The 49,543-nt window shown below is 64.0% G+C and carries 47 protein-coding genes and 1 pseudogene; 26 read left to right on the top strand and 22 right to left on the bottom strand.

From position 1 onward, the window contains the following. Positions 1 to 720: 720 nt before the first annotated feature. The 4 genes from ACM6IP_RS15420 to ACM6IP_RS15435 form a co-directional block, all read right to left on the bottom strand. Positions 721 to 900 (bottom strand): DUF1289 domain-containing protein, encoded by a 180-nt coding sequence (locus ACM6IP_RS15420; RefSeq protein ID WP_095169917.1) that lies wholly within the window; start codon positions 898 to 900, stop codon positions 721 to 723. Between the two features lie 3 nt (positions 901 to 903). Then, on the bottom strand, positions 904 to 1,218 hold the full coding sequence (locus tag ACM6IP_RS15425; protein WP_414861801.1) for a hypothetical protein: 315 nt from the start codon (positions 1,216 to 1,218) through the stop codon (positions 904 to 906). Positions 1,219 to 1,419: 201 nt separating this feature from the next. Beyond that, positions 1,420 to 3,066: a malate dehydrogenase (quinone) gene (gene mqo, locus ACM6IP_RS15430; RefSeq protein ID WP_414861802.1), complete on the bottom strand. Its 1,647-nt coding sequence runs from the start codon at positions 3,064 to 3,066 to the stop codon at positions 1,420 to 1,422. A 455-nt stretch (positions 3,067 to 3,521) separates the two neighbouring features. Next, the gene (locus ACM6IP_RS15435; protein WP_159996515.1) at positions 3,522 to 4,145 is read right to left on the bottom strand and encodes a cell wall hydrolase; all 624 of its coding nucleotides are present in this window, start codon (positions 4,143 to 4,145) and stop codon (positions 3,522 to 3,524) included. A gap of 152 nt (positions 4,146 to 4,297) precedes the next feature. Here ACM6IP_RS15435 and ACM6IP_RS15440 point away from each other — a divergent pair, with 152 nt between their 5' ends. Continuing rightward, positions 4,298 to 5,152, top strand: a complete 855-nt coding sequence (locus ACM6IP_RS15440) for a CAP domain-containing protein (RefSeq protein WP_414861803.1) — start codon at positions 4,298 to 4,300, stop codon at positions 5,150 to 5,152. Positions 5,153 to 5,162: 10 nt separating this feature from the next. Here the strand turns inward: ACM6IP_RS15440 and ACM6IP_RS15445 are convergent, their stop codons facing one another. Then, positions 5,163 to 5,378 carry a hypothetical protein gene (locus ACM6IP_RS15445; RefSeq protein ID WP_414861804.1) on the bottom strand — a complete coding sequence of 72 codons (216 nt, stop codon included), beginning with the start codon at positions 5,376 to 5,378 and terminating at the stop codon, positions 5,163 to 5,165. 68 nt (positions 5,379 to 5,446) lie between these two features. Next, complete coding sequence (locus ACM6IP_RS15450) at positions 5,447 to 5,650, bottom strand: hypothetical protein (RefSeq protein ID WP_095169908.1); 204 nt, start codon at positions 5,648 to 5,650, stop codon at positions 5,447 to 5,449. A 171-nt stretch (positions 5,651 to 5,821) separates the two neighbouring features. Between ACM6IP_RS15450 and ACM6IP_RS15455 the strand changes: the two genes are divergently transcribed. Then, positions 5,822 to 6,475 (top strand): peroxiredoxin, encoded by a 654-nt coding sequence (locus tag ACM6IP_RS15455; RefSeq protein ID WP_095169907.1) that lies wholly within the window; start codon positions 5,822 to 5,824, stop codon positions 6,473 to 6,475. A gap of 47 nt (positions 6,476 to 6,522) precedes the next feature. Here ACM6IP_RS15455 and ACM6IP_RS15460 read toward each other — a convergent pair whose 3' ends face one another. The 4 genes from ACM6IP_RS15460 to ACM6IP_RS15475 all read right to left on the bottom strand — a co-directional run bounded on the left by ACM6IP_RS15460 (position 6,523) and on the right by ACM6IP_RS15475 (position 10,401). Further along, the gene (locus tag ACM6IP_RS15460; RefSeq protein WP_095169906.1) at positions 6,523 to 7,881 is read right to left on the bottom strand and encodes an MATE family efflux transporter; all 1,359 of its coding nucleotides are present in this window, start codon (positions 7,879 to 7,881) and stop codon (positions 6,523 to 6,525) included. Between the two features lie 922 nt (positions 7,882 to 8,803). Then, positions 8,804 to 9,256 (bottom strand): GNAT family N-acetyltransferase, encoded by a 453-nt coding sequence (locus tag ACM6IP_RS15465; RefSeq protein ID WP_320332447.1) that lies wholly within the window; start codon positions 9,254 to 9,256, stop codon positions 8,804 to 8,806. A gap of 90 nt (positions 9,257 to 9,346) precedes the next feature. Further along, positions 9,347 to 10,138 (bottom strand): type I methionyl aminopeptidase, encoded by a 792-nt coding sequence (gene map / locus ACM6IP_RS15470; RefSeq protein WP_159996525.1) that lies wholly within the window; start codon positions 10,136 to 10,138, stop codon positions 9,347 to 9,349. After that, on the bottom strand, positions 10,135 to 10,401 hold the full coding sequence (locus ACM6IP_RS15475; RefSeq protein WP_095169903.1) for a ParD-like family protein: 267 nt from the start codon (positions 10,399 to 10,401) through the stop codon (positions 10,135 to 10,137). Before ACM6IP_RS15475 ends, map begins: the two co-directional genes overlap by 4 nt. Before the next feature lie 222 nt (positions 10,402 to 10,623). On the opposite strand from ACM6IP_RS15475, the gene ACM6IP_RS15480 reads away from it, so the two are divergent. Then, a complete protein-coding gene (locus ACM6IP_RS15480; RefSeq protein ID WP_320332448.1) occupies positions 10,624 to 12,333 on the top strand; it encodes an amidase in 1,710 nt (569 codons plus the stop codon). 48 nt (positions 12,334 to 12,381) lie between these two features. On the opposite strand, the gene ACM6IP_RS15485 is transcribed toward ACM6IP_RS15480, so the two are convergent. The 5 genes from ACM6IP_RS15485 to ACM6IP_RS15505 form a co-directional block, all read right to left on the bottom strand. Beyond that, positions 12,382 to 13,185 carry an energy transducer TonB gene (locus ACM6IP_RS15485; protein ID WP_414861805.1) on the bottom strand — a complete coding sequence of 268 codons (804 nt, stop codon included), beginning with the start codon at positions 13,183 to 13,185 and terminating at the stop codon, positions 12,382 to 12,384. Next, on the bottom strand, positions 13,182 to 13,628 hold the full coding sequence (tolR, locus tag ACM6IP_RS15490; protein ID WP_095169900.1) for a protein TolR: 447 nt from the start codon (positions 13,626 to 13,628) through the stop codon (positions 13,182 to 13,184). The genes ACM6IP_RS15485 and tolR overlap by 4 nt, the downstream gene beginning before the upstream one ends. 14 nt (positions 13,629 to 13,642) lie before the next feature. Next, positions 13,643 to 14,353, bottom strand: a complete 711-nt coding sequence (tolQ, locus tag ACM6IP_RS15495) for a protein TolQ (protein WP_095169899.1) — start codon at positions 14,351 to 14,353, stop codon at positions 13,643 to 13,645. 96 nt (positions 14,354 to 14,449) lie between these two features. Beyond that, positions 14,450 to 16,363 (bottom strand): phytase, encoded by a 1,914-nt coding sequence (locus ACM6IP_RS15500; protein ID WP_414861806.1) that lies wholly within the window; start codon positions 16,361 to 16,363, stop codon positions 14,450 to 14,452. A 46-nt stretch (positions 16,364 to 16,409) separates the two neighbouring features. Then, positions 16,410 to 18,953: a TonB-dependent receptor gene (locus tag ACM6IP_RS15505; protein ID WP_320332451.1), complete on the bottom strand. Its 2,544-nt coding sequence runs from the start codon at positions 18,951 to 18,953 to the stop codon at positions 16,410 to 16,412. Positions 18,954 to 19,410: 457 nt separating this feature from the next. Here ACM6IP_RS15505 and ACM6IP_RS15510 point away from each other — a divergent pair, with 457 nt between their 5' ends. The 4 genes from ACM6IP_RS15510 (at position 19,411) to ACM6IP_RS15525 (ending at position 23,087) form a co-directional block, all read left to right on the top strand. Further along, a complete protein-coding gene (locus tag ACM6IP_RS15510) occupies positions 19,411 to 20,325 on the top strand; it encodes a GGDEF domain-containing protein (RefSeq protein WP_414861807.1) in 915 nt (304 codons plus the stop codon). Between the two features lie 9 nt (positions 20,326 to 20,334). Next, the gene (locus ACM6IP_RS15515; RefSeq protein WP_414861808.1) at positions 20,335 to 21,372 is read left to right on the top strand and encodes an AraC family transcriptional regulator ligand-binding domain-containing protein; all 1,038 of its coding nucleotides are present in this window, start codon (positions 20,335 to 20,337) and stop codon (positions 21,370 to 21,372) included. A 78-nt stretch (positions 21,373 to 21,450) separates the two neighbouring features. After that, positions 21,451 to 22,656 (top strand): chromate efflux transporter, encoded by a 1,206-nt coding sequence (gene chrA / locus ACM6IP_RS15520; protein ID WP_414861809.1) that lies wholly within the window; start codon positions 21,451 to 21,453, stop codon positions 22,654 to 22,656. Between the two features lie 32 nt (positions 22,657 to 22,688). Continuing rightward, positions 22,689 to 23,087 (top strand): GFA family protein, encoded by a 399-nt coding sequence (locus tag ACM6IP_RS15525; RefSeq protein ID WP_414861810.1) that lies wholly within the window; start codon positions 22,689 to 22,691, stop codon positions 23,085 to 23,087. On the opposite strand, the gene ACM6IP_RS15530 is transcribed toward ACM6IP_RS15525, so the two are convergent. Beyond that, complete coding sequence (locus ACM6IP_RS15530) at positions 23,057 to 24,049, bottom strand: NAD-dependent epimerase/dehydratase family protein (protein WP_414861811.1); 993 nt, start codon at positions 24,047 to 24,049, stop codon at positions 23,057 to 23,059. The genes ACM6IP_RS15525 and ACM6IP_RS15530 overlap by 31 nt on opposite strands. 121 nt (positions 24,050 to 24,170) lie before the next feature. Beyond that, positions 24,171 to 25,616: a SulP family inorganic anion transporter gene (locus ACM6IP_RS15535; RefSeq protein WP_414861812.1), complete on the bottom strand. Its 1,446-nt coding sequence runs from the start codon at positions 25,614 to 25,616 to the stop codon at positions 24,171 to 24,173. 203 nt (positions 25,617 to 25,819) lie between these two features. Between ACM6IP_RS15535 and ACM6IP_RS15540 the strand changes: the two genes are divergently transcribed. From ACM6IP_RS15540 to ACM6IP_RS15565, 6 genes are all read left to right on the top strand, one after another. Then, complete coding sequence (locus ACM6IP_RS15540; RefSeq protein ID WP_095169890.1) at positions 25,820 to 26,719, top strand: bile acid:sodium symporter family protein; 900 nt, start codon at positions 25,820 to 25,822, stop codon at positions 26,717 to 26,719. Positions 26,720 to 26,930: 211 nt separating this feature from the next. Further along, positions 26,931 to 27,443 carry a sigma-70 family RNA polymerase sigma factor gene (locus ACM6IP_RS15545; protein ID WP_095169889.1) on the top strand — a complete coding sequence of 171 codons (513 nt, stop codon included), beginning with the start codon at positions 26,931 to 26,933 and terminating at the stop codon, positions 27,441 to 27,443. Then, on the top strand, positions 27,440 to 28,408 hold the full coding sequence (locus tag ACM6IP_RS15550) for a FecR domain-containing protein (protein ID WP_414861813.1): 969 nt from the start codon (positions 27,440 to 27,442) through the stop codon (positions 28,406 to 28,408). The genes ACM6IP_RS15545 and ACM6IP_RS15550 overlap by 4 nt, the downstream gene beginning before the upstream one ends. A gap of 97 nt (positions 28,409 to 28,505) precedes the next feature. Further along, a complete protein-coding gene (locus ACM6IP_RS15555) occupies positions 28,506 to 30,929 on the top strand; it encodes a TonB-dependent siderophore receptor (protein ID WP_414861814.1) in 2,424 nt (807 codons plus the stop codon). 465 nt (positions 30,930 to 31,394) lie between these two features. Next, complete coding sequence (locus tag ACM6IP_RS15560) at positions 31,395 to 31,841, top strand: NUDIX hydrolase (RefSeq protein ID WP_414861815.1); 447 nt, start codon at positions 31,395 to 31,397, stop codon at positions 31,839 to 31,841. 103 nt (positions 31,842 to 31,944) lie between these two features. Then, positions 31,945 to 32,874 (top strand): Dyp-type peroxidase, encoded by a 930-nt coding sequence (locus tag ACM6IP_RS15565; protein ID WP_414861816.1) that lies wholly within the window; start codon positions 31,945 to 31,947, stop codon positions 32,872 to 32,874. A gap of 29 nt (positions 32,875 to 32,903) precedes the next feature. Here ACM6IP_RS15565 and ACM6IP_RS15570 read toward each other — a convergent pair whose 3' ends face one another. Further along, entirely contained in the window at positions 32,904 to 35,060 is a 2,157-nt protein-coding gene (locus ACM6IP_RS15570; protein ID WP_413787319.1) for an LTA synthase family protein, read from the bottom strand. A 397-nt stretch (positions 35,061 to 35,457) separates the two neighbouring features. Between ACM6IP_RS15570 and ACM6IP_RS15575 the strand changes: the two genes are divergently transcribed. The 6 genes and pseudogenes from ACM6IP_RS15575 (at position 35,458) to ACM6IP_RS15600 (ending at position 38,774) form a co-directional block, all read left to right on the top strand. Beyond that, positions 35,458 to 36,000, top strand: a complete 543-nt coding sequence (locus ACM6IP_RS15575; protein ID WP_095169884.1) for a DUF3455 domain-containing protein — start codon at positions 35,458 to 35,460, stop codon at positions 35,998 to 36,000. 51 nt (positions 36,001 to 36,051) lie between these two features. Next, positions 36,052 to 36,633, top strand: coding sequence for a sigma-70 family RNA polymerase sigma factor (locus ACM6IP_RS15580; RefSeq protein WP_414861817.1), 582 nt, complete (start codon positions 36,052 to 36,054; stop codon positions 36,631 to 36,633). After that, entirely contained in the window at positions 36,630 to 37,346 is a 717-nt protein-coding gene (locus ACM6IP_RS15585) for an anti-sigma factor domain-containing protein (protein WP_159996553.1), read from the top strand. The genes ACM6IP_RS15580 and ACM6IP_RS15585 overlap by 4 nt, the downstream gene beginning before the upstream one ends. Positions 37,347 to 37,467: 121 nt before the next feature. Further along, entirely contained in the window at positions 37,468 to 37,863 is a 396-nt protein-coding gene (locus ACM6IP_RS15590) for a hypothetical protein (RefSeq protein WP_095169881.1), read from the top strand. A gap of 48 nt (positions 37,864 to 37,911) precedes the next feature. Then, positions 37,912 to 38,059 (top strand): annotated as a pseudogene (locus tag ACM6IP_RS15595) (transporter); the annotation flags it as partial. 40 nt (positions 38,060 to 38,099) lie between these two features. Further along, a complete protein-coding gene (locus ACM6IP_RS15600; RefSeq protein WP_414861818.1) occupies positions 38,100 to 38,774 on the top strand; it encodes a DUF3313 domain-containing protein in 675 nt (224 codons plus the stop codon). 46 nt (positions 38,775 to 38,820) lie between these two features. Here ACM6IP_RS15600 and ACM6IP_RS15605 read toward each other — a convergent pair whose 3' ends face one another. Then, positions 38,821 to 39,726, bottom strand: a complete 906-nt coding sequence (locus ACM6IP_RS15605; protein WP_414861828.1) for an alpha/beta fold hydrolase — start codon at positions 39,724 to 39,726, stop codon at positions 38,821 to 38,823. Between the two features lie 2 nt (positions 39,727 to 39,728). After that, positions 39,729 to 40,808 carry a sugar phosphate isomerase/epimerase gene (locus tag ACM6IP_RS15610; RefSeq protein WP_320332462.1) on the bottom strand — a complete coding sequence of 360 codons (1,080 nt, stop codon included), beginning with the start codon at positions 40,806 to 40,808 and terminating at the stop codon, positions 39,729 to 39,731. 139 nt (positions 40,809 to 40,947) lie between these two features. Between ACM6IP_RS15610 and ACM6IP_RS15615 the strand changes: the two genes are divergently transcribed. The 6 genes from ACM6IP_RS15615 to ACM6IP_RS15640 all read left to right on the top strand — a co-directional run bounded on the left by ACM6IP_RS15615 (position 40,948) and on the right by ACM6IP_RS15640 (position 46,827). After that, the gene (locus tag ACM6IP_RS15615; RefSeq protein ID WP_414861819.1) at positions 40,948 to 41,556 is read left to right on the top strand and encodes a TetR/AcrR family transcriptional regulator; all 609 of its coding nucleotides are present in this window, start codon (positions 40,948 to 40,950) and stop codon (positions 41,554 to 41,556) included. 219 nt (positions 41,557 to 41,775) lie between these two features. Then, positions 41,776 to 42,318, top strand: a complete 543-nt coding sequence (locus ACM6IP_RS15620; RefSeq protein ID WP_414861820.1) for a cysteine hydrolase family protein — start codon at positions 41,776 to 41,778, stop codon at positions 42,316 to 42,318. Further along, a complete protein-coding gene (locus tag ACM6IP_RS15625; protein ID WP_414861821.1) occupies positions 42,315 to 42,767 on the top strand; it encodes a GNAT family N-acetyltransferase in 453 nt (150 codons plus the stop codon). The genes ACM6IP_RS15620 and ACM6IP_RS15625 overlap by 4 nt, the downstream gene beginning before the upstream one ends. Before the next feature lie 109 nt (positions 42,768 to 42,876). Next, on the top strand, positions 42,877 to 43,392 hold the full coding sequence (locus ACM6IP_RS15630) for a sigma-70 family RNA polymerase sigma factor (protein ID WP_414861822.1): 516 nt from the start codon (positions 42,877 to 42,879) through the stop codon (positions 43,390 to 43,392). Continuing rightward, positions 43,389 to 44,345 carry a FecR family protein gene (locus ACM6IP_RS15635; protein WP_414861823.1) on the top strand — a complete coding sequence of 319 codons (957 nt, stop codon included), beginning with the start codon at positions 43,389 to 43,391 and terminating at the stop codon, positions 44,343 to 44,345. Before ACM6IP_RS15630 ends, ACM6IP_RS15635 begins: the two co-directional genes overlap by 4 nt. A gap of 76 nt (positions 44,346 to 44,421) precedes the next feature. Continuing rightward, positions 44,422 to 46,827: a TonB-dependent siderophore receptor gene (locus ACM6IP_RS15640; protein ID WP_414861824.1), complete on the top strand. Its 2,406-nt coding sequence runs from the start codon at positions 44,422 to 44,424 to the stop codon at positions 46,825 to 46,827. Between the two features lie 93 nt (positions 46,828 to 46,920). Here the strand turns inward: ACM6IP_RS15640 and ACM6IP_RS15645 are convergent, their stop codons facing one another. Further along, on the bottom strand, positions 46,921 to 47,517 hold the full coding sequence (locus ACM6IP_RS15645; protein WP_414861825.1) for a DJ-1/PfpI family protein: 597 nt from the start codon (positions 47,515 to 47,517) through the stop codon (positions 46,921 to 46,923). A gap of 110 nt (positions 47,518 to 47,627) precedes the next feature. Between ACM6IP_RS15645 and ACM6IP_RS15650 the strand changes: the two genes are divergently transcribed. Continuing rightward, positions 47,628 to 48,962: a PLP-dependent aminotransferase family protein gene (locus ACM6IP_RS15650; protein WP_414861826.1), complete on the top strand. Its 1,335-nt coding sequence runs from the start codon at positions 47,628 to 47,630 to the stop codon at positions 48,960 to 48,962. On the opposite strand, the gene ACM6IP_RS15655 is transcribed toward ACM6IP_RS15650, so the two are convergent. Continuing rightward, positions 48,959 to 49,543 (bottom strand): LysR substrate-binding domain-containing protein (locus ACM6IP_RS15655; protein WP_414861827.1); only part of this gene is annotated, 585 nt, incomplete at its 5' end. The two genes, ACM6IP_RS15650 and ACM6IP_RS15655, sit on opposite strands and share 4 nt — an antisense overlap.

Consider the following 49,543-nt stretch of genomic DNA (forward strand, 5'->3'; position numbering starts at 1 on the left):
GCTGGGTGTCAGACTGTACGCGTCATCGTTGACGACCATCGCGGGCAAGCCCGCTCCCACCGTTATTTGCGGTGCTTGCAAATCCTGCATGCACCCACTGAACCTGTGGGAGCGGGCTTGCCCGCGAAAAGCCCGAGGGCGCTGCTGGGTGTCAGACTGTACGCGTCATCGTTGACGACCATCGCGGGCAGGCCGGCTCCCACAGTAATTTGCAGTGCTTGCAGATCCCGCATACACCCACAGAACCTGTAGGAGCGGGTGCCCGCTTGCGGCCCTGCTCGCGAAAAGCCTGAGGGCGCCGCTGGGTGTCAGACTGCACGCGTCATCGTTGACGACCATCGCGGGCAAGCCCGCTCCCACAGTACTTTGCAGTGCTTGCAGATCCCGCATACACCCACAGAACTTGTGGGAGCGGGCTTGCCCGCGAAAAGCCTGAGGGCGCTGCGGGGTGTCAGACTTTACGCGTCATCGTTGACGACCATCGCGGGCAAGCCCGCTCCCACCGTTATTTGCGGTGCTTGCAAATCCTGCATGCACCCACAGTAATTTGCGGTGCTTGCAAATCCTGCATGCACCCACTGAACCTGTGGGAGCGGGCTTGCCCGCGAAAAGCCTGAGGGCGCTGCTGGGTGTCAGCCTGTACGCGTCATCGTTGACGACCATCGCGGGCAGACGGAGCGCCGCCCGACTCTCTCCCACCAAAAAGAGCGGGTAGTCAGTTCAGCTGGATTTTTTTAGTTTCTTCAAACGCAGCGTGGCCCGTTGCACCGCCGCCATCTTTTCCGGGCGCTTCATGCGTTTCCATTGGCGGATGTCGTCCTTGGTCCGGCCGCAGCTGACACACAACTCGCCGCTCAACTGGCAGACGGCAATGCACGGGTTCTCGATGTCCTTGGCCATGGTTCAACCACGCAGCGCTTCGCAGGCGAACTGCACGTGAGCTGCAACCTGCTGGATTGGCACCTCGGCCTCGCGCAATGCGACTGCCGTCAGCTCGAGCATGCGCTCACCCTCACCGCGGGCCAGTGCCCGATCCAGCTGGGCCTGCGTCTCGAACACCCAGGTCACCCGCAGGCTGGCGGGAAACCGTTGATAGTCGACCTCGTGGGTCAACCAACAGAAGCCGACAATCTCGGCCTTGGCCGTTTCGCAAGCCTCGGTCAGGGTAGCGATCAGGCGCCGCTCGATGTGCGCCTGTTCGCGTTTACTCAGTGCCATGGGGGTTCCTTGAATGACGGGCGGCTAAAGCGGCCATCATACGTGACCGGCGCCCACTCAGCGGGCGCTGGTGAGCGTGGACCGGTTTTTCTGCGAGCCTTGTGCAGGCCAAACGCAAAAAAGCCCAGCACTAAGCTGGGCTTTTTCACATCGATTGAAAACCTGCGCGCCCCTCAAACGGGCTGAAGGGCGCCCAAGGTCTTACAGCGCCATGTCGGCCGCTGGGTTGCTCGGCACAGGCTTGGCCGGGGCTGCCGGGGTTGCAGCCGGCGCCAGGGACGGGTTGATCGCCGGCGGCGGATCCAGTTGCAGGACCTCGCTGGTGTAAGCCCATTCCTGGGCTACACGGGCTGGATCATCGTTGAGCTTGGTACCGTAGCTCGGCACGATCTGGTGCAGTTTTTCCTGCCAGGCCGGGGTCGCCACCTTGTCCTTGAAGACCTTCTCCAGCACGCTGAGCATGATCGGTGCTGCGGTCGAAGCGCCTGGCGATGCGCCCAGCAAACCGGCGATGCTGCCGTCTTGCGAAGCCACGATCTCGGTGCCCAACTTCAGCACGCCGCCCTTCTCTTCGTCACGCTTGATGATCTGCACGCGCTGACCGGCCTGCCACAGACGCCAGTCTTCAGCCTTGGCGTTCGGGAAGTATTCCTTCAGGGCGTTCATGCGGTCGGCGTCCGACAGCATCAACTGACCGGCCAGGTATTCAACCAGTGGGTACTGCTCGATGCCCACCTTGGTCATTGGCCAGAAGTTGTGGGTGGTGGTGCTGGTCAGCAGGTCGAAGTACGAGCCTTCCTTGAGGAATTTGGTGGAGAAGGTCGCGAATGGGCCAAACAGGATCACGCGCTTGCCATCCAGCACGCGGGTATCCAGGTGCGGAACCGACATCGGCGGTGCGCCAACCGACGCCTTGCCGTAGGCCTTGGCCAGGTGTTGCTGGGCAATGGTCGGGTTCTCGGTGACCAGGAACGAACCACCCACCGGGAAACCGGCATATTCCTTGGCTTCCGGGATACCGGACTTCTGCAGCAGGTGCAGGGCACCGCCACCAGCGCCGATGAACACGAACTTGGCGTCGGTCTGGGTTTCGCTACCGTCTTTCAGGTTCTTGTAGGACACACGCCAGGTGCCGTCCTCGTTGCGCGCGATGTCTTCGACTTCGCTCGACACTTTCAGCGAGAAGTTCGGCTTGGTCTGCAGGTAACCGGCGAACTGGCGGGTGATCTCGCCGAAGTTGACGTCGGTGCCCAGGGGCGACCAGGTGGCGGCGATCTTCTGGTTCGGATCACGGCCTTCCATCATCAGCGGGACCCATTGCTTGATCTGGGCCGGGTCTTCGGAGTACTGCATGCCAGCGAACAGCGGGCTGGCCTGCAGGGCTTCGTAGCGCTTCTTGAGGAACTTGATGTTGTCGTCGCCCCACACAAAGCTCATGTGTGGCGTGGAGTTGATGAACGAACGAGGATCTTTCAGGACGCCGTTCTTGACCTGCCAGGCCCAGAACTGACGGGAAATCTGGAAGGCTTCATTGATTTCAATGGCCTTGGGGATTTCGACCTTGCCGTTCTTGTCTTCCGGCGTGTAGTTCAGCTCAGCCAGGGCGGAGTGGCCGGTACCGGCGTTGTTCCAGCCGTTGGAGCTTTCCAGGGCGACGCCGTCGAGACGCTCGACCATCTCCATCGACAGGCCAGGCTCAAGTTCGTTGAGCCAGACACCCAGGGTGGAACTCATGATGCCGCCACCGATCAGCAGCACATCGACTTTTTTGGTTTCAGCTGCATGCACAGGCATCAGGGCCATCGACATGGCCAGGCCAAGTAGCCCCTTGTTCATTTTTTTTAACATTCGGTAATACCTAGGATAGAACGCCATTCACCCCGTTCACGATCATGAGGCGCCCTGGCTGGCAACATGCACTGGCGCATGCCGACGAACCCCGCACTCAGGAAGATCGGTGGGTGAACATATAAGGCCGACAAACACTGTCGACTTCACGTTTAGGCCCCTCCCGTGCTGACTTTCTTGTAAGTCATTGGCTTCAGCTACATGGGTGACACTAATTTCGGATACAACTTCAAGCGCAGTGATTAAACAGAGTAGACCCGCTTGCTCAAATACGCCCGTCAACCGCTTCGCGGCACTCACACCCAACGCCTGAAGACGCCGGATGCCCATGATCCCCGAGGCCGCGAGCCTCCGTGCCGCGGCATTCTACCTCAGGTGCGGCGCTCAACGAACCCGCAAAACCGCTTGATTAGCGCCTGCAGCGGCCATTGGCAAAAACCGTTTAAATTGGCCCCTTACTGCGCCGTGCCATTACGCGGCTTGTAGAACAGAAACTTACCGGTCTCGGCGGTCTTGATGTACGTGCGCGACCAGTCGGGTTTCACATTGCGATCATGGAAATACAAGGCGCCCAGGGTGCGGTCCTTGAGTTGCTGGTTGAGGGCCTTGCGCGCGATCTCCTTGGCCTCGGTGTACTCGCCCTCCTCCCGGACCTGATCCGAGCGACCGTCGCACCACCAGGAAAACTGGCAGGCGCGGGTCTCGACGCCCTGCTTGACCACGCCACACACGGTGTCGGGAAAACCTTCATGGCCCAGGCGGTTCATCACCACGCTGGCCACCGCTTCCATGTCGGCCGTGGAGATACCCTTAGCCTCCCAGTAGATCGTCCGCGACAGGCAGGTGATGGCATCATCCAGCGGCGCCTTGCCTACCGGATCGACCACCTGCACCTCGCTGGGGGTGATGGCCTGGGTCTTGGGCACCGGAGCCGTCCCGGCCTTGTCGACGACTTTCTGCTCGAGGACCTCGGCCTTGTCCTCGACCACCGCGGCCGGTTTTTGCGCCGTTTGTGCCGCGACTGCCTGACTACCCAGGAGCGCGAATAGCAAACCACTGACCATCCAGATGCAACGCATGAGCGCACCCTGCTGATAGATTGGCGACGGGCCCAAACAGTCGACACTGCGGCCGATTGACAGGCTTAAGCGTAGCTGCGAAGTAAAAACCCATTGCGCGACCCGGGGCAAGATCGCGCATCATGTGCCCAGTCAGTTCAAGGGAGACTTCCATGCGCGTCCTGTCATCCATTTTGCGTCTTGCCACGTTGTCGCTGGCAATCGGCTTTGCCAACAGCGCGGCGGCCACCGAGGAAAGCCAACTGGTGGAGTCGATCAACACCTATCGCAGCCAGATCCAGCGCTGCGCGGGCCAGGCCGCCGGCGAACTGCCTGCGCTGGCGGCCGACCCGCGACTGGTACTGTCCCCCGACAGCAATCTCGGCGACCTGCAACAGGCCATGGCCCGCGCGGCGTACCCGATGGTCAACGTGCAGGCGATCACCCTCAAGGGCCCACTCAATGCCCAGGCGGCGATGAAAGCGGTGCAGGAAAGTTTTTGCCAGGTGGTGCTCGACCCGCAGTTCGTCGATATCGGGGTCAGCCGCGCTGGCCCGACATGGCGCATCGTCCTGGCGCGGCCGCTATTGAGTGGACGCCTGGGGGATTGGCAAACCGAAGGCCAGAAGCTCCTGGAGTTGATCAACAGCGCCCGCGCCCAACCGCGCCAGTGCGGCACCCAGGCATTCAGCGCCACCACGCCCCTGGCCTGGAACGCCACGCTCGCCACTGCCGCCCAGGATCACAGCCGGTCGATGGCCAACAACAATTTCTTCGATCACAAGGACCGCGACGGCCGCACTCCCGGCGACCGCGCGGAACTGGCCGGCTACAGCGGCCAACTGGTGGGCGAGAACATCGCCGCCGGCCAGGACACCCCGCGCAAAGTGCTCGACGGCTGGCTGTCCAGCCCCGGGCACTGCGCCAACCTGATGAACCCGCAATTCAGCGAGCTGGGCGCGGCCTATGCGGTGGACCCGAAAAGTGACGCCGGCATCTACTGGACCAGCCTGTTCGGCACGCCATAAACCACGCGCCTTAACGCCGGTCATCCGACAACGGCGTCGGCTCGTCAGGCGATGGTACCTGGGGGTTGGCGCCGGGCGCATCCGGGTCCATCGGACGCTCGACATCAGTGCCCTGGTCCTGGCGATCGGGATCGCCATTGACGTTGGGGTCAGTCACCGGATCGTGTTGCCGGGCCGGATCCGGTGGGTCACTGGGGCTGGGTTCATTCGGGGTAAACATGGACATCATCGTGCACCTCATTCAAGACGCCTGAGGGGCACCAGGCCCCGCCAGGCGTGTGGCTCAAGGAGTGATCAGTCATTGGGCAGCGGCATATCCTTGTCGCTGGGAATGCCATCGCCCTCGCTGGGTTCGTTCCAGTCCTCAGGCCGTTTGCGAGGTACCACATCCGGACGCGCCAGCGGATCGGACAACCGAGGATCGTCCTCCGGTGCCGGATCGGCAGTGGATGGATCATCGTCCAGGGGTTCGTCCTGGAAACTCGAGTCAGTAGACATAGTCACCTCACCGATTGAGGTCCAGAAAGCCTGGGCCGTACTCGTTGGAAGGCGGCCATGCGCCGGGGTGCGGGCGAGATGACGAACGGTTTGCGGCTGCCGGGCCAGGCGGCAAATCCCGACTAGGCTGAGTCAGGCCTGTACCTCATCCCACGACTCAAGGAGACTCCCATGGCATTGCGCATCAACGACCTCGTCCCCGACTTCAGCGCCGACACGGACCAGGGCCCGATCCAGTTCCATGACTGGATCGGCTCGGGCTGGGCGATCCTGTTTTCTCATCCCAAGGATTTCACCCCGGTATGCACCACCGAATTCGGCGCGGTGGCGCAACTGGCCGCCGAATGGGCCAAGCGTGGTACCCAGGTGATCGGCGTGTCCGTGGACAGTGCCGACTCGCACACCCAGTGGAAGACCGACATCGAAGGCTTCTGCCGCGCCAGGGCCGACTTCCCGATCATTGCCGACGAGGGCCTGGCTGTCTCCAAGGCGTTCGACATGCTGCCCGCCGAAGCCTACCTGCCCGATGGCCGGACGGCCGCCGACACCGCCACGGTGCGTTCGGTATTCATCATCGGCCCGGACAAGAAACTCAAGTTGTCGATGACCTACCCGATGTCCGTCGGGCGTAACTTTGCCGAGGTGCTGCGCGCCCTGGATGCCTTGCAGTTGACCTACAACGTACCGCTGGCGACTCCGGCCAATTGGCAGGCGGGACAGGATGTAATCGTCGCCCTGGCGCTCAACGATGAGCAGGCCCGGGACAAGTACGGCAGCCTGGACATCCACCTGCCGTATCTGCGCACCACCGCGGCGCCGAAGTAAACGCAAACGACAGCCGCCCGGCCGTAACGACGGCACGGGCGCTTGCCTTACACCAGGCGTTCGATCTTCTGATGGCGCCACACCAGCCGGTAGTAGGCAGTCTGCAGTGCCAGCATGCTCAGGTAGGCCACTGGAAAGGCCATCCACACCCCAGGCAGACCGAAACGTGCATTGAGCAGGTAGGCCACCGGCAACTCGACACCGAGGATGCAAAACAGCGAGATCGCCACCGGCACCAGCACCGTACCGCTGGCCCGCATTATCCCACCGATCACCGACTGGAAGCCGAACACCAGCATGCTCCAGAGCATGATGTGCAGCAGATGCTGGGCCTGCGCCTGGGTCGCCGGTTCCGTGATGAACAACCCCAGCAGCCAGTGCGACAACAGGTAGCCCAGCAGCACCAGGCCGCCAGTCAACCAGACGTTGATCAACAGGCCCGTGCGCAGGATCGGGCCAATGCGCTCGACGCGTCCGGCACCAATGGCCTGGGCCCCGAGGATCGAGGCGGTGATGGCGATCGACAGCGCGGGAAACTGCACGTAGTTGACGATCTGCGTGACCGCGCCGTACGCCGCCGTGGCCTGGGAGCCGTGCTGGTTGACCAGCGCCAGGATCACCAGTTCGGACAGCGAAATCACCACCATCTGCAGCCCCGTGGGCAAGCCAATCCGCAGCACTTTGGCCAGGATCACCCGGTCCAGGCGCATCGCGGCCAGCAACGCACGATCCGGGGCCAGCACATGAGCCTTGCGGTTCAAGTGCCAGACCAACCACAGCATCGCCGCCAGGTTACCCGCCAGCCCGGCCCACGCCGCACTCTGAATCCCCATCTCGGGCAAGCCGAACCAGCCGCGAATCAACGCCGGCGTCAGCAACAGGCCAATGCAGGTCGAGACCACCAGCGCCAACAGCGGCGACAGCGTATCGCTGACCCCGCGCAACAACTGGGTGAACAGCACAAACACCAACAGCAGCGGCATGGTCCACATCATCACGCGGGCGTAGGCGACCGCATCCTCCAGCACGTCCGCCGGGGTGCCCAAGCCCTGCAATGCCTGCCGGGCGAACACACTGCCGAGCAGCGCCGCGACCAGGCCGATCAGCGCCCCCAGCAGCAGCGTGGTGCCGGCGATGGCCTTGACCATCGCCGGCTCACGCGCGCCCCAGGCCTGCCCAATCAACACCCCGGCTCCAGCGCCCAGGCCGATCACCAGGGCAATGAAGAAAAACACGATGGGGAACATCCCGGACACCGCCGCCAGCGCCTGGGTACCAAGCATCTGACCGATGTAAATACTGTTGACCGTGCCCGACATCGACTGCAGGAAATTCGACAGCACCATCGGGGCGAGGAACAGCAGGTAGGTTTTCCAGAGGGGGCGCGGCGAAACCGGGTTGTGCATGGAGGATCCATCTCGGACAGGCAAGAGAATGTGCTCGCCGCAGTCTACGCCAAATCGCTTCTACCGGGCCTGGTGGAGGGAAGTGAGGTGACAAGGGAATGGGTATAGCGGTGCCATAATCCTGGTCCAAGCGTTCTGAGGCTAAGGCAGCACGCATTTTTTGGTCACTTCGTTCATCCAGGCAGTGCGCGGCATCGTTGACGACCATCGCGAGCAAGCCGCAAGCGGGCACCCGCTCCCACAGGATTTACGGCGTGCCCATAGATTGCAGCAATCCGGGATGGCCCCATCGCGAGCAGGCCGCAAGCGGGCGCCCGCTCCACAGTGTCCGGTATATGCAGGGACCTGTGGGAGCTGGCTTGCCAGCGATAATCGCAAGGACGGCGCGGTGCATCAGGCAGTGCGCGGCATCGTTGACGACCATCGCGAGCAAGCTCGCTCCCACAGGATTTACGGCGTGCCCATAGATTGCGGTAATCCGGGATGGCCCCATCGCGAGCAAGCCGCAAGCGGGCACCCGCTCCACAGTGTCCGGTATATGCAGGGACCTGTGGGAGCTGGCTTGCCAGCGATAATCGCAAGGACGGCGCGGTGCATCAGGCAGTGCGCGTCAACGTTGACGACCATCGCGAGCAAGCTCGCTCCCACAGGATTTACGGCGTGCCCATAGATTGCGGTAATCCGGGATGGCCCCATCGCGGGCAAGCCCGCTCCCACAGGGGAGATTCATACACCAGGGAAAAGCAGGCCGGTAGGCCGCCTCGCCCGCCCTTGCCACTCAACAGGCCGAGCGTTAGCTCGCCTGCAGCTCTTGATCCACCTGCCCCATCGGCAGGCTGAGCGAAGGTATGCATCCGGATTTTGGTAACCACCATGGAGGCCTTGAGCGAGTAGCACAGTGCCGGATGGGCCCGGTGCCGGGTTATTTCAGGTCCAGGCAATAGGTGTAGTAGCCCGGGTCGCGGACGTAGCCCAGCGATTCGTAGAGGCGCTGCGCAGTGTGGTTGTCCGTGGCAGTTTCCAGGACCAAACCCTTGGCCCCGGTGGCCACGGCGAACTCCCGGGCGGCGTTCATCAACAAGCTCCCTACTCCGCGCCCGCGGGCCTGGGAGGCGGTGAACAGGTCGCTGAGCAGCCAGGTGCGATGGGCATCGATCGAGGAGAAACTGGGGTACAGCTGCACGAAACCCAGCGCCTGGCCGGACGCATCCTGCACATAGAAGATCACCGACTCGTCGCGGGCCAGGCGCTCGGCGAGGAACTGCCGCGATTGAGGCAGGTTCGCTGGCTGGCCGTAGAAACCTCGGTAGGCATCGAACAGGCCGGCAACTTGATCCACACGGGAAGCATCGGCGCGCAGCAGTTCAAGGGTCATGGGCAACTCGGATCAGGTCAGGGCTCGATCCTGAAGTCTAGCCAAGCCCGCCAGCCACCCACGGGCTTTTCTGAGCGCCAGGCCCCGCGATCAAACAATCGGGGCAAACCCGGCCGGGGTGTCCGGCCAGGGGCTCAGCACCTCGAAGCCATCGGCGGTCACCGCCACCATGTGCTCCCACTGTGCCGAAAGTGAGTGATCCTTGGTCACCACCGTCCAGCGATCGCCCAGGGTGCGGGTGTGGGGTTTGCCGGCGTTGAGCATCGGCTCAATGGTGAAGATCATCCCCGGCTTGAGGATCAGGCCCTGGCCGGGATGGCCGTAGTGCAGCACCTGCGGCTCGTCGTGATAGACCTTGCCGATACCGTGACCGCAGTACTCGCGCACCACGCTGTAGCCCTCGCGGTGGGCCACGGTCTGGATCGCATGACCGATGTCACCCAGGGTCGAGCCCGGGCGCACGGTGCGGATCCCCGCACACATGGCTTCATAGGTGGTCTCGACCAGGCGCCGGGCGTCCGCGCTGGGTTCGCCGACGAAGTACATGCGGCTGGTGTCGCCGTACCAGCCGTCCTTGACCACCGCGATGTCGATGTTGAGGATGTCGCCGTCCTGCAGGGCCTTGCCCGAGGGAATGCCATGGCAGACCACCTGGTTGACCGAGGTGCATACGGTTTTCGGGAAACCGTGATAACCGACGTTGCCGGGAATGGCTTGCTGCACGTTGACGATGTAGTCGTGGCAGATTTTATCCAGTTGATCGGTGGTGACCCCCGCCTTGACGTGCGGGGTGATCATCGCCAGCACTTCGGCGGCGAGCATCCCGGCCGTACGCGACTGGGCGATCTGTGCCGGGGTATTGAGCGGGACTTTCGCACTCATCGCGAGGTCCCCCCGACCGCCCGCACTGCCGGGCTCAAGGCCTGGTCCGCCGGTGCGCACAGTTGGTTCAAGTCGAGGCCACCGGCCTGTTCGGCACGAATCAGCAAACGGCAGATATCGCTGTGGTCGAGGTTGGGATGCAACTCACTCAACATGCCGATACGCATCCAGTGCTCGGCCTGGGCGTTGATCGAGCGACTGAGCGCATCACTGGCGACACGCAGGTTCTCATGCATGCCTTCGGAAATTTTTACGATACCCATGGCGTAACTCAATATGAAATGTATACGTTTCGTATATTAAGCCAATCCAGGGCGCGATCGCAATTGGCGGATTGCACAGGTGGGCGAAGGCGGCCTTCCCTTGGCGTGACACGCCGCGAAAAAACCTTGGCCTGCTTCTTTTAGCCGCGCCTTGGTGTTAAATAGCCCGCTCAGGGCGCAAGCCCGGACCCTGGCGGGTAATACAGTGCAACGAGAGCCGATATGAAACAGCAGTTTGAGGTCACCGAGGTATCCATTGCGCAGCTGCGGGCTGCGCTCGAATCCGGCCGGACAACTTCGGTTGAGCTGGTCCAGGCCTATCTTGCGCGAATCGCCGCCTACGATGGCGCCGACACCCCCACCGCGCTGAATGCCGTGGTGGTGGCCAACCCGGACGCGCTGCAGGAAGCCCGGGCCAGCGATGAGCGGCGCGCCAAGGGCCAGACACTCGGACCGCTGGATGGCATCCCCTACACCGCCAAGGACAGCTACCTGGTCAAGGGCCTCACCGCCGCCTCCGGCAGCCCGGCCTTCGCCAATTTGATCGCCTACCGCGATGCGTTCACCATCGAACGGCTGCGCGGCGCCGGCGCAATCTGCCTGGGCAAGACCAACATGCCGCCCATGGCCAATGGCGGCATGCAGCGTGGGGTCTACGGCCGCGCCGAAAGCCCGTACAACGCCGCCTACCTCACCGCGCCCTTCGCCTCCGGCTCCTCCAACGGTGCCGGCACTGCGACCGCCGCCAGTTTTGCCGCCTTCGGCCTGGCCGAGGAAACCTGGTCGAGCGGTCGTGGGCCGGCGTCGAACAATGGCTTGTGTGCCTACACGCCATCGCGCGGGGTGATCTCGGTGCGCGGCAACTGGCCGCTGACCCCGACCATGGACGTGGTGGTGCCCTTTGCCCGCACCATGGCCGACCTGCTGGAAGTCCTCGACATCGTGGTCGCCGAGGACCCCGATACCCGTGGCGACCTGTGGCGCCTGCAACCCTGGGTGCCGATCCCCAGCGTGGCCTCGGTGCGTCCGGCGTCCTACCCGGCACTGGCCGCCAACGCCGCAGCCCTCGCCGGCAAACGCTTCGGCGTGCCCCGTATGTTCATCAATGCCGACCCGGAGGCCGGGACCAGCGCCGCGCCGGGAATCGGTGGCCCGACCGGGCAGCGCATCCACACCCGCGAGTCGGTGATCGGTCTCTGGCAAGAGGCACGCCAGGCCCTGGAAGCGGCTGGTGCAGAAGTCCTCGAGGTGGACTTCCCGCTGGTCTCCAACTGCGAAGGCGATCGCCCCGGCGCGCCGACCGTGTTTACCCGCGGCCTGGTGTCCAAGGAGTTCCTCCATCACGAACTGTGGGACCTGACAGCCTGGGCCTTCGACGATTTCCTGCAGGCCAACGGCGATCCGCAGTTGCAGCGCCTGGTGGACGTCGACGGTGCGCTGATTTTCCCCCACGACCCCGGCACCCTGCCCAACCGCGAAGGTGACCTGGTCGCCGGCATGGACGAATACGTGCGCATGGCCGAACGCGGCATCACCCCCTGGGACCAGATCAGCACGGTGCCTGACGGCCTGCGCGGCCTGGAACAGACCCGGCGCATCGACCTCGAGGAGTGGATGGACCGCCTGGGGCTCGACGCCGTGCTGTTCCCCACCGTCGCCGACGTGGCGCCGGCCAATGCCGATGTCGATCCGGCGGCCGCGGATATCGCCTGGAGCAACGGCGTGTGGGTGGCCAACGGCAACCTCGCGATCCGCCACCTGGGCGTGCCGACCGTCACCGTGCCCATGGGCGTCATGCCGGACATCGGCATGCCCGTCGGGCTGACCTTTGCCGGTCGGGCCTATGACGACTCGGCGCTGCTGCGGTTTGCCTCGGCGTTCGAGTCCACAGGTTCCAAGCGCCAGGTCCCGCCGCGCACCCCGCCACTGTGACCTGCGCGGGACTGGCGCCGCCCTGGCGCCAGTCCCCTGCCCCGCGTCTCACTTGATCCGGTAATGAAAGGTATTGCGCACCGCTGGTACAGCCACCGCGCGACCGTCCACCATGCGTGGCTGATAGCGAAAGGTGTTGGCCGCCGCCAGTGACGGACGCATGAACAACGGATGGCAGCCGTCGAGCACCCGCGGGTTTTCCACTTTGCCCTGGGGGTTGACGGTGTATTCCACCGAGCAGTCGCCCTCGATGTTCTTGTCCAGGGCTCGCTGCGGATAATCCGGCGCCTCCTTGCTCAACGGCAGGTACTGACGACTGTCGGCCGCCGCCTGCTGGCGCGTGCGTTCGGCTGCCTGGCGCGCCTGGTCTGCCTGCTGCTGGGCCAGGCGTTGCTGCTCGGCTTCGCGGCTGCGCTGCTCCTGGGCCACGCGCTGGCGGTGTTGCTCGGCCTCGCGAGTGCGCTGCTCTTCGACCCGCTTGCGAGCGAGGCTCGCCTGTTCCAATTTGCGGGCCTGGATCTGCGGGTCGACTGCCGGTTTGACCGCTGCCGGAGCCGCTGGTACCGGCGCGGCCACTACCGGCGCAGGCGGTGCAGGCTCGACCACCGCCGGCAGCGGTTCAGCGGCGGGGACCGGGGCTGGCGGCGCCGGGGGCAACATCACCAATTGGGTCCGCAGCACCGCAGCCGGCGCTGGCGCTGGTGGCGCCACCGACCAAGTGTGCACCAGCAACGCCAGGACCAGCACATGCAGCGCCACTGCCAGGCCCGCCGCCAGGCTATTGCGCCAGAACCCCGACTGATCGGCGCGTGGCAACACCAGGGCTGGGTGGGCCATGCTCATGCTGGTCATTGCGGCGCCTCGGTAACCAGTCCGAGGTTGCTCACCCCGCCCTGCTGCAACGCCGCCATGGCCGCCACCACCGTGCCGTAGCCAGCGTCCTTGTCGGCGCGGATATAGACCTGGGTCTGGCTGTTGGCCGCAACGATGTCCGTGACCTTGGCCCGCATCTCGTCCAGGGTCAGCGCGCTGTCGGTCTGCTGCTGGGTGTCGAGTTCCCCTCCCAGGTTCCAGGAGTAACCGCCCCCAGCCTGCACCGACAGCGTGAGGATCTGTTGGCGGCTGTCAGTGGCCAGGGCTTCGCTGGCGACCTTGGGCAGCTCGATCTTCACGCCCTGGGTGAGCATCGGCGCGGTGACCATGAAGATCACCAACAGCACCAGCATCACGTCGATATAGGGCACGACGTTCATTTCGGCCTTGGGCCCGTGTTTGCGTTGCGGCCTGACTAACATTGGCTCTCTCCTGCTCAGGCGGCTACGGCCAGGTTGATGGAGCCGCCGTGCAACGTGCGATGCAGGCGTACTTGCAGCTCATTGCCGAAGGCGTAGTAACGGGTCAGCAGGGTCTGGCTGCGTGCAGAAAAACGGTTGTAGGCGATCACCGCGGGAATCGCCGCAAACAGGCCGATAGCGGTGGCAATCAGCGCTTCGGCGATGCCCGGCGCCACCGTGGACAAGGTTGCCTGCTGCACCTGGGACAGGCCGAGGAAGGAGTTCATGATCCCCCACACGGTGCCGAACAGGCCGATGTAAGGGCTGACCGAACCGACCGTGGCGAGAAACTGCAGGCCCTTTTCCAGCTTGATCTCCTGCTCGCTGAGGGCCACGAACATGGCTCGCTCCACGCCCTCGAGCACCACCTCGGGATTGTTGCCGGGGTGCTGGCGCAGTTGGCTGAAGGCCTGTAGGCCGCTATGGAACACCGGCTCGATGCCGGCCTCAGGATCGCTGCTCTGCGCGGTCTCGCGGTACAACGGCTGCAAGTCCGGGGCACTGCGAAAGCGCTGGATAAACGCATTGGCCTGGCGCTCGCGCTGGCGCAGCACACGGCTGCGGGCAATGATCAGGTACCAGCTAAGTACGGACGCCAGCAACAACGTGAGCATGACGGCTTTGACCAACAGACTGGCGTCGCTGATCAGCCCCCAGACGGTCATGTGTTCCAGTGTGGCCTGCATGGTGAAGCTCCTTGGTGGGTGCCCGGTGGCGGTTGCCGTGCAACGGCCGCCAGGCTATTCGATGAAAAACCGATGACAGGTTGATGACAGCCGAGGTCAGGGCAATTGCAGCGCCTGGGTGACCTCGGCCCAAGGCACGAACTTGAAGTTCTGGGTCTGTTCGGGCATCCGCTTGCGCCCGTCCTGCACCACCAGCATGCCCTTGCTCCAGGCCCCGCCGAGGTTGACCGCGGTGACCTCCAGGCCGTCGGTTTCTGCGGCACCGTCGATGCCGGCCGGCGCATTCAGGCCGACCCGAAAGGCCCCGCGGGAGGCGAAGGGCGGCTCGGCGTCCAGCACCAGGTAGCTGTCGTTGCCTTGGCTGGAGATCACCAGATAGTCATGGCCCGGGCTTTGATACAGCGCCAGGCCCTCTACATCGGCGTGCAGTTGCGGGCCGACCTTGATCACGCTGGTCAACTGCGCCGGCTGATCGGCACGAGCATCCACCGCCCAGACCCCAACGTCCTCTTCGCCGAGGAACAGGCGCTGGCGTTGATCGTCGGCCACACAGCCTTCGGGCTGGCTGTCGACCTTGAACTGGCGCACCAACTCACCCTGCACCACACCACTGGGTGCACTCAGGCGGTATTGCAGGAAGGTGCCATCCTTGCCGTTGGCAATTGCATACAGCTCGCCACTGGCGGGCTGGAACAGGCAGATGCCATAGATGTCCTTGAGCGGCGTGGCGATCTCGCCGGCCTCGCGCAACTCACCGCTGCTGCGGTCGATGCTGAACAGGCTGAGGCTGTTGTGATCGCGATTACTCGCCACCGCGAGGTCGACCGTCTGCTGGCCGAGCTTGAAGTTGGGCCGCACGTCGACATTGTTCAGGCGCCCCACCGACAACTCCTGAAGCAGCTTGCCTTGCAGGTCATAGGCCAACAGTCCCTGCTTTTTGTTGGTGCCCAGGACCCGGCTCAAGGCCGGTTGTTGCGGGTGAATCCAGATCGCCGGATCGTCCGCCGCATCGCCCTGGCGCCCGACCGGGTCACTCTGGGCCAGCGCGCCGACGCTCGGCAGCACCGGTGCCAAGGGCACAGGCTTGGCCTGCCAGTCCAGTTCGCCCTGGTACAGACGCCCGTCGTCGTCATCACGCAGCAACAGCTGCAGGCCATTGGCGGTGGCCCGCAGGGCGAGGTTCTGCGGTTCTTTCAACTCACTCACCGGCAGTTTTGCCACGGTGCTCCAGGCAGCGTCCTGCTGCTGATACAGGTGCAGCTGGGCCGCCTTGGGGTCGAGCCCGACCACGCCGCCCGGCACCAGCGCCATGGCCCCGGCCTCCTGGCTGATATCGCCAAAGGGCTTGCGCAGGGCCACCGGCACCCGCAACACCTCGGCCTCAGAGTGGGCCGGATAGGCCCACCAGCCGACGTTTTCCTCGTTGACCAGTAACTGGTTGGCGCCATCGTCGACCTGGCAGAACTGCGCCGAAGGCGGCAGCGGCAAACCTCGAACCCGCTGCGGTTGCGGGTTCAACTGTGCACCGTGGCCCACCAGCCACTGCTCACCCTTGCCCTCCTCGCCCACCAGGAACAGGAACAGGTTGCTGGCGTCGTCGCGGTACAGGCACAGGCCATTGACCGCAAAGTCCCGCGTTGGCAGATACACCGGCTGGCCAAAACGCCGCTGGCGCGGATCAAGGCTGACCAGCAGTGCCTGCTGCCGACTGTTGTCGAGACTGGCCAACAGCACCTGCTGGCCGGCAGCCCGGCGGTCCAGGCCACTGAAAGTGCCAGCCAGGTTGGCCAGCGGCGCACCTTGTTCGTCTAGCAACAGCAAGCCATCGCGCTCACTGGCCGCCAGGCGCTGCGGGCCGAGGTCGGCCGGCAAGAACGCCAGTGCATCCACAGTGAGACCGGGGGCCCAGGGGCTGAGAGTCAACTTCGGCCCGGCGGCCAACGCCTGGCCCGTGCCCAGGCAGATCAAGGCGGCCAACAGGCAGCGCTTGGGGGAAAACGAAATAGTCATGGAAGTCCTTGGTGATGTATTGCCCGAATCTGTGGTCCGCAGGGAATCAAAAATGGGTAAAGGTCAGGCCGAGCTTGAAGGTCGGGCCGTACTCTTCGTATTGGGCGTTGTAGGCGCCGTGGCCGGTGTAGACGTAGTACGACTCGTCCGTGAGGTTCTGCGCCTCGAAGTTGACCTGCAGGTTCTTGGTCAGCGAGTAACGCGCACTGAAGTCAACGAAGGTCTGGGCATCCACGTGCAGGTCGTGGGCCTTGTCGTTGATCGCGGCCAGCTCATAGAGGTAGTCGGACTTGTAGTTGGCCGACAGGCGCAGGCTGAGCTTGTCGTCTTCCCAGCCGAGCATCAGGTTGCCGACGGTGTCCGACTGGCTCGGCAGGTCGATGCTGCGCTTGCGGTTGCTGCCGCTGGCGGCGTCGAAGCCTTCAATCTGCGCATCAGAACGGCTGAAAGTGGCGTTGGCGCCCAGCAGCAGGCCGTTCCAGGGGGCGGGCAGCCAGTCGTATTTCTGCGAGTAGGCCAGTTCCAGCCCGTAGAGCTTGGCGCTGTCACCGTTGGTGAAGGTGTGGGCCTCGGAGAAATCAACCCAGGCACCGCTGCCGGCGACGTCGGTGTTGTAGACGAAGTTCTGGATGTCCTTGTAGAACACGAACGCCGAGACCGTGCCGGCACGGCCCATGTAGTGCTCGATGCCCAGGTCCAGGTTGCTCGACTCCAGGGGCTTGAGGTTGGGGTTGCCAAAGGTCGCCTCGTCATCGTCGATGACAAACCCCGGCGCCAGTTGACCGAAGGTCGGCCGCACCACGGACTTGGTCCAGGCCGCGCGCACCTGGGTGTTCTTGTCCAGTTGGTAGCGCGCGTGCAGGCCGGGCAACCAGTGGTGATAGCTGCTCTTGCTGTCGCTGGCCTCGAACTCGCCGTCGTTGACCCCGGTGCCCTTGGCCGCAAACTCGGTGCCTTCGTAGCGCATGCCGGCAATGAAGCGCCAATCGTCGATGTCCAGGGTGTTCATCAGGTAGCCGGCGTTGATGTCCTCGCTCATCTTGAAGTCGTTGACCCGTGACTCGGTCTCGTCATAGAAGTCCGCCCGGTCGAGGCCGCCGATCAGGTCCTTGATCGCGCTGCCACTGATGCCCGGACCGAACTCGCCGAGACGGTAGTGCACCTTGCCCTTCTGGAACTGGCTGAGGTTGAGCTGTTCATCACTGAACCCCAGGTCGTCGAAGTCCTCATAGACCCAGGCGTCGAGGTCGTTGTCTTTGTTGCGCCGGCTGACCTTGCCGCCGAACTTGACCTGCGACGCATACCCGCTGAGGTCATAGTCGCGGGCCAGGTCCAGGCGCAGGTTTTTCTCGGTGTCGGTGGTTTTCTGCTGTTCCCAGTCGACCTTGTCGAGGCTGAAGTTGTCGGGGTTGTAGAAGTCCTGGCCGATGATCAGCCGCGGCTTTTCGCTGTCGTAGAAACCACTGCCGGCAAAGTCCTCGGCGCCGCTGAAGGCGGCATTGGCGATGTGCCCCGGGCTGTCTTCGCTGGAGCGGCTGTAACCGGCCTGGCCGCTGAGGGTCCACAGGCCCAGCAGGCGCTCGCCACCCAGCACGTAGGATTGGATTTCCTGGGTTTCCTCGCGCTGCTTGAGCTTGCGCTTGCCATCGGCGTCCCCCAGTTCACCGGCGGCCTGGGGCTCGGCGAACTCGATGCTGGTGGAGTTGCGCGTCTCGCTGTCCTTGTAGCGGCTGTAGAGGGTGCGCAGGTAATAGCTGCTCAGGTCGTCGGGCTTGTAATCGAAGTTCAGGCCGCCGCCGCTGCGCTCCCGACTGATGTCGTAGTCACGCTGCTCGAACTCCTCGAGCCGTGCGCCCCGCTCGAAGTCCCAGGCGCCGCCGGTCTCGACGTTGTCCGAAGCGAAGTCACGCTTCTGCCAGCTCAGCGCCGCGGCCACGCCGAAGTTGTCGATGCCATCGCCGAGGCTGAAGCGGTCGCTGATCGCCCCGGAAAATTTCGGGCTGGTCTGATGGCTGTTCTGGTCATAGCTGGCCTCGCTGCTGCCGGTATAGAACAGGCCCTGATGATCGAAGGCCGACAGACTCTGCACATCCACGGTGCCACCGAGGGAGTTGGCATCCATGTCCGGGGTCAGGGTCTTGATCACCGAAAGCGATTGCACCAGCTCCGCCGGCAATACATCGAGGGCCACGGCGCGGCGCTCGCTTTCCGGCGAGGGCACCAGGGTGCCGTTGATGGTCACGCTGTTGAGGTCCGGTCCCAGGCCCCGCACGCTGACAAACCGGCCTTCGCCCTGGTCGCGTTCGACGCTGATCCCCGGCAGGCGTTGCACCGCCTCGGCCACGTTCTCGTCCGGCAATTGCGCCACGCCGTCGGCATGCACCACGCTCTTGATGCTGTCGGAGCGGCGCTGTTCCTTGAGCGCCTGATCGATACTGGCAGCCTGGCCGACCACTTCGATGTGCTCGGTCTGGCCGGCGGTTTCGGCGGCGTGCAAGCGGTCGCTGGCTATCGCCAGGGCCAGGGCGGTCAGCGTGAAACTGACAAGCCCGGCGGTGCCGCTGCGCGGGTGGCTGCTGCGCTGGTACATGGTGGTCCCCCCCAAGAGTCCGATAACGCCAGGCAAGACGCCCGGCAACTGGGAGGGCACGCTAGGGGTGGGGAATGACGGTTCTGTGACAGCCACTGCCAGATGGCCCGGTAAACAGGGGGTTTAGCGCGGTTTTCCTGGGACAGTGAGCTGATTTGACCTCTGATACGAGGGGGCCGATCAGCATTTTGCTCTGACTTGAGAGCATCGCGAGCAAGCTCGCTCCCACAGGTTTAGTGGCCGTACGCAAGATTTGCAGGCAACCAGATTTACTGTGGGAGAGGCCGGGCGGCGCTCCGCTTGCTCGCGACGGCGATTTTCCAGGCATCACGCGCTGGGTGGCGCAAAAATCGCGTGTCCCAGGCTGAGCTGATTCGACCTCCCTGCCCTGTCACCCAACTGTCACAGACATCTGCTGTGCTGGCGCGCATTGCTCGTTCGCCAAAGGATCACGGCCATGTTCTCGGTACTCAAACCCCACCGCTGGAAACTGCTCCTGCTGCTGTTGGCCGCCAACCTGGGGCTGCTCCTGCACCTGGCCTGCGGCGAGTTGAAAAGCGTCGGCGAATGGGTCTGGCTGGATATCGTCGGTGAAGGCGGCTCGGCCCTGCTGGCCCTGGTCTGGCTGGGCCTGGTGCTGAAAAGTCGGCCCGCCGGGCGGGTCACCAATTACCTGGTGCTAGGCCTGGGCTGCATCTTTTTCTCCTGGTGGATCGACAGCCTCGACGAGTTTATCCGCCTGCCCGACAGCATCACCTGGGATCACTGGCTGGAGTCCGGGCCGATGCCGGTGGGCATGCTCCTGCTGACCCTGGGCATCTACCACTGGCACCGCGAACAACTGGCGATCAGCGCGCAGATGGAAAAACGCGAGCGGCTGTTTCGCGAACACCGGCTGTTCGACAAGCTCACGCCCTTGGGCGGTGCCGACTATCTCAAGCGCCAACTGGCCAGCAGCCTCGCGGAAAGCCTGGAGCAGCAGCAACCGCTGTCGCTGCTGGCCCTGGACCTGGACAACTTCGCCGCCATCAACCAGGCCTGTGGTCACGCTGAAGGCGACGCCGTGCTGCAGGCCGTGAGTCACTTGCTGCTGCTCAACCTGCGGCGCCAGGACCTGCTCTGCCGCCTGGCCGGCGATCGTTTTGTGGTGGTGCTGGCCAACACCGGCGAAAGCCAGGCGCGGTTACTGGCACTGGAGCTGCAACAGGCGGTGCACGGCCTGGCCCACAAAACCCGCCAGCACGGCGAACGCCTGCACCTGTCGGCAAGCACCGCGGTGGTGATGGCCATGGACGAATCCCCCGAGCAGTTGCTCAAACGCCTGAACCTGGCGCTGGCCCGGGCCAAGCAGCCGCTGGCCAAGACGGCCTGAGGCGCGCACATGACCTGCAAAACCCTGTGGTACGAAAACGACAGTCGCTTCATTCCCGGGCACTACCAGCCGGCGACCCTGATCGACCTGGCCCTCTCGCGGGATATCGACAGCCATCGCCTGTTGCGCGGCACCGGGCTGTTCCATGAGGACATCCTGGCCGGCCAGACCCGCCTCAGTCCCCAGCAGTTCTTCGCCTTGATTGGCAACAGCAAGCGGCTGCTCGACGCCGACGACAGCAGCTTCCTGTTTGGCCAGCGTCTGTTGCCGGGGCATTACGGTGCCGCCAGCCATGCCCTGCGCCACGCGCAGAACCTGCACCAGGCTCTCGACACCCTGGTCCAGCAGCAGGCGCTGCTCAGTCCCTTGGTCACCCCGCAACTGGTGCTGGATGAGCAGTACGCCTACTTCTACTGGCTCGACAGCTGCGGCGCGGGCGAGCAGTGGCGCTTCCTGCTGGAAGCGAGCATGACCTCGCTGGTCGCCATGAGCCAATGGCTCAGTGGCCAGCGCCTGCCCTGGCAATGCAGTTTAAGCTCCGACGAGCCCCGTTATGTCGAACAGTACTGGGTGCACCTGGGCGAGCAAACCCAGTTCCAGCGCCCGCTGGACATGATGCGCATTCCCCGCCAGTACCTGACGCAAGCCTGGCCCGGCGCCTCCGCCACGGCCGGCCAGGTCGCACGCCAGGAAGCCCAGCAGCAGTTGGACCAGTTGGGCCATGCCAGCAGTTTTCTCGCCTGCCTGTACCGTTACCTGCAAAGCCAAGTCCGCCAGGCGCCGAGCCTGGAGCAGGCGGCTCACGCCTTCGCCATGAGCCCGGCCACCCTCAAGCGCAAGTTGCACAAGCACGACACCGGCTTTCAGCAGCAGGTCGACCTGGTGCGCAAACATGTGGCGCTCTACCTGTACCAGGTCAAGGGTATGAACAACGAGGAAGTCGCGGCCTACTTGAACTTCAACGACCCGGCGAACTTTCGGCGCTCGTTCAAGCGCTGGACCGGCAGCACCCCCAACCTGATCCGCCAGTTGTTCTGTGGAGCTTGAAACGCCGCAGGCTATCGAAAGCGCAACCGGGCATTGTTATGCTCGGCGCCTGTCCCCGTCTTTTGCGCAGAGCCCTGAATGCCCCCATCCCTGAACGCAGACCGCAGTCCCTGGCAGGTGTTCTGGGTGTTCCTGCGCCTGGGTCTGACTTCCTTCGGCGGCCCGATTGCCCATCTGGGCTACTTTCGCCAGGAGTTCGTGGTGCGTCGGCGCTGGTTGAGTGAGCGCAGCTACGCCGAGCTGGTCACGCTCTGCCAATTCCTGCCCGGCCCGGCCAGCAGCCAGGTCGGCATCGCCCTGGGCCTGTCACGGGCCGGCTACCGTGGCGCGCTTGCCGCCTGGTGCGGTTTCACCCTGCCCTCGGCCCTGGTGTTGATCCTGTTCGCCCTCGGCCTGCACGACTACGGCGACGTGTTGCCCGGCGGCATTGTGCATGGCTTGAAAGTGCTGGCGGTGGCGGTAGTCGCCCAGGCGGTCTGGGGCATGGCGCGTTTGTTGTGCCCGGACCTCCCGCGCATCCTGCTGATGGCCGCTACCACGTGCCTGGTGCTGATGCTGCCAACTGCCTGGGCCCAGGTCGGGGTGATTGCCACGGCCGGGATTGTCGGGCTGTTGCTGTTCAAGCCGGCACCCACCCTCGAGCACGAGCCGTTGCCGATCACCGTCAGCCCGCGCGCCGGGCTGTTTTGGCTGGTGCTGTTTGCGGTGCTGCTGGTGGGCCTGCCGATCCTCGCCCAACTGCTGGCGAGCCCGACCCTGAGCATGCTCGATGCCTTCTACCGCACCGGCTCGCTGGTGTTCGGCGGCGGCCACGTGATGCTGCCGTTGCTGCAGGCCGAAGTGGTGCCCAACGGCTGGGTCAGCAATCAGACCTTCCTTGCCGGCTATGGCGCGACGCAGGCGGTACCTGGGCCGCTGTTCACCTTCGCGGCCTTTCTCGGTGCGTCGATGCAGGGCCCACAGTCGGGTTGGCTCGGTGGCCTGCTGGGACTGCTGGCGATCTTCGCGCCGTCGTTCCTGCTGGTGGTCGGCGCACTGCCGTTCTGGGAGCGGCTGCGGCGCAACCTGCGCATGCAGGCGGCAATGCTCGGGATCAACGCCGCGGTGGTCGGCCTGCTGCTGGCAGCGCTGTATCAGCCAGTCTGGACCAGCGCCATCCTCACCCCGGCAGACTTTGTCCTGGCCCTGGTGGCACTGCTGGCGCTGATGTTCGCCAAGGTCGCGCCGTGGAAGGTGGTGCTGGGGTGCGGCTTGGCGGGCTGGGGCCTGGATGTCATCCTGTGAGCCATTCGACGACTATGCAGGAACCTCGGGACATGGATCAGTCACACCGCGGCAGTTGCCTGTGCGGCGCCGTCAGCTACCAGCTCAGCAGCCCACTCAAGGCCTTCACCCATTGCCATTGCCGCAAATGCCAGAAAGCCCATGGCGCGGCATTCGCCACCTATGCCAGTGCGCCCAAGTCGGCGCTGGCGATCACGGCCGAGGCGTCGCTGCTCAAGGCCTACGAATCCTCCCCCGGGGTCACCCGCCAGTTCTGCGGACACTGCGGTTCATCGCTGTTCTGGTCGAACGCCCGGGGCGCGTTCCCGGACTGGATCTCGATTGCCGTCGCGACCCTGGACACCCCGTTCCAACCCACCAAGCAAAGCCACAGTTGCCTCGAGGCGAAGGCCTGCTGGTATCAGCTCGACGACGCGCGGTTACCCAGGTAGCTGAAGGCTGATTGCAGCGCGGCCTCGGGCGTGCGCGGGGCATAACCCAGTTGCTGCCTGGCCTTGTCGATGCAGTATTGCTGGCGCACTTGATGGAACATCCGCACCTGACTTTGCAACAGCTGCGCCGGCCGCCCGGTCAGCCGCGCCCGCGCCTCCTCGATCCACGCCAGCGCCAGCAACAGCCAGCGCGGCGCCGGCGCGGGCAGCCGATAGCCCGGAGCGACCGCGTTGGCCGCGTCGATGATCTGCGCCAGGGACGAGCAATGTTCGTTGGCCAGAATATAACGCTGCCCAGGCTGGCCCTTCTGCGCGGCCAGGATCATGCCCGCGGCCACGTCCCGCACATCGACAAAATTGAAATGAAAGCCCGGGTCCAGCGGCAGTTTGCGCTGCCTGACCGACTCAATGAACCCCATGGTGTCGGTCAGGCGCGTCGCGTTCGGGCCGATCATGGCCGAAGGCAAGACCGCGACCATCCACAGGTCCAGGGCTCGCGCCGTGTCCCAGGCAACTTGCTCGGCGAGGATCTTCGAGCGGTAGTAGGCGTTGTCCGGCTCGACGTTCCACTGCTGCTCATCCAGCGCCTGCCCGTTGTGACCGATAGCCGCCACGGAGCTGACGTAGACCACCCGCTTGACCCCGGCGCGCTTCGCTGCGTGCAAGACCCGGCGAGTGCCCTCGACATTCGGCTGGACAATCTCGGCCTGGGGATCGCGGGCCCAGTGCTTGAACACCGCCGCCACCTGGAACAACACCTCGACGCCCTGTAGCGCCTGGAACAACGTCTCTTCGTCGAGCAGTTCGACGTACACCAGTTCGCAATCCAGGCCCTGGAACGCCGCGCGGTTGTCGATATCGCGAACCCCGGCCCGGACCCGATAGCCCTGCCCAAGCAAGGCCCGGACCAGGGTATTGCCCAGGTGCCCATTGGCCCCGGTGACCAGACATGACTGACTCATAGCGCCTCGTTGCTCCCTGTTGTGGCGGTCAGCATAGACTCTGCCCCGGAGGGGAGAGTCAAGGACACCGGGGACACCATCAACGCGATCGAGAACGAACGCTACGACCCGAGCCTGCCTCTCAGTCGTGAGCCACTCGGGCGCGCTTGAGCAGTTTCTTGCAGCGCTCGGACAGGTGCAGCACGCGCAGGTGCTTGCCGGCCTTGGCGTAGCGCTCGCGCAAGGTGTCCAGGGCGGCGATGGCCGAGTAGTCGACGAAGCTCAGGTGCCGGCAGTCGAGAGTCACCTGGGGTGGGTCGCCGGCACTGTCGAACTGGTTGAGAAACGGCGTGGTCGAGGCGAAGAACAGCGTGCCATGCACCCGGTAGAGTTTGCTGCCGTCGGGTTCCAGATGGCTGTCAGCATACAGCTGGCGAGCTTGCTGCCAGGCAAAGTTGAGCGCGGCAATGATAATCCCGCACAACACCGCAGTGGCCAGGTCAGTGAAAACCGTGACCAGGGTCACCGCGACAATCACCAATACATCGTTCAGCGGCACCTTGTTCAGCACCCGCAGGGAAGCCCAGGCGAAGGTCTGCTGCGAGACCACGAACATCACCCCGACCAGGGCCGCCAGGGGAATGCGCTCGATCAGCGGTGACAGGAACAGCACGAACAGCAGGATCATCACCCCGGCCACCACGCCGCTGAGCCGTCCGCGCCCACCGGAGCTGAGGTTGATCACGGTCTGGCCAATCATCGCGCAGCCGCCCATGCCCCCGAACACCCCAGACACCATATTGGCCGCGCCCAGCGCCACACACTCACGGTCCGGGTAACCACGGCTCTCGGTGATCTCATCGGTCAGGTTCAGGGTCAGCAGGGTTTCCAGCAGCCCCACCAGCGCCATCAACACCGCGTAGGGAGCAATGATGCGCAGGGTCTCGAGGGTCCAGGGCAAGTCGGGGAATGCCAACACCGGCAAGCCGCCGGCAATGTGCGCCATGTCCCCCAGGGTACGGGTCGGCAGGCCCAGCAGGTAGACCGCCGCACCGACACCGAGAATCGCCACCAGGGCCGGCGGCACCGCCCGGGTCAGGCGTGGCATCAGGTAGACAATCGCCATGGTCGCGGCCACGAGGCCAAGCATCAGGTACAGCGGCGTCCCGCTGAGCCAGGTTTCCCCGCTCTTGAAGTGCTCCAGTTGCGCCAGGGCAATGATAATCGCCAGGCCGTTGACGAACCCCAGCATCACCGAATGCGGCACCATGCGCACCAGCTTGCCCAGGCGCAACAGGCCGAACGCAAGCATGATCAGCCCGCCCAGCAGCACGGTGGCGAGCAAGTACTGCACGCCGTGCTGGACCACCAGCGCGACAATCACCACCGCCATCGAACCGGCCGCACCGGAGACCATGCCCGGGCGGCCGCCGAACAGCGCGGTCAGGGTGCAAATGATGAAGGCGCCGTAGAGCCCCATCAACGGATTGAGGTGGGCCACCAGGGCGAAGGCGATGCACTCGGGCAACAGGGCGAAAGACGTGGTGAGTCCGGCCAGGACATCGGCGCGCAGACGTTGAGGTTTCATGGCTTACCTGAAAATGGCGACCGGGTCAGCCGGCCGTGGAGGATTGCGGGAAAAGGCGCTGAATGTTACGCAATTGCCGGCGGGCGAACCAGTCGTGGCGGGGCCCAGCCGTCAATGGGGATTTTGTAACAACTGGCGACCTGTTCATTTCCAGACTGCGTGCTACACCTTGGTGAGCCTCCTTACCCTCGAGCCGACCGCCCATGACCGCCACACCCCTGTTGACCGCGTTCCTGCCCATTGCCCTGGGCATCATCATGCTGGGCCTGGGGTTGTCACTGACCCTGGCCGACTTCACCCGCGTGGTGAAATACCCCAAGCCTGTGCTGATCGGCCTGGTCTGCCAGTTGTTGGTGTTGCCGTTCCTGTGCTTCCTGATCGTCCAGGGTTTTCGCCTGGAGCCGGCACTGGCCGTCGGCCTGATGCTGCTGGCCGCCTCCCCCGGCGGCACCACCGCCAACCTCTACAGCCACCTGGCCCACGGCGACGTGGCGTTGAACGTGACGCTGACGGCGGTCAACTCGATGATCGCGATCCTCAGCATGCCGTTGCTGGTGAACCTGTCGCTGCTGTATTTCATGTCCGCCGACCAGGCCATCCCCCTGCAATTTGCCAAGGTGCTGCAGGTGTTCGCGATTGTCCTGTTGCCGGTCGGCCTGGGCATGCTGGTGCGGCGCTACTGGCCACGCTTTGCCAACCGCATGGAAAAACCGATGAAAATCGTCTCCGCCCTATTCCTCGTGGGCACGGTGACCATCGCCTTCATCAAGGACTGGCAGACCGTGGTCGACTACGCGCCGGTCGTGGGCCTGGCCGCCCTGCTGTTCAACCTGCTCAGCCTGGCCATCGGCTACGGCGTCCCCCGCCTGCTCCGCCTACCCCAGCGCCAGGCGGTGGCCATCGGCATGGAAATCGGCATCCACAACGGCACCCTGGCCATCGCCCTGGCACTCAGCCCGAGCCTGCTGAACAACTCCACCATGGCCATCCCGGCCGCCATCTACAGCTTCATCATGTTCTTCACCGCCGCAGGATTCGGCTGGTGGGTCAACCGCGTGCACGGCAAGCAGTTGGCGTTGGAGGAGCGGGAGTTGGCTGGGTGAGTCAGCGAAACGCGGCGAGACCGCCATCGCGGGCAAACGGAGCGCCGCCCGGCCCTCTCCCACAGAGATATTCCAGTGCGGGAAAGCAGGCCGGCCGGTAGGCCGCCTCGCCCGCCCGTACCACTCACCCACCATCGCACCGCTCTTGCCGTAGACATTCCCGCCCCGTTACTATTGCTAATAATTCTCACTAACAAAAAACACCAACGCGATGAGCGACTCTCCAACCGCCACTCACCAGCAGCACGTCGAAGCCCTATACGTGGGCCATCAAGGCTGGCTTTACGCCTGGCTGCAGCGAAAACTGGGAAACCGGGTAGAGGCCGCAGACCTGATGCACGACACCTTCATCCGCATCCTGGCCGCCAAGTCAGTGCCAGACCTGGTCGAACCCAGGGCCTACCTGACCTGCGTAGCCAAGGGCATCCTGATCAACTGGTACCAACGCCAGGCACTGGAACGCGCCTACCTTTCGGCACTGGCCCAACTGCCGGAGTCCCAGGCGCCCTCCCCCGAACTGCGCTACCTGATCCTGGAAACCCTGCATGAGGTCGATGCCCTGCTCAACACCTTGCCGCCGCTGGTGAAGCGCGCCTTCCTGCTCGCCCAGATCAGCGCCGTGAAGTACGAAGACATTGCCCAACAACTCGACGTGTCGCTGACCACGGTCAAGCGCTACATCAAACAGGCGTTCCTGCAATGCCTGACGTTGATGCCCGAATGAGCAGCCCGACAAGCATTAACCCGGCTGTCCTGGAACAGGCCGCCGAATGGCTGATGCGCCTGGGGGAAGGCAACCTCAGCGCCCAGGAACTCGCGCAATGGCAGCAATGGCGCACCAGCAACGTCGAGTGCGAGCGGGCGTGGCGGCGCGCCGAAGCCCTGCTCGGCACCCTCGGCGGCCTACCCGCGGACCTGGCCCTGTCGGCGCTCGACCGCCCGGCCAATCCCCAGCGCCGGACACAGCTCGCGCGCCTGGCCGCACTGTTGGCGCTGGCGCCGGCTTCCTGGCTGGGCTGGCAACTGGACCAACGCCAGGGCTGGAGCGCCGACTACCACTCGCCGATTGGCGAACGTCGGCACCTGACCCTCGCCGACGGCACCCGGGTGACCCTCAATACCGATACTTCGATCGATGTGAATTTCGACCCGCTGCAGCGCCTGATCCGGGTTCGCAAAGGTGAAATCCTGGTGCAGACCGCACCCGATCTCCAGGTGCCTGCCCGACCGTTGCGGGTCAGCACCGAGCAGGGTCGCCTGGAAGCTTTGGGCACGCTCTTCAACGTGCGCGAAGAAACCGGCATCACGCGCCTGGCCGTGCTCGACGGGCGGGTTCGAATCGAGCTGAACCAACAGCCCCAGGCAACCCCGACCATCGTGCTGGCCGGTCAACAGACCGCATTCTCGGCCTCGGCGATCGGTGCCATGCGCGCCACCGACAGCTCTCGCACCGCCTGGACCCAAGGCATGCTGGTAGCCGACCGCATGCGCCTGGGCGACTTCGCCGCCGAACTGGCGCGCTATCGCCCTGGAGTGCTGCGCTGCGATCCGGCCGTGGCCCAGGTGCGGATCTCCGGCGCGTTCCCCCTGGACGACAGCCGTCGCGCCCTGAGTATGCTGAGCCAAACCTACCCGGTGCGGGTGACCTCACGCCTGGGCGGTTACTGGGTGACGATTGCCCAGGCGTAGCCGCGGAAAATATTTTCACCCAGCCCTGGCACTTTTTTCGCGCTCGGCTGGCAAGGGAAGAATCCACCTTCTCCCTTGCCCACAGGATCACCTCTCAATGTCCGTCGTCCGCCCCCAAGGATCCACCCCGCCGTTTCGCCGCACGGCCTGCCATGCGCTGTTCAGTCTGCTGCTCAGTGGCACCTGCGCCCAGGCCTGGGCTGCCGAGCCACAGCCATTGGCCAACACCCAGGCGCGCAGCTACCAGATTCCCGCCGGCACCCTGGGGCAGACCTTGTCGCGCTTCGCCGCCGCCAGTCACATCGCCCTGTCGTTCGACCCCAGTCTCACCGATGGCCTGCAAAGCCCCGGCCTGAACGGCAACTACTCACCACTGGAAGCCCTCAGCCACCTGTTGCACGGCAGCGGCCTGGACCTGCAGCAGCGCGCCGATGCCAGCTTCACCCTGGTGCGCTCGGCGAACGGTGATGCCCTGCAACTGGCGCCGACCGCGATTACCGGCCAGGGCCTGGGCGTCACCACCGAAGACACCCACTCCTACACCACCAGTGAAGTCAGCATCGGCAAGGGCAACATCAAGCTCAAGGACATCCCGCAGTCAGTGTCGGTGGTCACGCGCCAGCGCATGGACGACCAGAACATGAACAGCCTGCAAGACGCCATGCGCCAGGTCACCGGGGCCACCATCAAGACCTACAACTCAGGTTCCAGCCTCAACGACGTGTACATGCGCGGCTTCCTCGTCGACCAGGTGCAGGTCGACGGAGTCTCCCAACCCACCGGCCAGGGCGACATGGCCACCAGCTTCGACCTGGCGATGTACGACCGAGTCGAGGTGCTGCGTGGCCCATCGGGCCTGTACCAGGGGGCCGGTGAGCCCGGCGGCACCATCAACGTGGTGCGCAAGCGCGCCCTGGGCCAGTTTGCCCTGGGTGGCGAACTGGGCGCTGGCTCCTATGATCACTACCGTTCCTCGGTGGACGTCACCGGCCCGCTGAATGAACAGGGCAGCGTGCGCGGCCGTTTCATCACTGCCTACGAGAACAACCAGTCCTTCGTCGACTATGCCCAGAACGAACGGCCGATGGTCTATGGCCGCCTGGAGTTCGACCTCGACCCGTCCACTACCCTGTCGGTTGGCGGTGCCTATCAGCAGAACCACTCCACCCCGGCATTCGGTTTGCCGGCCTACGCCGACGGGCGCTTGCTCGACGTCCCACGCTCGACCTTCGTCGACGCCAAGTGGAACGAACTGAACGAAAAAGTCTGGGAGAGCTTCGCCGAAGTCGACCACGCCCTGGACAACGGCGGCCAGTTCAAGACCACCCTGACCTACCGTGACGCCGAAACCCCCAAGCGCAACTTCACCTGGGCCGATGGCGCCGTCGACCCGGCCACCGGCGACAGCTGGGCCGTGGCCTACAACTACTACACCCACATCAAGACCATTGGCGTGGACAGCTTCGTCACCACCCCGTTCGAAGCGTTCGAGCGCAGCCATGAGTTCACCGTGGGGGGCGAGTACCAACACCTGGACAAGGACTTCACCTACGGCGGCGGCGACTACTTCCCGATCAACGTATTCGATCCGGGCAGCATCGACATCCCCAAGCAGGATTACGAGCGCAACAACGGCAACTGGTCCAAATCCGATCAGTACGGCTTTTATACCCGCGCCAAGCTCAACGTCAGCGACTGGCTCGACGTGGTCGGCGGCAGCCGCGTGAGCTGGTACGAAAGCGACGCGCAAAACGCCAACGCCTTTTTCAACAATTTCAGCAGCGCCCACACCAGCATCAACCGCAAGGTGGTGCCCTACGGTGCGCTCATCGCCAAGCTGACTCCCGAGCTGTCGGCCTACGCCAGCTACACCGGGGTGTTCAAGCCGCAAAGCGAGATCGGCAGCGACAGCTCGCCCATCGGCCCACGCAAGGGCAAGCAGTATGAAGTGGGCCTCAAGCGCGAGTTCTACGACGGGCGCCTGAATGCCAGCGTGGCAGTGTTCCGCATCTATGACGAAAACCGCGCCGAATACGACAACCTCACAGCGGCCTACGAGGCCCAGGGCAAAGCCCGCAGCCAGGGTTGGGAAACCGAGTTGAGCGGCAACCTGAGCGACAACTGGAGCCTGGTCACCGGCTACGCCTTCACCACCACCAAGACCCTGGAGGCCGATGACGGCAACGAAGGCAAGACCTTCAGCACCATCACCCCCAAGCACAACTTCAATTTGTGGACCAAGTACCAGTTCACCGACGGCCCGCTCAAGGATTTCAACGTCGGTGGTGGTGTACGAGTCGTCAGCAAGACGTACTTCCAGCGTGAAGTGCGTTTCGAACAGAGCGGCTATGGCATCACCACGGCGCAGGTCGGCTACAAGATCAACGACAACCTGTCGACGACCCTGACCGCCAACAACCTGTTCGATCGCAAGTACTACGACCGAGTGGATGCATCCTGGGGCACCAACTTCTACGGCGACCCGCGCAACCTCACGCTGACCCTGCGCGCCCAGTACTGAGCATGACGCACCACGCTTGACGGACCAGGCAGCGGTGCCGGCAACGAGCTTGCTCGCGAAGGACGCAAGAGCGCCGCGGTGAATCAGGCTTTGCGCGTCATCGTTGACGACCATCGCGAGCAGGCTCGCTCCCACAGGTTTGATGGGTATATGCAAAATCTGCGGGCACCACAAAACCACTGTGGGAGCGAGCCTGCTCGCGATGGACGCAAGAGCACCGCGGTGAATCAGGCTCGGCGCGTCATCGTTGACGACCATCGCGAGCAAGCCGCAAGCGGGCACCCGCTCCTACAGTGATATTAGGTGCCCACAGGTTCCGTATACGGCTTGCTCGCGATGGTCTGGAGAACGCCACGCATACCCGGACTCACGCTATTGGCCCATGGTTTCAAGCCCGGTCGCCGCGTTATCATGCCCTGGGACCTGGTGCTATCTCGCGCATCACCTGCAAAAGGACTTCAGCTCATGACAACGCCCCGTATCCGCGCGCTCGCGCTTTGTGTGTTCCATCACCAGGGAAAAATCCTGGTCCATCGCTTCGTCGACCCCGTCACCGGACAGAGCCTGTTCCGGCCAGTCGGCGGTGGTATCGAGTTCGGTGAAACCAGTGCCCAGGCGATCGAGCGTGAAGTCCAGGAAGAGCTCGACCTGGCGATCGACAACCTGCGCCTGGTCGGCACGCTGGAAAGCCTGTTCACGTACAACAACATCCCGGGGCATGAAATCGTCCAGGTCTACGATGGACAATTTCGCGATCAGCACCTGTACCAGATGCCCCACCTCGACGGTCACGAAAGCGACGGCATGGCCTTTCAGGTCACCTGGCAAGACAGCTCGGCTTTCACCGCCACGTCGCCCCTGGTACCCGAAGGCCTCTACCCGCTGCTGAAGAACGCCGGCCTGCTCGACTGACCTGATTGCAGCCCCCGTGCCATCTGCTACCCTGCGATTTCCCCTCCGCTGGCACTGCCAGTGGCACACGCCAAGGACAACACACCTGCCCATGTCGAACGAGATGCCTGATCCCCAAGCCGTCTGCAGCCCCATCACCCGCAGTGCGATTTTCATGGTTGCCACCCTGGCACCCGGTGCCGAGGCAGCGGCCAAGGTGCGGGCCTGGTGCGGTGACATTGCCGGCCTGACCCGTTCAGTGGGCAAGCGCGTACCTGACGGTAAGTTGTCGTGTGTCTGCGCGTTTGGCTCCACAGCCTGGGACACCCTGTTCGGCGATCCACGCCCGGCGTCCCTGCACCCGTTTCGCGAATTCGGCCCGCCGCAACGTCGCGCCCTGGCAACGCCGGGCGATATCCTGCTGCACATTCGCGCCGAACAGATGGACCTGTGCTTCGAACTGGCCACCCAGTTGCTCGCCCCGCTGACGGACGCGATCACGGTGGTGGATGAGGTCCAGGGTTTCCGCTATTTCGACATGCGCAGCATCATCGGTTTTGTCGACGGCACCGAGAACCCGGAAGGCCGCAAGGCCGTGGATTTCACCCTGGTCGGCAACGAGGACCCGGCCTTTGCCGGCGGCAGCTATGTGCTGGTGCAGAAGTACCTGCACAACATGGCGGCGTGGAACGAGCTATCCACCGAAGCCCAGGAACGCGTGATCGGCCGCACCAAGCTGGCCGATATCGAACTCGATGACGCAGTCAAGCCGACCTCCTCACACAGCGCCCTGACCACCATCACCAAGGACGGCCAGGAAGTGAAAATCCTGCGTGACAACATGCCGTTCGGCCGCCCCGGCGCAGGCGAGTTCGGCACCTACTTCATCGGCTATGCACGCTCTCCGGAACCGATCGAACTGATGCTGGAAAACATGTTCGTCGGCCGGCCAGCCGGCAATCATGACCGCTTGCTGGACTTCAGCACGGCGGTCACCGGCGGCCTGTTCTTCGTGCCCTCGGCGGACCTGCTGGAAGAACTGGCGGAGCGTTAGGCAAACAAATCCGCAGCGAGCTGCAGGCTTCAGCTCGAATGCACAATTGCCTCGTCCGGAATATCGTCCAACGATTCCGGTTGCCCCGGATCTTCGGTGATCACCGTGAAATCACTGACCTCGACCGCGCCCACCCCGTACCCCAGCAGATGGAAGGAAAAGGCCTTGCGTGACTCGGGGTTGTCGAAGCTGAAGTTCATTTCCAACGGTTGATCGCCGGTCACCAGCATTTCTTGCGGCAGGCCCAGCGGCACGTCCTGTTCCAGCTCCTTGGCCTTGAGCAGGATGTAGACCTTCTCTTGCGGGTCCACCGAGCGCACCGTCAGGCGCACGCGGGTCTGGGAGCCCTTGGGCATTTCCAGGTACTGCGCGCCGATCAGGTTATCGGCCCAGTCGTCCTTGATCTGTGCCTGCAGCGGGATGATCGCCGGGCTGCCGAACTGGTAGCGCTGGTTCAGCGGGGTGCGCAGCAGTGTGCGGTCCAGGGCCTCGGCGCGGGCGCTGATCTGACGGGCCCGCAGGCCGCCGTACTGGCCGGCGAAGGTCGCGCGGTCGGCAATGAACCCCGCGCTGTTGTAATAGCGGCAGCGCTGCTGGAAATCGCACTCGGTGAGGGTGCCCTGGCCGTCGTGATAACGCAGCTTGCCGTTGGTGTAGGACATGATTTCACGGCCGCTGGCATAGTCGCGAAACAACGAGCGGCCACTCAGGCTCGGGGGCACCGGCAAGGAGAAATAGTCGAGGATCGAGGTGCTCAGGTCGACGTGCCCATAGACCCCTTGCTTGACCCGGGGCAGTTGTTCCTGCTCGGGGGCCAGTGTCAGGTTGAAGCCCCAGGACGAGGCCAGGCGCACGCCATCGATGCCGTGGGATTCGTCGGAAGTGATCACCACCAGGGTGTCCTTAAGAATGCCCTGGCGTTCCAGGCCATCGAGGAATTGCCCAAGGGCGTCGTCCAGGTAACCGACGGCGGCCTGTTTGGCCGTGTCATAGCGTTGCAGGTACTCGTCCGGTGCCGAGTACGGCTGGTGCGTGCCCACAGTCAGCAGGGTCAGCATCCACGGCTGTTTCTGTTTTTTCAGTTGACCGACGTAATCCAGCGCGCCTTCGAAGAAGGCCTTGTCGTCCTTGCCCCAGGGGAATTCCAGGTAGTTGCTGTTGCTGAACCACTCCAGGCCATGGGTCGCATCAAAGCCGATGTGCGGCATGATCTTGTCCTTGGCCATGAAGCGCAGGCCGGCACCCTGCAGGTAATGGGTGGCGAAGCCGTGCTGGCGCAGTTGGGCCGGCAGGCAGGCCTGGTTGCGTTCGGTCTGGGTGAGCATCTCCACGCCCTTGGGCGTGCCGTTGTCGAGCTTGTCGTAGTCACCGCACAGCATCGCGTACAGGCCACGGATGGTCTGGTGACTGTGCAGCACATAGTCCGGGGTGTTCATGCCGCGCTCGGCCCAGCGGCTGAGGTTGGGCATCAGGTTTTCCTGATAGCTGCTGTGCAAGGCCTGGCGATTGACCCCGACATACGCCCCGGGTATGCCCTCAAGGGTGATGATCAGCACATTGCGCGCACGACCCGGCGCACCCAGCAGTTGCTGCCCGTCCAGGTCCAATTGAGTGAGGCCGGCCATCTGCGGCGGCACATCGACCACATCCCCTTCCAGCCATTCTTCGGCGCGCATCTGCACCTCGCCGACGCCGGCTGCCAGCAGCTGGTGCGGCAGGTTGAACAGCTGCCATTGATCGGCCTCCGTCGGGTGCAGGTACTGGGCACCCCAGTGCGCGACCAGCAGCAACGCCGGGGCGGCCCAGGCGCTGCGCGGCAGGCGCGTCGCGGGTTGGCCGCGACCTGCCCATTGGCAGAGCAGCCAAACCAACAGCCCCGACATCAGGCTGGCGGCCAGCCACGGCTGGGCAAAACTGCCGCTGGTGGATTTATCGAGAAACTGCGGATCGATCAGGTAGTTAAGGTCGGCCGCATTGGGCAAGCGGCCGACTGCGCTGACCAACTCGGCCGTCGCCACGGTAAACAGGCCCCAGACCAGCAACACCGGCAGCGCCAACCACCAGGGACGGCGATGCAACAGCAGCACCAGCAGGCTGCCGATGCCCAGGTCCGACAGATAACCCAACGGGTCCGACCAGCCCATGGCCGCTCGCAGGCACAGGGGCGCCACCAGGACCAGGCCCATCAGGGCAATCAGGCGCGCGCGCGGGTGCTGCAACCAGTGACGAATGATGTTCACAAAAATATGCTTCCAGACATTAAATCTTCATATAGATATGCCCGATGGTACCAAGGGATGCACAGGATGTGCCGTGATATTCCCCGTCGGCGCCGCGATTAAACAAACGTAGGACGGCGGCTACCGCGCCGTGGCCCCGCGATATGGGGCATAAACCCGGGGCCAGAGCGTTGCACCGCCTCGACGAAACGGCGTCCTGAAGGCCTGCAACAAGTTGTTTCAGGCTGTTTAATCAGGCGGTCATTTATTTTTTCCGGCGCCTGCATCCAAAACCCTTCCTGGCGGGTAGTACAGGTAGCAGCCCCTGCGCTGCCGAGCTGTTCAACCTGCTGGAGAGACCTCAATGAACACCAGACAATTGCTCTGCCACCTCGGTACTGCGTTATCCGCGACTTGCCTGATGAGCGCGCTGTCGCTCGCCCACGCGCAAACGAATCTGCCGGACCCGATCAAAGTGCCGTCGGGACACAAGTTGGTGCTGGAAAGCGTGGGGGTTGGCGAAATCACCTACGAGTGCCGCGACAAAGCCAACGCGCCCGGCCAGACCGAGTGGTTTTTTGTCGGCCCCAAAGCCACGCTCAATGGTCGTGATGGGCAAATGCTGGGCAGCTACTTTGGCCCGCCTGCCACCTGGCAGGCCAAGGATGGTTCGACCATCACCGGTACCCAACTGGCGGTCGCGCCCTCGTCCAGCGGCAACCTGCCCTATCAACTGGTCAAGGCCAACCCGGCACAAGGCAAAGGTGCCATGACCGGCGTCAGCTACATCCAGCGCGTGGCCACTCGCGGCGGTGTCGCGCCCAGCCTCGCCTGCACCGCCGCCAACAAGGGGCAGCGTGAGGTCGTGAGCTATCAGGCCGACTACCTGTTCTGGGCGGCCAACTAACAGCGCGGGGTAAAAACACCCGCCGCAGGGAAACTCGTCTAACCTGCTGCAATGGCACCCCAGCCTCAGGGCTGGGGCGGTTTCACCTTGTCGATGGCGGATCCATTGTCCTTGCCCGAGCCCGGTTTTGATTATGAAGCGTGCCTGACGGCGTGCGCGCAAGGCGACCACCAGGCCCTGCGCGACCTGTACACGCAGGAGAGCGCCCGCCTGTTGGGGGTGGCCCGGCGCATTGCCGGGGACACCGCCCTGGCCGAAGACATCGTGCACGACGCGTTTATCCGGATCTGGACCAAAGCCGCCAGTTTCGATCCAGCACTGGGGACAGCGCGCGGCTGGATTTTCAGTGTCACCCGGCATCTGGCCCTTAACTTCATGCGTAACAGCGCCAGGCTGGTGCCCATCGACCAAAACCACGAAGACGCCTCGCCGGGCTTCGACCTGCACGGGCATTCGGGACGGATCTATGACTGCCTTGAGCAACTGCAGCCGGCCCGCCGCGATTGCCTGTTGCATGCCTATGTCGATGGTTACTCCCATGGGCAGATTGCCGAAAAACTGGGCACGCCCCTGGGCACCGTCAAAGCCTGGATCAAACGCAGCCTGGCGGCATTACGCGAGTGCATGGGATGAACACGAGCCCCGACGACAATGACCAACTGGCAGGTGAATACGTGCTGGGCACCTTGGCGGCCGAACAACGGCGCGAGGTTGAGCAACGCCTGGCCGTGGACCCGGACCTGCGCCTGGCGGTCGCCAGTTGGGAGCGGCGCTTGCTGGAGTTGACCGACCTGGCCCCGCCCCACCCGCCTGGCACACGCCTATGGGGCCGCATCGAACGTAGCCTCGACGCTCTTGATCGACCTGAGGCAACTGCGCCTGCCCCGACAACAGCGCCGACCTGGTGGGACCGTCTGGCACTGTGGCGCGGCCTCGCCGGCGCCGGCCTTGCCGCGACCCTGGTGCTGGGTAGCGTGCTGCTGACGCGGACCACGCCCCAGCCGGTGACCTCCTACCTGGTGGTGCTGGTGGCCCCACAGAGTCAGGCCCCAGGCTGGGTCATCCAGGCAAGCGATTCCCGGGAGATGCAACTGATTCCATTGGGCGTGGCCCAGGTGCCTGCCGACAAGGCCCTGCAGTTCTGGACCAAGGCCGAGGGTTGGCAGGCGCCGGTGTCCCTGGGCCTGGTCAAGCCCGGGCAACGCCTGCAGGTGCCCTTGGACCAACTGCCTCCTCTGACGCCCAACCAGTTGTTCGAACTGACCCTGGAAAACCCCGGTGGCTCGCCGACCGGCAAACCCACCGGGCCCATCCAGTTCATCGGCCGGGCGGTCAAGGTCCTCTAATCGTGCTCGGCGGGCAACCTTTCGCAACCCGTAGCGGCGCGCGGAAAACCTTGTGCTAGGCTTTTTTTCACATGAAGAACGGCGATTTAACCCACCCATTTCTGGATGACGGAGTTGTGCAATGAAAAACACGCTTTCCTGGCTGACAATTACCCTGATCAGCCTGCTGCTCGGTGCCTGCGCCAGCATCGATGCCCAGACCACCGCCTACGTCGGCGGGCCGCATCCCGGCCCGACCCTGGCGGCCAACGTCCAGGTCCTGCGGGTTGAGCCAACGCGCCCCCATGTGCGCCTGGGTGAAATCCTGGTCGATGCCAGTGTCGACCCTGCCCCGCCTATCACCGACGTCGAGCAGAAACTCAAGGATGAAGCGGCGAAGATCGGCGGAGATGCCGTGGTGGTGGTCTACGACCATATCCAGCCCGTGGCCGCCTACGTCAGCGGACCACTGTGGAGCCGCGATATCGAGACCATCCAGGGCCGCAAACTCAAAGGCATCGTGATCCGCTACCAGTAACTGTCTCGCCCGCGCCGCCTGGCGATTGGCCTATAACCGCGGCGTGGAATACCGATGGCAGAATCCTGGCGCATTGCCACAGGAGCCCTATGCTGTAGACGATCAGAGCAAATCCCAGTCAGGCGAGCGAGTTTTGGGGCAATTCGATAACGCCTGGATACAAGCCCTGGCCGGCAACATGACGTGGCGGTTTTGAGACCCTGCAACCCGAACTTAAATACATGGAGTAACACCCTATGAGCTTGACGCGAAAAATGATCTTCGGCGCCGCATTGGCCAGCCTGTTGCTGGGTGGTTGTACCTCGAAAGTCACTGAGCGGGAGCAGTACTCCGGCTTCCTGTCCAACTACAACAACATGGAAGAAGTCACCACCACCAGCGGCGAGAAAGCCATGCGCTGGGTCAGCCCGTCCTGGAACCCCAACGCCTACGACACTTTGGCATTCAACAAGCTGGAACTGTACCCCGCACCCAAGCCTGATGAGCGGGTCAACCGCCAGACCCTGGATGAATTGCAGAACTATATGACCAATTCGGCCAAAGCCACCCTGGGCACGAAGTATCGCATCGTGCCCACCCCGCAAGCGGCGCCTGCCGGTTCCCGCGTGTTGAATCTGCGTGCGGCGATCACCGGGGTCAGCGCCGCCAACGAAGGCATGAAATGGTATGAAGTGGTGCCCATCGCCGCTGTCGTCGGCGGGGTCAGCGCGGCCACCGGCCATCGCGACCAGGACACCGAACTGTTCATCGAGGCCGAACTGGTTGACGCCCGCACCAACCAGACCGTGGTCAGGGTAGTGCGTAAACTCTTCGGCAAGACCTTGGAAAACTCCAGCCAGAAGATCACCACCAACGACTTCAAGGCAGCGATCGCCAAACTCAACAGCGACTTGCAAGCCTTCATCCGTTAATCCGCCAAGCCTGCCAGCGCCTGTCCATGGCGCTGGCAGCAGCCCATCAACGCTGCGCAGCGACCCGCGATGCAGATGACTCCAGCAGAAACGGCAACAGATGCGCGACAAACGCCTCGGGCGCCTCCTCCGTAATGAAGTGACCACAACCTGGCACAATCGCGCCTTGCAGATTCAGCGCGTTGCCTTGCATCGTCAACAGCGGCGCATCGTTGGTCGCATGTTCCGCGCCGATAGCCAACACCGGCATTTCTAGCGGCCTGGCGGCTCGCCGCTGGTTCTGCGCGATGGTCTCAGGGATCGCCCGGTAATAGCCGAACCCACCCCGTAGCCCACCCGGCGTCGCATAGGCGTTGATGTAGCTTTGCACCGCGACTCGCTCCTGGCGCACCGACCATTGCGCAAACATGTAGGCCAGGTACTGGGCTTCCCGTCCCGCGATCAACACCTCGGGCAAGTCGAGCAACTGGTTGAACATGAAGTGCCAGAGAAAGATGTTCTGCCCCGCAGGCGCAAAAATCGACGGCGCCGGCGCCAATCCGGGTATCACTGCCTCCGTCAGTACCAGGCATTCAACCGCCTGCGGATAATCGCTCGCCAGGGCGTACGCCACCCACATGCCGACATCATGGCCAACCACCGCGAAATGCTCGTAGCCCAGAACCTGCATCAAACCGTGCAAACGCCTGGCCGTGGCCCCGGTGTCATACCCCTCTTGCGGTTTATCGGAGAGCCCGGTGCCCGGCAGATCCACCGCGATCGCCTGGAATCCGTTCGCCGCCAGTGCCTGCATCACATGCCGCCAGGTCAACCAGGTTTGCGGCCAACCGGGAATCAACAGTACCGGCGCCCCCTGACCCTCGGTCACATAATGAATGCGGCTGCCGTCGACCTCGGCGTAACCATGCTCGTGCGTGCGCCCGGCGAACGCCTGCTGTTCGAAGAGATCCATGTTCATGCCCGCCCTTGAAGTGCAGGCCGGGCCAGGCCGAGCATGGCGTCCAGTTGCGCCTGGTCGACGGCGGCGCCGGCAAAGTCGTCGAACACCTTGTCCGTGACTCGGATGATATGTTCATTGATAAACGCCACGCCTTGCCTGGCGCCGTCATCCTGGTCTTTCAGGCAGCACTCCCACTCCAGCGTCGCCCAGCCGGCATAGTCATGGAGTGCCAGCTTGGAAAAGATCCCCTTGAAATCGACCTGGCCATCGCCCAGGGAACGAAACCGCCCTGCGCGATCGGCCCATCCCTGGTAACCACCGTAGATGCCCTGGCGCCCGGTCGGATTGAACTCGGCATCCTTGACGTGAAACATCCGAATGAAATCGCGGTAGATATCCAGATAGTCCAGGTAGTTGAGTTGCTGCAGCACAAAGTGACTGGGGTCGAAGAGGATCTTGCAGCGCGGATGATTGCCCACCCGCTGCAAAAACATCTCGAACGTCACACCGTCGTGCAGGTCTTCGCCGGGGTGAATTTCGTAGCACAGGTTCACGCCCTCCTCGTCACAGGCATTGAGGATCGGCAGCCAGCGCTTGGCCAACTCGTCGAATGCCGAGTCGATCAGGCCCGCGGGGCGCTGGGGGAACGGGAACAGATAGGGCCAGGCAAACGAGCCGGAGAACGTGCCCATGTCCGTCAAGCCCAATCGGCGGGAAGCCTTGGCCGACAACAACAAGCGCTCCAGCGCCCACTCGGTCTTGGCGGCTGCATTGCCCTGTAGCGCTGGCGGGGCGAACCCGTCGCACAAGCTGTCATAGGCCGGATGCACCGCCACCAGTTGCCCGAACAGGTGGGTAGTCAATTCGCTGATCACCAAGCCGTGCTCTGCCAAGGTCCCGCTGATCTCATCGCAATAGTCCTGGCTGTGTGCCGCCAGGCTCACATCGAACAGGCGCTCATCCCAGGCCGGAATCTGCAGCGCCTTGAATCCACGGTCCGCAGCCCAGGCCGCGATGGCTGGCAGGCTATTGAACGGCGGCGCGACGTCACTGAATTGCGCCAGGTGCAAGCTCGGTCCCTTGAGGGTTTTCATCGTTTACTCCATTTATTTGTCGATCGACAAAGAATAGAGACGTTGAACAAAGTCCGTCAATACGTCGACTTGCTTTTTTTGTCGATCGACCAATAATAGCGCCAAGCCCCACGACCCTTCCCCCAAGAGACCCCAACCCATGGCTGGCAGACCCCGAGAGTTCGACCGCGATCAAGCCTTGCGCAACGCCCGCGATGTATTTTGGCGGCGCGGCTTCGAAGCCACGTCCATGTCCGACCTGGTCGAGGCGCTAGGCATCGCGTCGGCGCGGATCTACGCCGCGTTCGGCTCCAAGGAAGCACTGTTTCGAGAAGCCGTCGCCCTCTACGAGTCCGCCGATGGAGCCTTTGCCGACGCCGCCCTGGCCGGGGAAAGCAGTGCTCGCGACGCTATCGAGCGCATGCTCAGGGACGCCGTCGAGCTGTACACCCTGCCCGGTCGGCCACAAGGTTGCATGGTGGTGTCGTCGGCCACCAACTGCTCGCCCGACAACGACGGCATCCGCGAGTGGCTGGCTGGGCATCGGCGCAACCGGACCCAGTCGATCATCGAACGCCTGGGGCAGGCAGTGCGTAACGGCGAGTTGCCCGCGCGCACCGACGTGACGTCCCTGGGTGACTGCTACGCGACCCTGCTGCACGGGTTGTCGGTCCAGGCGCGAGACGGGATCGCCAAGGCCCGCCTGCTGGCAATGATTCCCATGGCGTTGGCGGCCCTGGATGCGGCGGTCGATAAAGCGCAGCGCTGATGTCGGTACAACTCACTTGCCAACTCCGCACGGTGACGCTAGTGTCAGGACCATGAACCAGCCCCGCACGACCTCGACCACCTTTACCACGACCGCCCAGGGCGGGTCGTGAGAGGTGCCGTGAGCGGCTAAGCACACGTTACCCCAAAGGCCCCGCCAGCAATGGACGGGGCCTTTTTTTGCGCCGCTGTCGCTGGTTTTACGACAAGGAAATGCAGCATGCACGCACTGTTGATTCTCGATATGCAAGTTGGCCTGTTCCACGGCCCGGAACCGCTTTGGCGCAGTGCCGCGCTGCTGGACGCGGTCAATCTGCTGCTGGACAAGGCGCACCAGGCCGGCGCGCCGGTGTTCCTGGCCCGGCACGTCGGCCCGCCCGGGTCGCCGATCGAACCGGGCAGCCCGCTGACCCACCTGATTGATGAACTGCGGCTACAGGGCGATGAAGTGATCTTCGAAAAGCACCGTCCCAGCGCCTTTGCCGCCACACCCCTGGCCGACTGGCTACGGGAGCGTGGCGCAGAGGGCGTGGTGATCGCCGGACTGAAGACTCAGTACTGCGTCGACAGCACCTGCCGTGTCGCCCGCGACCTGGGCCTGGACGCCGTGCTGGTCGAGGACGCCCACAGTTGCAGCGACACCGAGGTGTTGAGCGCCGAGCAGATAGTCGCCCACCACAATGCGACGCTGGCGGGGCCTTTCTGCCGCCTGGTACGGGCCGCGGACTGGAACTTCCAGCCATTCAGGACAAGCGCACCATGAACAGCCAGGTACGCCGCGCCCGTGCCGAGGACGCCAGCGCTATCAGCCAGGTGGTGATCGCCGCGCTGCGCCACTCCAATGCCCAGGACTACCCGCCGACGGTCATTGCCCAGGTGGTGGAGCATTTTTCCCCGGCAGCGATCCGGCAATTCCTGGCGCAACGCCAGGTCTACGTGGCGACCCTGCAACAGCAGATCGTCGCCACGGCCAGCCTCGATCAGGACGTGGTGCGCTGCGTGTTCGTCGAGCCGGGTCATCAAGGCCGTGGTATTGGCCAGCAATTGATGGCGGTGATTCACGCAGCGGCCACCGAGGCCGGCCTCGAACAGTTGCGTGTGCCCTCCTCACTCACCGCCGAGGGGTTTTATCGCCGGCTCGGCTATGCAAAGGTTCGCGACCAGCTGCATGGCGCCGAACGCACCATCATCATGCACAAGCGGCTGGTCTGAACCGCTGAGTGTCGGTGTTCCTCAGGTGGAGAATCCGAGATGTTAAGCATTGCGGATTCTCCATCCGACGCAATAGAATGCGAAACATTACCACTTGCTAGATTTTCTCATGAAGCCCTCCCCCGCAGCCGAGTCGTCGACGCTTGAAGCCCTGTACCGTGGCTATCATGGATGGTTGCTCGGCTGGTTGCGCCGCCGCGTGCAGTGTTCGCACCACGCTTCGGACCTGGCGCAGGACACCTTCATTCGCCTGCTGGCGGCCGGCCCTTACGTCGCCCCGCGTGAACCCCGGGCCTTCCTGGCCACTGTGGCCCGGCGCCTGTTGATCGACAATGGCCGACGCCTGCGCCTGGAGCTGGCGTTTCGCGAGGAGCTTGAACGCTGCGCTGCCTACCTCGATCAAGCGCCGTCGCCGGAGCAGATCCTCCAGGCCGTCCAGATCCTCGAAGCCATCGACCGGGCATTGGCCCGGATGAAACCCCGGGTGCGCGAAACCTTCATCCTGCGTCATCTCGATGGCCTGGGACAGGCGCAGATTGCCGAGCGCCTGGGGGTGACCGTGCGCACGGTGCAACATGACCTGGTGGAAGCGCTGCTGGCCTGCGACGCATGTGCCCAGGCATGAAACCCGCAATCGCCCCCCAGGTATTGCGCCAGGCCGCTGAATGGCTGGTGCGCCTGGATCACGGCAGCGATGCCGATGCGCAGACCGAGCAACAGTTCCGCGCCTGGCTGGCGGCAGACCCGCAGCACCACGAGGCGATCACGCGGCTGCAGGGCCACATTGCGCCCCTGCAGGAACTCCCTGCGCGGGCGGCTCTGCGCCGAGCACAGCCACCGCGGCGCCGGGCGTCGGGGGTCAAGGGCCTGGCGTTGCTGGCAGTACTGGGACTGACGGCAGCACCCGGCTACCAGTATTGGCAGAACGGTTACCTGCTGGCCGATCACAGCACCGACAGCCGCCAGTGGCGGCACGAATACCTCGCCGATGGCAGTCAACTGCAGCTGGACAGCAGCTCCGCCGTCGATCTGGACTTCGACTCCGCGCAGCGTCGTGTGCGATTGCTCGAAGGCGAGATCCTGATCGACGTGGACAAGGACGCCCATCGTCCGTTCTACGTCGACACCCCCCACGGCACAATTCGCGCCCTGGGTACGCGGTTTATCGTCGAGCGCATCGGCGACGCAACCCAGGTGAGCATGCTGGAATCCTCGACCCGCATCGACAGCGGCGGACGCAGCCTGACCCTCAATCCGGGCCAGCGCGTGCGCTTCGACGCCCAGGGGTTGGGCGCCGTCAGCCAGGTCGATGGTCCTGCTTTGCAAGCCGCGTGGAGTGCCCACCAGTTACTCGCCCACGACCAATCCCTGGCCGATGTGCTGGCACGAGTTGCGCGCCATCGCCCGGGGCTGTTGATCTTCGACCGCCAGGCCCTGCAGGCCTTGCGCGTGACGGTGATGCTGCCGGCCGACGACAGCGACCGCGCCCTGCGCCTGCTGGCGCGCACCCTGCCGATCGAGGTGAAAAGCTACAGCCCGTGGATCACCCGGGTGTCGCTGCAACGCGAAAGCGAATAATTTTTCGCGCTGATTTCATGTTTGCGATTCTGCTGCGTCCTTCCTTTGGCCAACATTGATAAGGAGCACACAGAAGATGGCTTCAACGTCGTTCACCCGCAGCGGTTTGCTGCTCGCCAGCCACATGCTGCTGGGCAGCCTGCCGCTGGCCCTGCCCACCCTGGCGTATGCCCAACAGCAAACCCAGGCCTTCGATATCGCGCCCGGCCCGCTCGGCGAAGTGCTCGGCCGCTACGCCCAGGCCGCCGGCGTGCCGATCGCGTTCGCCTCGCACCAGGTCGAGGGACTGCGCAGCGAGGGTGTACGCGGCAGCTACAGCGTCGCCGAAGGATTCGCGCAGATCCTGCGTAACAGCGGCATGGACGCCAGCGCCAGCAACGACGGCTATCAGTTGGTGAGTCGGCCACTGTCCACGGGATCGATTGCGCTGGAGGCGACAGAAGTCACTGCCAACCAGTTGGGAACCATCACCGAAGGCACCGGTTCCTACACCCCGGGCACCATCGCCACGGCCACCCGCCTGGTCCTGACGCCGCGGGAAACCCCGCAGTCGATTTCAGTGGTGACCCGCCAGACCATGGATGACTTCGGCCTGGTCTCCATCGACGACGTGATGCGCCATACACCGGGGATCACGGTCTCGACCTACGACAGCGAGCGCACCAACTACTACGCCCGTGGTTTCTCGATTCAGAACTTCCAGTACGACGGCATTCCGACCCTGCGCAACGATGCCTTCTCGGCCGGCCAGACCTTGACCGACATGGCCGTCTACGACCGTGTCGAAGTGCTCAAGGGGGCTACCGGGTTACTCACTGGCGCAGGTGGCCCCGGCGGCACCATCAACCTGATCCGCAAGAAACCGACCGCCGAGTTCAGGGGCAACGTGGAGCTGGGCGCTGGCAGCTGGGACAACTACCGCTCGCAGATCGACCTCAGCGGGCCGTTGACCGAAACCGGCAATGTGCGGGCACGGGCGGTCGCCGCCTACCAGGACAAGCATTCGTTCATGGACCATTACCAGCGCAAGACCAGCGTCTACTTTGGCACCGTGGAAATCGACCTCAACCCCGACACCCTGCTGACCCTGGGTGCCGATTACCAGGACAACGACCCCAAAGGCTCGGGCTGGTCCGGTAGCCGCCCACTGTTCGATTCCAATGGCGATCGGATCAGCCTGCCACGCGCCTTCAACAATGGGGCGAAATGGAGTGGCTGGGAGCAATACACCCGCACGGTATTCGCCACCCTGGAACACAGCTTTGCCAATGAGTGGGTCGCCAAGGGCCAGTACAACCACCAGATCAATGGCTATCACGCCGAGATCGGTTCGGTGCAGAGCAGCCCCAATGCGCTGACCGGAACCTCCAGCGTGTACGCCAACAAGTTCACCGGCGAAACCACCAGCGACAGCGGCGACTTTTACCTGTCCGGACCCTTCAGCCTGCTGGGTCGCGAGCATCAGTTGGTGGTGGGCACCTCGGCCTCCAACTCCCACTGGAAAGCCAAGAGCTACTACAGCCCGACCTACACCAACAACGTGATCGACTTCTATCACTGGGACGGCGACAGCATCAAGCCGGACTGGGGCGTGGCCACCCCGACGGATGAAACCACGCGCCAGACTGCCGGTTACACCACAGCACGTTTCAGCCTGACCGATGAGCTCAACCTGATGCTCGGCGCACGCGTGGCGAATTATTGGCTGACGGGCACCAGCGACACCCGGGAAACCGGCAAGCTGGTACCGTACGCCGGCGTCACCTACGACCTCAGCCAGAACCTGTCGTTGTACGCCAGCTACACCAGCATCTTCATGCCACAGCTCTACTACATCGACAGCCAGAACAAAGTCCTGGAACCGGATGAGGGCAAGAACTACGAGCTGGGCATCAAGGGCGAGTATTTCGATGGCCAGCTCAACACCAGCCTGGCGTACTTCGAGATCCACGAGACCAACCGTGCCGAAGCCGACAACGCCTACAACGCGGCCCCGACCAACCCCGCCGTGGAGTACGCCTACCAGGGCATCAAGGCCAAGACCAAAGGCTACGAAGCAGAAATCTCCGGGCAGTTGGCCCCTGGCTGGCAATTGCAGGCCGGCTATACCCACAAGGTGGTGCGTGACGAGCACGGCAACAAGGTGTCCACCTGGGAACCCGAGGACCAGTTGAGCTTCTACAGCAGCTACAAACTGCAGGGCAACCTCGACAAGTTGACCCTCGGCGGCGGTGCACGCTGGCAGGGACAAGGCTGGCAGGTCCTGACCAATCGGGCCAAGTCCAGCGAGGAGAAGTTCTCCCAGGATGCTTACTGGCTGGTGGATCTGATGGGCCGCTATCAGTTCACCGAACACCTGTCGGCCACGGTCAACGTCAACAACCTGTTCGACAAGTACTACTACACCAACATCGGCTTCTATAACTCCTCGTACTACGGCGACCCACGCAATGTGATGGTGACCAGCCGCTACGACTTTTAAGCCATGGCCCACACGCCGAGCGGACACTGGCGGTCGGCTCGGCTCAAGCACCGGAACCAGGCACCGGAACCGGGCACCGGGCACCGGGCACCGCTACAAGTAAGGCTGGATATTGGCCAGGGTGCGCTCGACATACAGCTGTTTTTCTCCCACCGGGGCCACGTAGTGCACCGCATTGCTGGCCGCCTCCTGGCCCTGCAGGCGGGCGATGAGCCAGGCCGCCAGGTAGGTTGACGCCAGGCAGCCACCGGCGGTCGCCACGTTGCCCCTGGCGAAGAACGCCTGGTTCAGTACGTCCACCCCCGCGGCCTGGACCCAGGGTTTGGTGGTCAGGTCGGTGCAGGCCGGTACCCCTTCCAGCAGCCCCAGCTTGGCCAGCACCAGGGTTCCGGAGCACTGCGCCGCCAGCAGTTGCCGCCGCGGGTCCAGGCGCAATTGGCCCATCAGTTGACTGTCCTCGACCACTTCACGGGTCAGCGCACCGCTGCCGACAATCACCGCATCCGCCTCGTTCGCCTCCTGCAGCGTGGCCTGGGACTCGATCACCAACCCGTTCATCGAGCGCACGCGCAACGTCGGGCTGGCAATCGACACGCGCCAGCCCGGGGTCTTGATCCGGTTGAGTAGCCCCAGGGCAATCAAGGAGTCGAGTTCGTTGAAACCGTCAAAAGTCAGGATCGCGATATGCATGATCGGGTCGTCCGCTGAGTGGGCTGGCGTCCGCCTGTTGGGGCGGTTGTGCGGTCTCAGGCTAGGGCCAATAATCAGTACAATCAAATTATTGTACTGGATACAAGCCCATGGCCCGTTCCCGCTACAAGTACCTGGTGGACGCCTTCGCCGCCGACATCCGTGCCGGCCGCCTGACACCCGGCACCCGCCTGCCCACCCATCGCCAACTGGCCACCCGCGAAGGCCTGGCCTTGGCCACCGCGACCCGGGTGTATGGCGAACTCGAAGCCATGGGCCTGGTCAGCGGCGAAGCCGGCCGGGGCACTTTTGTCCGTGAGACTGCGCTGCCCGCCGGGCTGGGAGTCGACCAGCACGCCGTCGCCGCGGGCCTGCTCGACCTCAACTTCAACTATCCCGCACTCCCCGGTCAGGCCGAACTGCTGCGCGGCGCCTTGCGGCAACTGGCGAACAGCGGTGACCTGGAAGCCCTGCTGCGTTATCAGCCCCACGGTGGTCGCCCCCATGAGCGGGCCAGCGTCGCCCGGCACCTGCACTGTCGCGGTCTTGCGGTCAGTGAAGAGCAGGTGCTGATTGTCAGTGGCGCCCAGCACGGTCTGGCCGTCACCCTGATGGGGTTACTGCGGGCCGGAGATGTGGTCGCCACCGACGCCCTCACCTACCCCGGGGTCAAAGTCCTCGCCGAGAGCCAGCGCCTGGAACTGGCGCCGATTGCTGCCGCCAACCAGCAACCGGACCTCGACGCCCTGGCGCGCCTATGCCAGCAACGCAAGGTACGTGCCGTGTACTGCATGCCGACCCTGCACAACCCGCTGGGCTGGGTGGCCAGTGCCGACTGGCGTCAGCGCCTGGTGCAGATCGCCCGCCAGCACGACCTGCTGATCATCGAAGACGCCGCCTACGCCTTTCTTGCCGATGACCCGCCAGCGCCCCTGGCTGCCCTGGCGCCGGAGCGCACCGTGTACGTCTCGGGGCTGTCGAAAAATGTCGCCACCGGCCTGCGGGTCGGTTTTGTCGCGGCGCCCCTGCCCTGGATCCCGGCCCTGGAACGGAGCATCCGGGCCACCGTGTGGAACACCCCCGGCGTGATGACCTCGATCGCCTGCAACTGGCTCGACGACGGCACCGTGCTACGCCTGGAACAACACAAGCGCGAGGATGCCAGACAGCGCCAAGCCCTGGCCCGCGCCGTCCTGCGCGGCCTGCCGTTCATCAGTCACCCCAACGCCTACTTCCTCTGGCTGCCCCTGGGTGAAGAAGTGCGCGCCGACCAGATCGCCATGGCCCTGCTGCGCGAGAACGTCTCGGTGTCGACCGCCGAACCCTTTGCCACCTCCAGCCACGTGCCCCACGCCATCCGCCTGGCACTGGGCTCCCTGGACCTGGCTAGCTTGCAGGTGGCCCTGGAAACGGTGAAGCGGGTGGTGGACAGGCATACGTATTAAGCCGGCTTGCGCCCGGTTGCCTCTGATCCCACCACCCCACGCGCCTCGAGCATCCGCACAAACATGCTCAGGCTTTGCGACACCGTGCCCCGGCGCCACACCAGCCAGGTGCGCAGGTAGCGGAACGACTCCGACAGCGGCCAGATGCTCACCGTGCTGCAACCGGGCATGCTCTCGAGCATGCTGCGGGGCATCAGGGCCAGGCCGGCACCGGCGCTGACGCAGGCGAGCATGCCGTGGTAGGACTCCATCTCGTGGATCCGCCCCGGCACTGCCGCGTCCTTGGCGAACCAGCTTTCGAAGTGGTGCCGGTAGGAACAGTTGGCGCGAAACGCATAAATGCTCTCGCCGTTGACCTCCCGCGCGCGGTGGATCGGCGGGTGATTGAGGGGGGCGATCAACACCATCTCCTCCTCGAACGCCGGCACTCCCTCCAGTGCCGGGTGCAGCACCGGTCCGTCGACGAAGGCCGCCGCCAGGCGCCCGGACAATACGCCGTCGATCATGGTCCCGGAGGGCCCGGTGGACAGGTCCAGCGCCACCTTGGCGTACTGTTGGTTATAGGCCGCCAGCAGTCCGGG

Source organism: Pseudomonas sp. IT-P176 (assembly GCF_949767245.1).
Lineage (GTDB): Bacteria > Pseudomonadota > Gammaproteobacteria > Pseudomonadales > Pseudomonadaceae > Aquipseudomonas.

Bases quoted from the DNA above. Each gene is read 5' to 3' on its own strand.
- ACM6IP_RS15420 (WP_095169917.1), bottom strand. From the start codon at position 900: ATGGCCAAGGACATCGAGAACCCGTGCATTGCCGTCTGCCAGTTGAGC.
- ACM6IP_RS15425 (WP_414861801.1), bottom strand. From the start codon at position 1,218: ATGGCACTGAGTAAACGCGAACAGGCGCACATCGAGCGGCGCCTGATC.
- mqo (WP_414861802.1), bottom strand. From the start codon at position 3,066: ATGTTAAAAAAAATGAACAAGGGGCTACTTGGCCTGGCCATGTCGATG.
- ACM6IP_RS15435 (WP_159996515.1), bottom strand. From the start codon at position 4,145: ATGCGTTGCATCTGGATGGTCAGTGGTTTGCTATTCGCGCTCCTGGGT.
- ACM6IP_RS15440 (WP_414861803.1), top strand. From the start codon at position 4,298: ATGCGCGTCCTGTCATCCATTTTGCGTCTTGCCACGTTGTCGCTGGCA.
- ACM6IP_RS15445 (WP_414861804.1), bottom strand. From the start codon at position 5,378: ATGTCCATGTTTACCCCGAATGAACCCAGCCCCAGTGACCCACCGGAT.
- ACM6IP_RS15450 (WP_095169908.1), bottom strand. From the start codon at position 5,650: ATGTCTACTGACTCGAGTTTCCAGGACGAACCCCTGGACGATGATCCA.
- ACM6IP_RS15455 (WP_095169907.1), top strand. From the start codon at position 5,822: ATGGCATTGCGCATCAACGACCTCGTCCCCGACTTCAGCGCCGACACG.
- ACM6IP_RS15460 (WP_095169906.1), bottom strand. From the start codon at position 7,881: ATGCACAACCCGGTTTCGCCGCGCCCCCTCTGGAAAACCTACCTGCTG.
- ACM6IP_RS15465 (WP_320332447.1), bottom strand. From the start codon at position 9,256: ATGACCCTTGAACTGCTGCGCGCCGATGCTTCCCGTGTGGATCAAGTT.
- map (WP_159996525.1), bottom strand. From the start codon at position 10,138: ATGAGTGCGAAAGTCCCGCTCAATACCCCGGCACAGATCGCCCAGTCG.
- ACM6IP_RS15475 (WP_095169903.1), bottom strand. From the start codon at position 10,401: ATGGGTATCGTAAAAATTTCCGAAGGCATGCATGAGAACCTGCGTGTC.
- ACM6IP_RS15480 (WP_320332448.1), top strand. From the start codon at position 10,624: ATGAAACAGCAGTTTGAGGTCACCGAGGTATCCATTGCGCAGCTGCGG.
- ACM6IP_RS15485 (WP_414861805.1), bottom strand. From the start codon at position 13,185: ATGACCAGCATGAGCATGGCCCACCCAGCCCTGGTGTTGCCACGCGCC.
- tolR (WP_095169900.1), bottom strand. From the start codon at position 13,628: ATGTTAGTCAGGCCGCAACGCAAACACGGGCCCAAGGCCGAAATGAAC.
- tolQ (WP_095169899.1), bottom strand. From the start codon at position 14,353: ATGCAGGCCACACTGGAACACATGACCGTCTGGGGGCTGATCAGCGAC.
- ACM6IP_RS15500 (WP_414861806.1), bottom strand. From the start codon at position 16,363: ATGACTATTTCGTTTTCCCCCAAGCGCTGCCTGTTGGCCGCCTTGATC.
- ACM6IP_RS15505 (WP_320332451.1), bottom strand. From the start codon at position 18,953: ATGTACCAGCGCAGCAGCCACCCGCGCAGCGGCACCGCCGGGCTTGTC.
- ACM6IP_RS15510 (WP_414861807.1), top strand. From the start codon at position 19,411: ATGTTCTCGGTACTCAAACCCCACCGCTGGAAACTGCTCCTGCTGCTG.
- ACM6IP_RS15515 (WP_414861808.1), top strand. From the start codon at position 20,335: ATGACCTGCAAAACCCTGTGGTACGAAAACGACAGTCGCTTCATTCCC.
- chrA (WP_414861809.1), top strand. From the start codon at position 21,451: ATGCCCCCATCCCTGAACGCAGACCGCAGTCCCTGGCAGGTGTTCTGG.
- ACM6IP_RS15525 (WP_414861810.1), top strand. From the start codon at position 22,689: ATGGATCAGTCACACCGCGGCAGTTGCCTGTGCGGCGCCGTCAGCTAC.
- ACM6IP_RS15530 (WP_414861811.1), bottom strand. From the start codon at position 24,049: ATGAGTCAGTCATGTCTGGTCACCGGGGCCAATGGGCACCTGGGCAAT.
- ACM6IP_RS15535 (WP_414861812.1), bottom strand. From the start codon at position 25,616: ATGAAACCTCAACGTCTGCGCGCCGATGTCCTGGCCGGACTCACCACG.
- ACM6IP_RS15540 (WP_095169890.1), top strand. From the start codon at position 25,820: ATGACCGCCACACCCCTGTTGACCGCGTTCCTGCCCATTGCCCTGGGC.
- ACM6IP_RS15545 (WP_095169889.1), top strand. From the start codon at position 26,931: ATGAGCGACTCTCCAACCGCCACTCACCAGCAGCACGTCGAAGCCCTA.
- ACM6IP_RS15550 (WP_414861813.1), top strand. From the start codon at position 27,440: ATGAGCAGCCCGACAAGCATTAACCCGGCTGTCCTGGAACAGGCCGCC.
- ACM6IP_RS15555 (WP_414861814.1), top strand. From the start codon at position 28,506: ATGTCCGTCGTCCGCCCCCAAGGATCCACCCCGCCGTTTCGCCGCACG.
- ACM6IP_RS15560 (WP_414861815.1), top strand. From the start codon at position 31,395: ATGACAACGCCCCGTATCCGCGCGCTCGCGCTTTGTGTGTTCCATCAC.
- ACM6IP_RS15565 (WP_414861816.1), top strand. From the start codon at position 31,945: ATGCCTGATCCCCAAGCCGTCTGCAGCCCCATCACCCGCAGTGCGATT.
- ACM6IP_RS15570 (WP_413787319.1), bottom strand. From the start codon at position 35,060: ATGGGCCTGGTCCTGGTGGCGCCCCTGTGCCTGCGAGCGGCCATGGGC.
- ACM6IP_RS15575 (WP_095169884.1), top strand. From the start codon at position 35,458: ATGAACACCAGACAATTGCTCTGCCACCTCGGTACTGCGTTATCCGCG.
- ACM6IP_RS15580 (WP_414861817.1), top strand. From the start codon at position 36,052: ATGGCACCCCAGCCTCAGGGCTGGGGCGGTTTCACCTTGTCGATGGCG.
- ACM6IP_RS15585 (WP_159996553.1), top strand. From the start codon at position 36,630: ATGAACACGAGCCCCGACGACAATGACCAACTGGCAGGTGAATACGTG.
- ACM6IP_RS15590 (WP_095169881.1), top strand. From the start codon at position 37,468: ATGAAAAACACGCTTTCCTGGCTGACAATTACCCTGATCAGCCTGCTG.
- ACM6IP_RS15600 (WP_414861818.1), top strand. From the start codon at position 38,100: ATGAGCTTGACGCGAAAAATGATCTTCGGCGCCGCATTGGCCAGCCTG.
- ACM6IP_RS15605 (WP_414861828.1), bottom strand. From the start codon at position 39,726: ATGGATCTCTTCGAACAGCAGGCGTTCGCCGGGCGCACGCACGAGCAT.
- ACM6IP_RS15610 (WP_320332462.1), bottom strand. From the start codon at position 40,808: ATGAAAACCCTCAAGGGACCGAGCTTGCACCTGGCGCAATTCAGTGAC.
- ACM6IP_RS15615 (WP_414861819.1), top strand. From the start codon at position 40,948: ATGGCTGGCAGACCCCGAGAGTTCGACCGCGATCAAGCCTTGCGCAAC.
- ACM6IP_RS15620 (WP_414861820.1), top strand. From the start codon at position 41,776: ATGCACGCACTGTTGATTCTCGATATGCAAGTTGGCCTGTTCCACGGC.
- ACM6IP_RS15625 (WP_414861821.1), top strand. From the start codon at position 42,315: ATGAACAGCCAGGTACGCCGCGCCCGTGCCGAGGACGCCAGCGCTATC.
- ACM6IP_RS15630 (WP_414861822.1), top strand. From the start codon at position 42,877: ATGAAGCCCTCCCCCGCAGCCGAGTCGTCGACGCTTGAAGCCCTGTAC.
- ACM6IP_RS15635 (WP_414861823.1), top strand. From the start codon at position 43,389: ATGAAACCCGCAATCGCCCCCCAGGTATTGCGCCAGGCCGCTGAATGG.
- ACM6IP_RS15640 (WP_414861824.1), top strand. From the start codon at position 44,422: ATGGCTTCAACGTCGTTCACCCGCAGCGGTTTGCTGCTCGCCAGCCAC.
- ACM6IP_RS15645 (WP_414861825.1), bottom strand. From the start codon at position 47,517: ATGCATATCGCGATCCTGACTTTTGACGGTTTCAACGAACTCGACTCC.
- ACM6IP_RS15650 (WP_414861826.1), top strand. From the start codon at position 47,628: ATGGCCCGTTCCCGCTACAAGTACCTGGTGGACGCCTTCGCCGCCGAC.